The organism is Komagataeibacter ossonobensis (genome assembly GCF_057359305.1).
Genome location: NZ_JBXAYQ010000019.1, coordinates 1 through 57,671, shown reverse-complemented (window position 1 = coordinate 57,671; position 57,671 = coordinate 1). Strand labels below are relative to the sequence as shown.

Here is a 57,671-nt window from a genome sequence, read left to right as displayed (position 1 = left end):
TTCGGATTGCTAAACCGTTATACGGTGTTAAGCCGTATCGAGAGTTCGAATCTCTTCCCCTCCGCCAATTCTCCTTCTCAGACAATGTGAAATAGCGTCAAAAATCTTGGTTTTCAGCCAGTTTTGGCGCATTCTTCATCTCGTATGTTCCTGTTTTGTATCATCCTATCTCGTCAGAAAGCGAGTATGGAGCGGGTATGAAGAACAGGCACAGCGGGTATGGAGATTGCGATGCTGACCGACGCAAAAATCCGCTCGGCCAAGCCGGCAGACAGGGTCTGGCGACTGGCAGACACGGGCGGACTGTTCGTGCAAATCACCCCGGCGGGAGAGAAGATCTAGCGGTAGCGCTACAAATTCGAAAAGCGGGAGAAACTGCAGACGCTCGGGCATTATCCTGGTGTCTCGCTGACTGACGCGCGGGCCGAGCGGGAGGAAGCCTGGCGTATTCTTCGTGAAGGTCGTGATCCTTCGGCGTAGGCAAAGATCGTGCGCCTTGCCGCGCGTGTGAATACGGCAACGACCTTTGAAGCTGTCGCGCGCGAATGGTATGAACAGCGCAAGGTCCTGTGGGCCACGCGCCATGCATTTGATGTGATCCGCAGTCTGGAACGGGATATTTTTCCCAAACTCGGTCATGTTCCGATCAATGAGATTACCCCTCCCGTCGTCCTTGCCGTGCTGAGGCAGATCGAGGATCGTGGGGCAATCGAGACGGCCCACCGCATCCGTCAGCGCATGAGCGATGTGTTTGTGCATGCCATCGCATCCGGTTGTGGTTCCTCCGATCCTGCTGCGGTTGTGACGCCTGCCCTTCGTCCCGTCATACGAGGTCGGCAGCCCGCCATTACAGATCTGGAAGGCGTACGCAGCCTCGTCCACAGGACAGAAGCCGAAGAGGCTCATCCAGTGACCCTTCTGGTCTTGCGGCTGCTCTATCTCACTGAATGGTCCCTAGTTTTCTAGACGCCTTGAGCATTCAAAATCTGCTGTTGTTCGAATTGCATGGGTGACAGCATCCCGTTCCTGACGTGCTTGCGCAGGTGTCAAACACGTCCTTCCGGGCTTCTTGACGCGTTTTGCAGGTTCGGCGCCAGATGTGCTCGCGCTTGAGCGATGAGATAAAACTCTCCGCCACAGCATTGTCGTGGCAATTGCCGCGTCGGCTCATCAAGTGTTCCAGAGTGTGAGCCCGTATGAAGGCAGTCCAGTCCATGCTGGTAAACTGACTGCCCTGACCCCCGGTTGTTCCGAACCGGATAGTCTCAAGAATTAACAGTCTGACTGGCAATGCGGCACAGGACCGCATTGTTATATGTTTAGCATCGTCTGCCCTACGGGCTCAACAATCGCCTTCACGACGGTTTTCGCGTCAATACCGCCATATCTGGAGAGCCTGCCGACCATAAGCGCTGACAGCGCTGTCGCCAGCCGCTGCCCGATCGCCTCCATCGGTCGTGCTTCTGCACGATGACCCAGCAGCAAACCGGGGCGCAGGATGTCCACGCGGCTGAAACCGGCCGCCCTGATGTCGCGTTCGATTGTGCCTTTGCTCCTGACGTAAAAACCGCGACCATTCCCCCCACTGAGGATACGGGAATGAACCGGCGCGCGCCAAGCGCATGCGCGCCTCTGGCAAAAGACAAGGACGTGGTCGTGATCGACGCGGAACATGGCCGCCTGCGATCTCGCAGCACGAATTGTCGTGCCCAGGCAGGAAATCGCCGCGTCATGGTCACCGCGCCGGCGGGTAGGGGAAAAGGCCGGCGGCACTGTCGTGTAACCGAAAGAACAGCTTGACCCTGCCCGTATCTTTCCTGTTGATCGCCAGCAGAAGCTGACGGATCAGGTCAACGGTTATCTGTCAAAGGACGCCAATGTCACCTTCCTGACATTTGACGGGGTTGATCACATGGGGTCGGCCCGCAAGTTCTTCTACATCCGGGCCGCACGCGACTGGATGTTCAGGCAGTCAAAGGCATGAGTCTGGCCCGTGCAGCCTCTTGCGGGCCAATGGCGGTATAATCATCGCCACCGGCCCCCGACCGCATCTGGACCGTATTATATCAGTCCTGCACCGTAATATCCTGCAGGACATCAAAACCCTCGAAGACCGGGGGACCGATCGTCAGGACCTTGCCCTGCCCTGCCTGGGCATGCGCCTGCCGGAACTGCTCCGACTGCGTCCATGCGCCAAATGCGGCATGGGAAGCCCATACCGTATGGGATGCGTACAGGACGTGATCTTCACGTGCAGGCCCACGCAGGAACTGGAAGCTGACAAAACCGGGCACGGTTTTCAGCAGGACGTCACGTTCCAGCCAGCGCTGTTCGAATTCTCCCGTGCATTCGGGTCTGACCCGGAATCGGTTCATGGCGATGTACATCTGTCTGTTTCCTCGTCAATATTGTCATGGGGAAGGATGAAGGGTCTGGCCGTTTTTTCGTGGCGGTGGACACAGCCCTGCCGCAACCCGAAAATGTTGCAGGCCAGATCCTGCGTCAGGACGGTTTCTGGCGGCCCCTGCGCATGGATTGTTCCCCGGCGCGCATGCTGGCGGGCCAGTTGCAGCACAAGCGCCTGATGCGCCGGGTCTTGTGCTGAAATCGGTTCATCAAGCAGCAGGAAGCCGGGTAGCGTGCCATCTGTCATGGCAACTTCCAGTTGCATCAGGACACGGGCCAGATGGGCGCGCTGGCGTTCACCGCCAGACAGCGTCATCATCTGCCGGTTGGCAAATCCTTCCAGTCCCACCCGTTTCACCAGCGCATCGGCCAGCAGTCCCTGTTGCGCAATGTCCAGCCTGTGGGCCGCCATCCCTGCCCCCATCATGACCATCTGACGCACCAGAAACTGCCCGGCTGCCTCGCTTTCCTGCGTCAGCATGGCCCGGTGTCTGGCCAGTTTCCGGGCAGGCAGGGTTGTAATCGACCGGCCATCCAGCATGACCCTTCCCGCGGTTGGTGTGGAAAGGCCGCTGGCAATGCGCAGCAGGGAACTCTTGCCCGCGCCGTTGGGGCCGATGATTGCCGTGACGTTTTTCCTGCCAAAAGACAGGGTGATGTCATGCAGGATGTCGCGGCCGCCCTGCCGCCATGTGATGTCGTGTAATTCCAGTGTCATCACGCAATGCCCGTGCGATGGCTGCGCGCCAGAAGCCAGACGAAAGCGGGCGTGCCCAGCAGCGCGGTGACGATGCCGACAGGCACCTCCGCCGGGCTGGCCAGCGTGCGGGCCATGGTGTCCGCGCCGGTCAGCAGGATCGCGCCCAGCATGGCGCTCGCTGGCAGTACGAGCCTGTGGTCAGGCCCCACCACAAGCCGCACCAGATGCGGCACGACCACCCCCACGAACCCGATCGCCCCCACCAGGGACACGGCCGGTCCCGTGGCGCAGGCCACGGCCAGCATCGACAGGCTTTTGATCCGTTCGACCGGGTAGCCCATCAGGTGTGCATTATGTTCATTAAGCAGCATGGCGTTCAGTGGCGCGGCCAGATAGGCCGCAAGGCCACCGGCGACCAGCAGGAACGGCAGCAGCAGGCCAATGCCGCCCCACGTTGCCCCTGAAAAGCTGCCCATTGTCCAGAATGTCAGATCCCGCAGGGCCGCATCGTTCGCCCGGAAGATCAGGACGCCGGTCAGTGCGCCGGAAAAGGCGCCAAAGGCCACACCGGCCAGCAGCATTGCGGTCATGGATGTTACGCCACCACGCGTGGCAAAAAGGTAGAGCAGCCCCATGCCCGTGAAACTGCCGGCAATACCCGCGCAGGGAATGGCCCACCTGCCCAGCCACGACACCCATGACCCTGAACCACCCAGCACGATGATGCAGGCGGTGGCGAGCGCCGCGGCGGATGATACCCCCGCCAGCCCCGGATCGGCCAGCGGGTTGCGGAACAGCCCCTGCATGATCGTGCTCGCAACCGCCAGCGCCGCCCCGGTCAGGCAGGCCATGACAATGCGGGGCGCGCGGATGTCCCGCAGTACAAGTTGCGCCGCCTGTCCCGTTACATCAGTGGCGGGATGCCACAGATCGTGCAGGTGGACCGTCGTTGCCCCTGTATCAAGGGCGAACAGCGCGGTCATCACCAGCAGGGCGGCCAGCAGCGCCAGAAGCCAGGGTGTGCGTGATATGTCCCGTGTCATGTGGGCGTGTCCAGGCGGCGGGCCAGTTCCAGTGCCGCATCGGGCGTGCGGGGGCCAAAGCCCAGCAGGCGTTCGCCCTCCATGGCGATGATTGCCTGATTTCTGCCTGCCGGTGTCAGCCTGAAACCCGCATTGCCCAGCAGGGCCGTGCGGACCTGTGGGGCATCCTGTTCCATGGTCAGGACCGCATCGGGCCGCAGGCCGATCAGGGCCTCCTGATCCAGTATCTTGTAACCTCCGAATGCAGCAGGATTGGTGCCACCAGCAAGGCGGATCACGGCATCTGCCGCCGTGCCAGTGCCCGCGACCATCGGGCGGTTATTGCTCATGCGCATGACGAACAGCACCCGCTTTGTCGTCGGGTGTGCGGCGCGCCACCGTGTCAGCATGTCGAAATGCTGCGATATGTCCGCACATAGCTGCGCCCCTGCCGTTTTTGCATCCAGAAGACCGGCCAGAAAGCGTGTACGTGCGACAATGGCATCCTCGGACGGTGTGGCATCAACAAACACAACCGGAACAGTGGACGCCATCAACTGGTCCAGAACCTGCGGCGGCCCGCAATCGTTCATGGTCAGGATCAGGTCCGGCTGAAGCGACAGGATGCCCTCGGCGGACAGGGCGCGCATGTACCCCACGGATTTCTTTTCATGCAGGGCCTGTTCGGGCCATGTGGAGGTAATATCGACCGCGATGATGCGGTCTTGCGCCCCCAGCGCATAAAGGGTTTCGGTAATGGTGCCGCCGATACTGGCAATGCGCCTTGCGGGGCCAATTTTTACGTGCCGCCCCCGGCAGTCCGTCACCGTGCCCTCTTCAGCACTCCACCCGGGGCGTGGCATGCTCAGCACGCTGCCCGCCAGCAGGCAGGCAAACATCCGACGCCCCATTTCCATCCGGCCATGGCCTGCGGGTTCATCCACCATCAGAATTCGATCCTTGCAGTTACCTTGAAGGAGCGGCCGGGCTGCGTGTAGTACCGCTCCGAAAGCGAACTGGACGACTGCCCGTACGGCAGCGAGGCGGCGTTGTAATATGCCTTGTTGAATATGTTGTACATGCCCGCCTGTATGCGCAGCGGGCGGTAGAATCTGGGGCTGTACCAGCCTGTCAGGTCAAAAATGACGTAGCCTGGGGTTTTCCACTGGTCCTTCAGCGATCCGGTGGTGGTCAGGTATTTGGCGTCATCACGTGAAGTGGCGAATGTGCCTGACAGGTCGCTGCCCCAGTTATCCCTCTTGTAGCCAAAGCCGATGATGCCACGGAAGGGTGCGACCGAACTGAGATGGAAGTTCATGTCCGTATCGCGCCCATCGGCATAGGCAAACGAACCCCAGGCATGCCAGTGCCGGTCAAACGCCCAGTTGACGCTTGCCTCCACCCCATAGATGCGCACATGCGCCAGGTTCGTGTAGCCGTAACACAGGTAATACCCCGAACAGCCGCTGACCCCCTCCATATCGATGAAGTTGTTGTAGTGGTTATCGTAGAACGAGACATTGGCCCCGCGTTCGGAATTGCCGTATTTCATGCCGACTTCCCACCCCCTGCTGCTTTCAGGCTTGAGGTTCGGATTGCCGCTGACCTGATAGAATGGCGGGGTGCTGTAGTTCAGATATTCCTCCGTAGCCGATGGCGCGCGGTAGGCTTCGGAATATTGTCCATATAATGTCAGGTTACGGGCCACGCGCGCTTCCACCAGCACCTTGGGCGAGAAATGGGAGCCATGGGCCCCGTGTGGCAGGCCGCCATAACCCGCATTGGCCATGTAGGATGTGGTATTGTGCGGATCACGCTGGAAGTAATCGAAGCGGAATCCCGGCGTGATATGCAACCATTCATTGCGGCCAATGCCGATACGGTCCTGAACAATGGCTCCCATATCCGTGCCATGGACCTTGGGCATGTCGGAAAAATTGTCATGCAAATACGGGCTGGAAACCGCCTGCTGTCCGGTCTGGGTCTGGTAGGTATCGGTCAGGAAGACTTCGCCGCCATAAGTGATCTTGTGGTGTAGCGGTCCGGTAAAGATGTTGTTTGTTGCCGAACCTGTAACACCATAGGACTGCACGGGCAGGCTGAGATGTTCGTGGGTGTAGGTGGATGCGTTGGCGGAATCCCGATTGGTGATGTCGGTATCGGTCTTGATGCTCTGCCAGTAGGCCAGAAAATGCGCCTCGCTGAACAGTGCGGTCGGGCTGTCGGCCTGATAATCATAATTGGCGGAAACGCGGGACCGCTGGTTTTCGCTGCGGGTGTAGTAGCGGTCAGTTGCCGTGGTTTCGGATGTCTTGGTTTCTTCGTTATAATTGCGGTCATACCACTCCCCGGTCAGGCCAATCCGGTGGCCACCTGCAAAATAATGCCGGACCTTGCCCAGGAAATTGCCGACCTGATAGGAGGCCGGGTTCTGCATGGTCCGGGTCCGGCCATATCCACCTGTATCGCCACGGTTGCCGGTTTCGCTGCCATTCTGGTAGCCGCCCTGCAGCAGGAATACCGTGTTCTTGTAGCGTGCGGCAAAAGCCTGATTGAGGAGTGCGGCCTCGCTTGCGCCATTATAGGTCAGTTTGGTCAGGCCGCCGAAATTCTTTCCGGGTTTGAGAATGTCTTCCGGGTCCAGCGTGCGCAAGGCAATCACGCCGCCAAGCGACCCGGTGCCAAAAAAGCTGGAATCAGCGCTTTTGACCACATCAATTGCCCCCAGCGAATTGAAGTCAAAGTCCCCTACCCCACCTTGCGCTGTATTGAAGCTGCCGGCATAGGCGCCATCATTGGCCCATGGCATGCGCACGCCATCAATCGTTGTCAGGATCCGGTTCTGGTCCAGGCCACGAATATTGATGCTGGAATTTCCGTTACTGTAATTGACGGCGGCATCCACGCGCCGCGAATAATCCTCCAGACTGTCAATCTGCCGGTCACGGAAGGTCTTGTAGGTTGTGGTGGTGGTCAGGACTGCCGGTTTGCCTACTTCGCTATGATCCTTGTCCGGATCGAATTTCATCAGGTCGATGATGTCCGTGCTGCCCTGCACCTTGACCGGAGAAAGCTTGATGGGATCAGCCGGGAACAGGGATACCTGTGCTGGCGTGGAAGCCGCCTTTTTCGCTGTTTTGGGTGGAGATTCCGTCTGAATTTCCTGCGATGCGGCAAAAGCGGGGGTCAGCCAGATACAGGCAAGGGCCGTGGTGGCCAGCATGAGGCAACGGCACGCCGGCCGTCGCGCGAGGGGGGACTTGTTCATCATTCACCATCGATAATGAGAATCATTATCGTCACGATAACGCCACAAACCAGACGGCAGCAAGGAATTTGTTGCGCCTGATTCTTAGTTGCATTATCCGTAAAAAGTGCCAGATTACGGCGGCCGGTTCATGTCAAAAACAGGAATCAGGCCACTATCTGTTAAGTATAAAATTGTAACGGGAATAAAAACATGGCCCTTCTGAATGACGGAAACGTCCGCACACCTCTTTCATCCCAGGTACGTGAAGCGACCCACCATATTCATGATGATCTCAATCGTATCGTCATGTCCCGTGGCATGTTTACGGATGCTGCGGGCTATCGGGACTTTGTGCTGATGCAGTATCTTTTTCATCGGGATCTGGACCCGTTTTACAGCCGTCAGGATCTTGCCCGTATCGTGCCCGATCTGGCGGCAAGAAACAGGTTCCGGCAGGCAAGTGCGGATATGGAGGATCTGGGCATCGGCTTCCCTGCCCCGCGCATGTCTGTAGCTATTGCCGATCCCTCGACCGCCCTCGGATGGCTTTACGTAGCGGAAGGCTCCAAGCTCGGGGCCAACATCCTGATCAGGCTCGTTGATAAAATGGGGTATGGTGCCAGTTTCGGCGCGCGTCATCTGGCGCCGGACCCGATGGGACGCGGGATTTCCTGGACGGCGTTTCGTAATGCAATTGACAATGCGCGACTGGATGGCGAACGCTTTATTCATGGCGCGCGCGAAAGTTACGCCCGTATGAAATCGTTTGTTCCTGCATCACAAGATGAAATCAGGACTGCCGCGACATCTCTCTGAGTGCATATGGACACGTGCCTGCCAGCGGCCTGGTCACGCCCCTGCCGCTGGCAGGCTCACGCGGATCAGGCATGAATGGTGCGCCAATGCTTCCGGCGGGTGCCCGCACAGTGGCATTGCCAATTCGTGGCCTTGTTCCGTTGCTACGGCAAGATGTCGGTAGCGTTTGGGTGAGTGGTTGAAACGGTAATAGACGCGCCCTGCACGGCCAGCCCGTATTGGGCAGCCAGTTGTCGCAGCAGACTGGCAATCCCGGGGGCGTTACAGGGAATTGTCCGTCCCGTGTCCGCTTCGACAAAGGTGATTGCAATCCTGCCTGTGCGGGCGGGGGCAATACTGTAATGCAGGACACGGTCGGAAGATACGTCGCGTCGCACGATACCATGCGCAACAAACAGGTTCAGGTTACGCTGAATGGAAGCCAGACTGGGCGCGCGATCCGGCATCATTCGCCCAAGCGTGCGCCATATTTCGGTGACCGTCGTGCCCGGACCGGCCTCGACGATCCCATGTAGCAGGACACGACGCAGGCTGGTCATCCTGACGCATGCTTTCTGGCAGCGGACTTCGAGCCGCCGGACTGCGTTAGGGTTCGCGCCCATGCCGGGGCGAATTCCATTGACATCAAGTCCAGCGCGGCGACGGTTCAAGAATACGGGCATCTGCTACCCCCCTCTTGTTATCCATTAATGATCAGTTGTGGTGGAGATAGAATTCCACCGGAACCGTGAGAGTGATGAGTTCGCCCGCGACACTGTCCGGCGGGATGGGTAGCGGCTGGGCGCGTTTGGGCAGCGCTATGGCTTCCTGGTCTAGCAGCGCATGGCCCGAACTGCTGGCGAGTGTGACGGAGACCACATGGCCCTTGCGGTCCATGGAGAAGGTCACGGTCGGAACACCTTCCTGATGGTCGGCCATGGCGTCGGATGGGTAGCGCTTGAACTTTTCAAGCTGCGCCAGCAGCGCGCCCTGCCAGGTCACCGGGTCATGCGACGCATGGGCCGATGACGAACCGGGCGCGGGAGCCGCCTGTGTGGGCGCGGGTGGCGCTTCCGAGGACGGTGGGGCGGTCGTGGCTTCAGCCGGGGGCGTCCTGTCCGGGATCGGCTTTTTAAGCATTGGCACCGGCTTGCTCTTCTTGACGATCTTGCGCGGTTTCTCGGGCTTGGGTACCGGGACTGGCGGATTGGGCGCAGGTGACGGTGGCGCTGTGATCTTCGGCGGCTCGACCGGGGCCGGATCGGGAATGGACTGGGTCTGTTTCGGGCCGATCGGCGCATCCGTTGGCGGCGTCGGTGTAGAAACGGGTTCCGGGGCCATGTCGATGGCAATGGCAGCAGGCGGTGGCTCTGGCACGGCCATGACCGGTGGCGGCAGACGCATGACCCACCAGACCGCCCCGCCACTGACCGCCAGCACGGCGAGGAAGGACAGGCCCCAGCGGAGTGCATCGTGACGTCGGGTCAGACGGGCCTGTCTTTTCTGCCACGCGGCAAAGGATGGCGGGAGCGTCTCCTGTGTCATGCCAGTAGGATGCGTTGTACCCACCATGTCAGCCGTGCCGCTCACGGCGCGCCTCCCGCAACGGGAGCCGTGGCAGGAGCATTGCCCGAGGTTGTGGAACTGGTCGGCACCGTTGTCGTGCCAGCTTCGCTGCCTTCCTCCTGTCCCTGCAGGTTGACCAGTGCGACCTTGAGGTAGCCAGCGGACCGCAGCTTATCCATCACGCCCATCAGCGTGCCGTAATCCACGGTCTTGTCGGCGCGCAGGAATATCCGTTGGTCCCTGTTGCCCTTGGTCGCATTCTCCAGTGCACCCGCCAGACCGTCCATGGTGATGTCATCTTCTCCCAATGCCAGGCCGTGGTCGGCCTTGACGGTGAGGAACACCGGGTTATCGGGGCGCGGCGTCGGCTTCTCGGTCGAGGATGGCAGGTCCACCGGCACGTTCACCGTGGTCAGCGGGGCAGTGACCATGAAGATCACCAGCAGGACCAGCATCACGTCGATGAAAGGCGTGACATTGATCTCGCTGGCTTCGTGCGGGCTTTCATCGGTGTGGCGCATGCGGATCATGACAGATCACTCCGCCGCTGTCGTGCAGACATCACGCGATGCGCCAAGGCGCACGATGTTGCCCTGCGCCATGAGCATTTGTGTGCGGCCCAGATCGCGCGACACCAGGCGCATGACCAGCGCTGTGAGATCGGCTACCTGTGCGCGGCACGAGGCCGTCTGGCGGGCGAGATGGTTGTAGATCACCACCGCCGGGATCGCGGCGACCAGACCGAGAGCGGTGGCCAGCAGTGCCTCGGCAATGCCGGGGGCGACCACGGCGAGGCTGGTCGCCTTGCTGGCCGCAATGCCGGTGAAGGAGGTCATGATGCCCCAGACCGTGCCGAACAGGCCGATGAAGGGCGACGTCGCACCAATGGTGGCCAGCACACCGGTGCCGCGCAGGAGCCTGCGCCCTTCGGCGGCTTCAAGGCGCTCCAGATGCAGGACGATGCGCTCCTTCAGCCCCTCGCTGTCGTTAGGAATGTCGGCAGAGCGTTTGCGCTCGGTCTCGGCGGCCATGACCAGCGTGTGGGCGATGGAGGAATTGCCCCGTGTCCATTCCTCGCCAAGGTCCAGCGTGTTGGCCTCTTCCAGCGCGTTTTCGGCCTTCTGGAGCTTGAGCCGCACGCGCAACAGTTCGACCGACTTGGCGATGAAGATGGTCCAGGTCAGCAGCGAGGCCACAGCCAGCAGGATCATCACGCCGCGGACGACGGGACCGGCGTTGAGGAACATGTCCCACGGGGAGAACGAGATCGGGGTCATGACTGACCTCCTTTGACAGACGGTGTGCGGCACCATGCTTTGAGCAGACAGGCGACCGTCACGATGAGGGGAATGGAAAGGGCAGTCCAGGACAGGGCCAGCCAGACGCCATGCTGGCCCAGCAGGGCGGACAGCAGGCCGAAGGCGGTGAGCAGGCCCAGCGCGATCGGCCACGGCCAGACGGCGACGGACGGACGTGCAACTGGAACAGGAGGGGATAACTGGGGTATTTTGGGAGAGACAGAGTTCATCGGCCGTCCTCCATCAAAGCAGGCACGCCGTCCGCATCATCCAGTTCGTAACCCAGCGCCCGCAGGCGGGCGTCAGTCGCAATCCTGCGCTTGCCCGCCCACAGCACCAGACCGCTGACCAGCACCCCGATCACCACCACATCCAGTAGTGCCCACAGGATACGCAGCGGCATGCCGCCATAATCGCCGAAATGCAGCGGGCGGGAGATTTCCAGAAAACGCAGATACCACGGCATGGGATAGGCCCCGGTCAGTTCACCCGTGCGGGCATCGACCAGAACCGGGGTGAACAGACGTGCCCGCAGCGGCGAACTGCCTCGCGTCCAGAGCACGTAATGCACGGGGCTTCCGAAAGACGCCCCGGGGAAGGACAGGCCGGTCACTTCATTGCCCGGTGCCGCCTTTGCCGCCGTGTCGAACGCGGCCTGCACCGAGGACAGATGATCCTGTGGGGGCACCGGCAGATTGGCGTAGGGGCGCAAAATCTGCCTTACATCGGTCACGCGCCACAGGCCGAACAGCGGGGTCTGGAGTTCGTTGACCAGCCCGGTAAAACCCACGACGGTTGCCCAGACCAGCGTGGTCGCACCCAGCAGGTTGTGCAGGTCCAGCCATGTCAGGCGTAAGGCCCGATCCGTTCGGACCGAGCCGAATGGCAGTCGCTTCATGAAACGGCCATACAGCACCGTGCCGGACACCAGCGATACGACGAACACCGCTCCCATCGCCCCCATGAACAGCGCGCCGGGAAGGCCCGCGAACAGGTTCATGTGCAGGCGCGTGCAGGTGCCAAGGATAATTCCGGTCCAGGTGCGCGGCTCTTTCGGGGCATCGGCGGGGCGGGACTGTTTCAGCACCTTTGCCGTACGGGCGTCGAACTTGATCCAGTGACCGGAATGACGGTCGGGATGGTTCTCGTCGTCCTTCAGCGCCTGCCAGCTGGGCGCCATGGAGACCAGCACCGCCGGTTCATCATCATCTGGATTGACACTGGTGATGATCTGGCCCGGGTAGAGCGTCCTCGCCTTCTGCACGATTACGTCGAGACCGGCATTCGGTGTATCCGCAGGCAAACTTTCGTAAGGCGGGTCGTCATCACCAACGAAAGTATCGAATATCTGCTCGGAAAACAGCATCGGCAATCCGGTTACGCATACGATCAGAAGGAAGACGGTGCAGGCAAGGCTGGTCCATTTATGAACGCTGAACCACCGGCGAAGGGCGCGGGGCGTCATGGGAACCATTGTTTTAATAATGATTGTGAGAATGAGTTGCAAATAAATTCTGCACCGGCCCCAGCCTGTTCCATTGCGTCGTGCCTCTGACTATCCCGAAAAAAAATCAGCAGGCGTCCGGCCCTGTCGTCCTGTCAGCAGACCGGCCGGAATGCCGCCTCTCTTATAAGGACGATCCAGCAGCGTCTTTTTTCATAAAAAGCCCGGTTTTTTATATGACTGACGGACCATGGTGCCTTTTTCCGATGGATGGCGTCGCTACCATGCCCGCGTGGCATGCCTCCCCTGCCCCGTTCCGGTCGGGTGGCTGTCGTTTATGATGCGCCCTTCATCCAGATGGATGATATGGTCGGCTGTCGCGAAATAGTGGTCATCATGCGAGATGACGATCAGCGTTCGCCCCGCCGCTTTCAGTTCAGGCAGGATTTCAGTGTAGAAAATCCGGCGGAAAACCGGGTCCTGATCGGCTGCCCATTCGTCCAGCATCAGGACTGGCCGGTGTTCGGCAAGCGCCTGCACCAGCGCCAGACGCCTGCGCTGTCCGGTGGAAAGGTCGGTGGTGCTGAAACGGGCCTGTTCCAGCCTGACCTTGTGGGCAAGGCCCAGCCGTTCCAGCCAGTATGCCGCAAGGGCCTGGGTCCGTTCATCCGGGTGCGGCAGGTTCTCAAACAGGAAATAATCCGTGAACACCGTTGCAAAAAGCTGGCGGTATGCGGCGGCATTTTCCATCGTGACCGGCACCCCGTCACACAGCACGCTGCCCGTCGTGGGCGCATACAGGCCGAGCAGCAGCTTGACCAGCGTGGTCTTGCCCGCGCCATTGCCCCCCGTGATGAACATGATCTCGCCATGGCGGATGGTCAGGTCCACCGGCCCCAGTATGAAGCCGGGCGCAGCCATGCCATCGGGGTGGTAGCGCACGCCATGTAGGGTAATGGCATGGTGGAAGGTGACCGCGTCTTCCGCGCACAAGTCAGGCAGCCTGCCATCGGGCAGGTCGGTGGTCAGTTCGGCAAGGCGTTGCAGGGCGATTTCGGTCTCGGTCATGGCGGGTAGCGCCTGCAGGACCCGTTCCAGTGGTCCGCGCGCATAAAGCAGTACCAGCACCGCGCCAGTGGCGGCAGGGGTGGACAGTCCCGTAAGAAAACGTGTGCCCAGCAGCAGGGCCACGGTCAGGAAGAAGAGTGCTTCATGAACGGAATCAAATAACCAGAACCGTCGCATGGCCGTGGTTTTCAGCGTCGCGATACGCGATGCGGCCCCACCCAGCAGGGTACGATGCACATGGTCGCGCCGCATATGGTTGAGCTGCAGTTCCCTTGCCCCCTCGGTAATGGTGCGGTACTGGTTTTGCAGCCTGTCTTCCATGCTACGGATTTCACGGTAATCAGACCGCCACCTACGCCGGCGCCAGACCGTCAGCGCCACGCCGCAGGCAAAGGACACGATCACGATCAGGCACGCTGGTGGTGATAGAACGGCCAGATAGATCACGCAGGCCAGCACCACAGCCAGAGAGACGACATAGCTCGAGAAATTGAAGGTAAACGCACTGACAGTGCTGATATCGCCATTCAGGATGGCCAGCATCCGGTGCGGTTTATGCCGCTCCAGCGTGGCCAGCGGGGTGGCCAGCACGCGGGCGGCGACCTCATGGCGTAGACGGGAGATAATCTTCTGACCGGCTGCGCTATTGCCGATCCCGGCAAGGGCAGATCCCGCAATGGACAGCACGCACAGCCCTGCAAGGTTCAGCGCCAGGGCTGCGTTCAGCCTGTCTGGCGCATGCAGGGCGTCATTGATGCCTGACAGCAGCCACGCGCTTGCAAGCCCGCCTGCCGTGCCGACAAGCGTCGCCCCCAGTGTTACAGGCCATAACGGGCGTTGCAGACGCCACAGGGCATGCAGGACGCCGGTATATGAAGACTGCATGCGGTTCATGACGGGCACCTCCTGCAGGAAATGACGATGGGATGAACCGTTTTTTCAGTATGGTTTTACCAGCTATAGCTCAGGTTGCCGTAAACACGCCGACCCTGCCCGATATAGCATGAGTAAGTACCTCCACATGAGGTGATGTAATACTTGTTGGTCAGGTTGGAGATGGACAGTTGTCCCCGCAATCCCTTCAGGATGGGCGTGGCCTGCCCAAAATCGTAATGCGCGCCGATATCGAACAGGGTGTACGCGGGGACCTTGAAGCTGTTTACGTCATCGGAGTAGGTAAAGCCGTTATACCGCACGCCGCCATTGATGCCGAATCCCTTGAGGTAACGCGTGGGTAGCGTGTAATCCAGAAAGGCGGAAGCCATGTTGCGGGGAATGCCCTCGCCTATGTATTTCCCCTTCTGTGACACTGTATCCCCGGTCGTGCCGTTAGGATATTTCTGGACGCTGGTCAGGTTGGTGCTCAGATAGGTCGCGGCATCATAGGTATAGGAAGCCATGAACCGCAGGTTGCGGGTAAAGTTGGCGTTGGCCGAAAGTTCGAACCCCTGTGAGCGCACGCGTCCCGCATCCGCGGAAAAATTCGGGTGGTCGGGGTCGGTAATCAGGTAATGGTCTTCCTCGATCCGGAAAGCGGCGGCCTGCAGAAAGATTTTCTGGTCGGGTGACTGATATTTCAGCCCTGCTTCAAGCTGCTTGCCGGTCAGCGGCGGGAACAGGTTGCCCTGCCAGTTGCGCGAACTCTGCGGCACGAAGGATGTGGAATAGCTGAAATACGGCGCCAGGCCGAATTTGAACTGATAGACCAGTCCCGCGCGCCATGTGAAGGCCGCCTGCGGCCGTGGCAGGGCACTGGTGCGGGTATAGGTGTAGGTATGGGTGGCGTTCTCGTTGCTCGTCTGCGCGGTATAGCCGTGGTAGTTCACCCAGTCCTGTCGGCCGCCAAGGATAACGGACAGCCCCTTGTATTTAAGCTGGTCCTGAAAATAGATGCCTTCCTGAAAATAGTTCTGGTGGCTCTGATATCCGCTGACAAGACATTTGGAGGAATGGATGTCCATGCAGGGCACGTAATTGCTCTGCGGATTATAGACATTGACCAGCGTGTACCCATCAAGACCAGGATAGCCGTTATTGCCTGGTGTATCGTCGCTGAGCGAACTGTCCCTGCTGTTATACTGCCGAAAGTCCGTTCCAACGACCCATGTATTCCGTACCGGGCCAATCGGCAGCTTGCCCCCCACGCGCGTATCCAGTCCGATGGTGGTGCTGGGCCAGTTGGTCTCGACCGGCCCGCGGGAGTATAGCTGGTCGGTCACCATGCCTTCGCCGCGCATGAGCGTCTTGTTACGAAACTCCGAGCTTTCAAAACGCATGGTCTGGCTGAAATCGATCCAGCGGTTGAAGGTATGCTTGAACTGGTATTCGAACATGGCATCCGTCTGGCCTGACTCGTTCCAGTTCCTGTCCCCCAGGAAGCGGCTGCGGGGGATCCGGCCATAACCGTTGGTATCAAGCAGCACGCTGGGCGGAAGCTGCGTCATGTTGATGCCATCGCCGGGTGTGTACATATAGCTGCCCAGAAGTGTCAGTGATGTTTTGTGGTCTATGTCCCATGTAATGGAGGGCAGGACGCCCACGCGGTGATAGTCGATATAGTTGGTCTGCGTGCCCTGGGTTACGCCAATACCGGCAATGCGGTAGCGCACATTGCCGGACTTCGTGACCCTGTCACTGACATCGAACGTGGCCTCGTACCGCCCCCAGTTGCCAAAGCCAAGGGTGACATTGCGCAGCGGCGTGTCGGTCGGTTTTTTGAGGGACATGCCGATCAGGCCGCCTGGCGTGGTCTGACCATACAGCACCGAGGCCGGGCCGTTCATGACCTCGATCCGCTCAAGGAACGCGGTCTCCCCCGCGCTGTTGGAATATGACCGGATGCCATCGACAAACTGCGCGGTGGCAAAGCCACGCTGCACGATGCTGCCGTTATTGTATCCACTGCCCACCCCATTGGCGAAGCCGCCCAGCCCTTCCACATGCACGCCGGGGGTGTAGCGCAGCGCCTCCATCACGTTCTGGGGTTGCTGGTCAATCATCTGCTGTTTGGTGATGACGTGGATCGAGTTCGGTATCTCGATAATGGGCGTGTCGGTCTTTGAGCCGGTCAGGGTATTGGTGGCTACGTAGCCTACGCCGGGTCCGGTGGCACTTTCATGCGCCACCGTGCCGCCCACCCGCACGGGGCCAAGCGTGATGCTGGCGGCCGCGGCTTTCTGGATGTAGAATGCGCCGTCCCGGCTGGAAAATGTCAGTCCTGTCCCACCCAGCAGTCGCCCGATTGCGTCCGGCACCGAAAATGTGCCGTTCAGGGGGGCGACCGTGATGTTCGGTATGCTGTCGGCAGCAAAGATCAGGCGTACGCGGGCCTGCGTGCCCAGATCCACCAGCGCATCACGCAGGGGTTTCTGCGCGATATGGAAGGTCAGGACCGTGCCAGTGTTGACCCCGGCGGATGGTGCGGCCAGCGCACCCGCGCATGTCAGGCTCCCGTGTGTGGAAAGGGCCACTGCTGTCAGCAGGATATGACGGAACCGGTTGCCTGTGGTGGTAGGGGTATCAACGCTTGCTGCCATGGAAATGTTGCCTGCTGTCTTGCAAATGCGAATTAAGATCAATTCGTCTCACAAAACATGACGGGCCATGCCAGCGGAACTTAATAGCGATTGCACGTTCAGGGACTTTTTTTGCAGGTCAGGGCTGCCCTGCCGACTGTCCGCGCCGGATCAGCCGGGAAAGCTGATAACCAGAATACGCCCTGCCACTTCGCGCGTGGACCCGCCAGAGGACGTGACCAGCATGCGCAGGCTGTCGGCAGGGCGCTGCAGGTCATACACCCCCCCCACCAGCCTGCTGGCGGGTATGGTTCCGCGCACGATGACATAGCCGGGATAATGGCGGCGCAATATACCCAGCATATCCGCGACACTGACCGCACTGGCGCCAAACAGGCCTGTATTCCATGACCCGACACTGTCAGGTGAAATGGTGGAGCGGCGCACGGCCCCGGTCTTTTCCGTAATATCGATCTGTTCACCGGCATTGACGGTCTGCTCGGCTGCTATTCCCGCCTGTGGTGCGCGCAGCCCGACCGTGCCCTCACCAACCCCCAGCACGACGTGTCCGGCCCCGCTGCGCACGTCAAATACCGTGCCAATGTCGCGTGACACCACGCCATCGGCCTCCACCACGAAGGTCCGCCGGGGATCGTGCTTTACCTGGAACAGAGCCTCCCCTTTCAGCAGCACGACCCGGCGTGTATCGCCTTGCATGTGCACGGCAATGGCGGATGCGCTGCCCAGGGTCAGATTACTGCCATCATCCAGGGCAATCTGGCGCGTCTGGCCTGTTGTCGTGGTGTAATCCGCCTGAAACCACAGGCGCAGCGAAGGCGCGCAGGCAAGGACAATGGCCGCTGCCGCCGCGGTTGCCAGCGCCCCCGCCCGCCATCTGCGGATTGGGAAGCGATGCAGGTTGTCGGGCGTGGGCTTTGACGGGGGCCGTGCCTGTGTCGCGCCCTGCAGGGCCATCTGGCCAAGCAGGCGGACCCGCAATGCCTGCTGCCATGCCCGTTCATGCGCGGGATCAGCCTGCCGCCATTGCTGGAGTTCAGCCTTCAGGCGACTGTCTTCGGGATCATCCTGTACACGGAGAAGGAACGAAAGGGCCGTATCGGCAGCGTCAGGCGGGGGAATGTCGGTCATGGGCCCATATGCTTTGCAGGCAGGACATGCGCTTTCACATCTCCCTTTCTGTCTGACGATTGAACGGTATGGAAATTAACACCGGCAGGTGGGGCTTCATTCTTCACCAAGCTGCTCGGTAATCCGCTGGAAGGCCTGCCGGAGCATGGCATGCACGCGCGGGGAACTGACGCCGAGGATCTCGGCCACTTCACGCTGTTTATGGCCATAGAGCTGGCTCAGTTCAAATGCGCGGCGGGTGCGCGGGGGCAGGCCGTCAAGGCAGGCCAGCACGCGGCGGAGTTCATCCTGGCTGGCAAGCTGGCGTTCGGGCGTCAGGATTTCGATGGCATCGGCGCGCGGGATATCCACGTCCCCTGCCCCGTCAGTGCATGTGGTCCGTCTGTCGGGAGAACTGATGGCCTGCGCATAGGCACGTTCAACGGCTTTTGCCCGGCGTGCATCAATGGCGAGGCGGAAAATCACCCGTTTCAGGTAACCCAGCGGGTGCTGGATGTCCTGTGGCGCGGCCCCGGCGCGGATGATGCGGATATAGGCGTCCTGCACGATTTCCTCGCCCCGCCATGCGCAACCCACAATACGTGCCGCCAGCGCGACAAGATGGCGCCTGTTGCTTTCAAGGACTTCCAGAAAAATCTTGTCCGCGTAGGACACGGGCACCGCCTCCAAGGAGATCGACGCACGGGGCTTTGCCTTGTAGCGCGTCGTATCTCCTGCTGTTTTCATGTCCTGTAATAATAATCATTCGCATGTTCAAGTTGCGCATGATGTGGTCGATGTTTCGTATGTCACCGTCGGGACACATGCGACATGCTTTCTAAGTTCTTGGGAAAGTATAGTTAAATCAGTATGTTGCATGAAACCGTCCAAAAATATCGGACGGTTGTCGCGGCGCGCTGTTATTTCCTGCCGGGATGGATCGTCTGTATCGGATACCTTCGCTGCATCATGCGATAATCGCATAACTGACAGTCAATATTTGCAGTTATTACCAGCTATAGGTCACCTTGCCGATCACATTGCGGTTCGCGCCGATATAGCAGCCGGTATCGGCACCCGCGCAGCCGGGATAGTACCGCTGGTTGAGCAGGTTCTGGGCCGTGACCTGAAACAGCATGCCCTTCATCCGTGGGGCTACCGCATCGAGTGAATACTGTGCCTGCGCATCCACCAGCACATAGCTGGGTGTGACATATTCCAGCGTGTTGTCCACCAGCGTATTACCGTTGTAGCGCACGCCCGCGCCGAACCCCAGCCCCCGCAGCGGGCCGTTGCGCAGGTCATAATGCCCCCAGACCGAGAATGTCTGCTTTGGCACCGCAATCGGGCGCTCGCCGGTCAGGTCGCCACTGCCGCGCGTATAGGCCACGTCCTGATAGGTATAGGCCGCGATGATATTCAGGTTGCGGGTCAGGTCGACATGGGCTTCGAGTTCGATCCCGCGTGAGCGGATGCCGCCGGTCTGGGTATAGAAGTCGATATGGACCGGATCGGTGACCAGCACGTTGCTCTGCTTGAGGTCATACAGCGCGGCCGTGAAAAACCCGTTGAAACCATGCGGCTGGTATTTCAGCCCCACTTCAAACTGCCGCCCCCGCGTGGGTTTGAACGGCGTGCCGTTGAAGGACAGGTTGTTGGCAGGCTGGAAGGATTCCGCGTAGTGGAAATAGGGTGAAAGCCCGATGGGGAACGCATACAGGATGCCGCCACGCCACGTCGTGGCCTGATCGGACTGGTTGAAGCTGCCGCCGCCATCGGTCTGGTCGCGGGTGTCGATGGTGGACCAGTCATGGCGCACGCCGCCCTGCACATGCAGCCTGCCCCATGTCATCTGGTCCTCGGCATATATGCCTTCCTGGTTGGTGGTGATGCTCTGGGCTTCATACAGGTCCAGCTTGCCGATGCTCTGCCCGTACGTGGGGGAAAAGACATCCAGTGATGGGGCATCGCCGTAATACAGGTTGGCGGAATCACGGATATTCTGCCAGTTGCCGCCAATGATCACGTTGTGTCTGACCGGCCCGGTGCGGAAATGGCCAAGGATCTGTTCTTCCACCGTGATCGTGTCGAAATGTTCCTCCGACCCGTAGGCGGCGCGTTCCAGCGTACGGTTGTCATCATCAAGCATCCCGCCCGAGGACACCTGCTGGAAAAACGCCCCCACATTCGCGTAACGGGCAAATGACTTGAACGTCCAGTTGGGCGCAATCTGGTAGCTCAGGCGGTAGTTCACCGCCGTCTGGGTGCGCTTGTAGGTCTCGAAATTGGGGTCGCCGGGGTAGAAATGGTCCGAAATCTTGCCATTCGGGTTGGGCAGGATGGTGCCTTCCAGCGGCGCGGTATCAAAATTGCCGCCACGCGGGTCACGCTGCCAGAAGGCGGACAGCGTCATGGTCAGGCGGTCATTGGGGGTCCATGTCAGCGATGGCAGGACGCCGAAGCGTTCGTTACGGGTATGCTCGTCCTGCGTGCCGGACGTGGTGGCGGTTGCAGCCACGCGGTACAGCCACTTGCCATCACGGTCGATCCGGCCGCCAAAATCAGCGGTGCCGCGCACGTAACCGTATGTTCCGCCCTCGACCGAGATGGAGTGGACGGGCGTGGCCGTCGGCTGTTTCGTGGTCAGCACGATGGCGCCCCCGGGATTGGACTGCCCGTACAGGACCGATGGTGGCCCCTTGAGGATGTCGATCCGGTCGAGCAGGTAAGGGTCGATCTGCTGGGTTGCGTAATAGGCGCCGTTGAACAGGCGCAGGTTGTCAACAAACTCATCCGCGCCCGCGGCCCCCTGAAAGCCGCGGATTTCAACCATGTCGAACCGCGTGGTGTAGCCCGACGCCACATCGCCCGACACGCCCGCATTATACCGCAGGGCCTCGGCTATGGTGCGGGCATTCTGCTGATCCAGCTGCGCGCGGGTTACGACGGATACGGATTCCGGGGTTTCGATCAGGGGCGTGTCGGTTTTGGTGGCGGCACTCGAATTCTTGGGTACAAGCCCGGTCCGCCCCGATGTGGCGTAGACGGCGATCTGCTCCTCTTTCCAGCCTTTTCTGCCGCCCCCGTTCCCCTGCCCTTCCACCCGCACCGGATCAAGGGTGATAGCGGCAGGCGCGCGGATAAGCGAGACGGAATGCGCCCCGGTTCTGTGGTAACTGATGCCCGTGCCCGCCAGAAGGCTGGCAAGCGCCTGTTCCGCAGTCATCTGCCCGCTCACCGCCCCTGAGCGTGCGCCCGCTATCGTGGCGCTGTCGAACGCGATCTGTAGGCCGGTCTGCGCGCCAAGGGCGGCAAGGGCGCGGCCCAGCGGCTGGGCGGGAATGCTGAAGGGCTGTGCCGGTGATGGCGTGGTGGCCACGCTGCCCTCAACCGGTGCGGCTGCAGCATGATGGCCCGTGGCGGCACACATGACGAACAGCAGGGCGGACGTGCCCGTAAGCAGGCTGGATCGGGAGGGCCGGATGCGATTGCGGCGGCACGGCAGAAGAACACACGGCATGGTCAGGTCTCACGGGCGGACGGTTGGCATGAAATGCAAACGAATTGCATTCGCGTATATCCATGTCCGTTGAGACGATTTATTTTTAACGTGTGGATGAAACTTTTTTTAGCGGTCCCCTGAAAAAAGTGCTGCGGCGGTGGTTGTGCGTGGCCTGATTGCCTGTTGTGCGCCCATCAGTGGGCTTTGTGGTCCGCCAGCACCAGGGTGAGGCCCGCCGGGAGTGTGACAAGCCTGCCCCCATGCAGCGCGCACAGAGCTTCCAATGCTTCCTTGGGATGATGCAGGTCATACACGCCCCCTACCGGGATGGTGTCGTGCTCAAGACCATGGGTCACGATGGTGCCCGGATAGTAGCGGCCCAGCACCGCGACCGCGTCAGAAAACCGTACGTCGTTCAGCACCATCTGCCCCGAACGCCATGAACCGACATCCTCCGGGTCGATCGTGCCGCGATGGGCCTGCCCCGTGTGCTGGTCGACTGCCCATGTCTGGCCGGCGGTCAGGCGCAGGGCGGGGTCGGACTGGCGGGATACGCTCACGATCCCCTCGCGCACGGCAACAGTGACATGGGGGCCGGCCATCTGCACGTCAAAGGCGGTGCCGATATCGCGCGTCGTCACATTCCCTGCCCTGACGGCAAAGCCACGTTTTCCGTCATGCACGACATTGAAAAACGCCTCGCCGGCCAGCAGCGTAATCCCCCGTTCCCCACCCGAATAATGCACGGCGATGGCGGAATGACCGGCCAGGGTCACCGCCGTTCCATCCGACAGGCTGACCGTGCGGGTTTCGCCCGTTTTCGTGTAATAATCGGCGTGCAGGCGGAACATGAGGTCCGGCGTGGCGAAGGCCAGCAGGCTTGCCGCCACCGGCAGCATGCAGGCCGCCGCAATCCGCAACGGGCGTGCCCGCGCCATTCTGCCAGCCGCCGGTCGCCGGGGTGTTGCGGGCCGGTCATGCGGGGGCGTTACGGGAACCATCTGGCCCGTAAGGGTCCAGGCGCGTTCCATCCGGCGCCATGCCCGCTCATGGTCGGGGTCCTGCGCGTGCCATGCGGCCCATTCCGCCCTTACCGTTTCATCATCCGGTGCCTCATTGAGGCGGATTTTCCAGGTGGCGGCTTCCAGCATGGCACGTTCGGCGCCCTGTGTTGGCTGTGTGCTCATCCGTGTTCGCTCCCCTTCGTTCCGCGCCAGTGGCGTTGAACGTGCTGCCAGCAACAGGGACGGCGCAGGTGCCTGTTTTTTAACGCCAGGGGAAAAATTTTATGGCTCCATGTCTGGCAGGGCCGCGGCACAGGCCACCAGCGCGATCTGGATCATCTTGTGCACGCGCGTGGTGGAAACACCCAGAACGGTCGCGATTTCCTGCAATGTGTAGCCACCGATGCGATACATCTCGAACGCGCGGCGGGTGCGTGGCGGCAGGCTGGCCAGGGCATTTGCCACGGTATGCAGTTCCTGCCGATGGCGGCAATGGGCTTCGGGCGATATGGACCCTGCACCTGTATCAGCCAGCAGGGTATGATCGATCTCGGTCGGGATCTGCCGGTGCGCGGCCCGCAGATGGTCAAGCGCCAGATTGCGTATGATCGCGGTCAGATACGCAACAGGGTTGAACACGCCCCCCTGCCGCCTGACGGATGCGACCTGAACAAACGCGTCCTGCACGATATCCTCGGCCTGTGCCGCGCAACCGACCATCGATACGGCGAAGGACACGAAACGCGACCGGTTTGCCAGATAGGTTTTCAGAAGGTGATCGGTCGAGGCCACGGCCTGAAGGTTCCTTGACAGCGTGCGTCAGCGCCCGGACGGCGCACGCGCTTCCTTATATGAACATAATAATCATTATCAATAATAAAACGGCACTGTGATGTTTCGATACATTCCGGATTGTCAGACATGCCATTCCTCGGCAGGGCGTTTGGGAAACCGGACGGGCAAATATGCGAACGCGTCTTATTTTCTTTTGTTGCCCTGCCCTGATGGGCGTGCCAAGGCATGCATGATGGCTGTCCTGACCCTGAAAACCGTTCGTCCGGCCCTTGTGCGCCTGCACCGATATACGGGGCTGCTGCTGTCGGGCGTGCTGTTCATTGCAGGGCTTACGGGAAGCATCAGCGTGTTCCGCACGGAAATTGACGCGGCCCTCAATCCCGACCTGTTTGATGCCCCTGCCCCTGCCCATTCGCTGCCGGTTTCAGCATTGCTGGCGCAGCTGAAGCTGCAGCGCCCCGAAACGCAGGTGACCGCCCTGCTCTACCGCCCTCCTGCGGGGCGTGCGATCGAGGTTTATTCGTCCGAAACGGTCGTGGGCAGGAAAGATCCGGTTGAAAGCGAAATCTTTCTCGATCCCGCTACGGGACGCATCCTGGGACTGCGGCCGACAGAAGGGTGCTGTTTCAACCGTCGTGCGCTGATGTCCTTTGTGTACCGTGTTCATTATTCCCTTGATCTGGGCCAGGCGGGCATGTGGGTCATGGGTATCTCGGCCATGCTGTGGTCGATTGACTGTGTGGTCGGCCTTCTCCTGACGTTTCCGTTGCACCAGCCTGCATGGCGGCAGGCATTCTGGCGGCAATGGCGTAAGACATGGGCGATCGGCCTGCGGCGTTCTTCCATACGGATCACGTTTGACCTGCATCGGGCCGTCTCGCTGTGGCTATGGGTTGTCCTGCTGGGCATTGCGATAAGCGGGGTGGCGCTGGCGCTTGAGGATGAGGTGTTCAATCCCGTCATCCGGACCATCCTGCCTACCGCGCCGCCCATGGTGGACACACGGCTCCCGGTCCAACCGGTTACGATTGATCAGGCGGAGGGCCTCGCCGCAGGTTTCGTGCAGGCTCATGGCAGCGGCGAGAGACCGGCCGCAGTGCTGCTGGACCCGGATGGCGGGACTGCCATGTTCTACCTTTTCAGCAATCAGGGAACAGAACCTTCCGGGCTGGGAAGTCCCATGGTTACCGTGGATCTGAAAACCGGTCAGATCACGGCAGGTGACATGCCCGGCCAGGGGGCTGCGGGCAATCTGGTCATGCAGATGCAGTTGCCATGGCATAGCGGCAGGATAGCCGGGACTGGCGGCCGTATCCTCATATGCCTGTCGGGTCTGGCCGTGTGCATGCTGGTGGTAACGGGCATCATGATCTGGCAACGAAAGCGGCAGGTCCGTTCAGGCCAGATAGCCCGACAGACTGCTACAGGGAGCTGAAAAGCCAGAATGGTGGCATTCGGATGCCAGTGTCATCTCGGCACGGGCACGCCGTAGTCTTCGCTGTAGCGCGAGGCAAACGCTTCCCGCTCCAGCCGCTCGCAATAATCAAGATACCGGATCAACGCCCGCTCGGCGCGCATCGTGCGCCCATGGAGCCGTTTGTAATGCTGCCACAGCATCATGACATTGACCGACCAGGCACCATAGGCATGTGTTGCAACCCGGTTGCGGATCACGGCGGGAAGATCATCGAAGGCTGGCCAGTCATCCCCCGCATCGTGCCGCTACATCTCGTGCCGCAGGGTTCGCTCGTTATCTGCCATTGCCTTTGTGGCCCTGCTCAAAAAAGGGGCTTTTCCCCGCCATATCGGACGCGCAAAAGGCGGATCGAACTCAAGGCTGCATGCCGTGTGTGATGGGCAGGGCCGACCTGTCCGCCTGCATCTGACTGCTGGACAGGTCCGTGACTTCAAAGGGGCTGATGTGCTGCTTGCAGATCTTCCCGACGGGACAGAAGAAGTCATCGGTGACCGGGGTTATGACAGCAACCGGATCCGGTTACTGCTTGTAAAATGCAATATTACAGCTTGTGTTTCTCCAAAGAAAAACCGGAAATCAAAACCACCTTACAACTGGCATCTGTATAAAAAGTGCCACCTTATCGAGAACATGTTCGTAAAGCTGAAAGACTGGCGACGTATTGCGACCAGATATGACCGGTGCGCCCATACATTCATGTCTGCCATCCAGATGGCAGCAAGTTTCATCTTCTATCTCAAAGAATAATTTCTGAGCCTGGGACATGAGTCATGTCCGCGCAACTGTACCGTTACGGGTAATGAAGTCTCTATACTCGTTCCGGTTGTAATATATATCTGCCAGAATTCGGATCATTAATAAGTTACTATATCGACATGATATTTCAGGAAGACGCTATTCTATAGATCAGAAAATATCTTTATAAATCAATATATTATACCGATTTAGTAAAATAAGATATATCATGTTGACATATTTTCGCCATACATTATATCTGGGAACAATATCGTGTACATTCCATTTAGGACCGTAAACCCTGTTTGAATTAGCAATATCACGGCGAAAACTGTCCGCTTTATCAGCCTGTACTGCTATTTTTTCATTAATGGCAAAGATGACCGGTGCAAGCGCACAGGAATATGCCATCGGGAACTGGGGGGAATACAAGAAACGCTTCCTGTTATCGGAAGGCCGTATCTGTGACACTGGTAATAAAAATATCTCACATAGCGAAGGCCAGGGGTACGGACTATTATGTGCGCAGCATTTCAACGACCGTGAAACCTTTGATCTTATTCTGAAATGGACTGATCAGTGGTTGAGCCGTCCCAAAGATGCCCTGCATTCATGGCGTTATGTGCCGGATGCGACGGATCATGTCGCGCAGAAACTGTGCGCGACGGATGGTGAACTGCTCATGGCGCTGGCACTGGCGCGGGGCGCCATGCGCTGGAATGATTCCCATCTGCGCGACAGGTCGGCCGCCATTTATGCTGATGTGCTGAAGCAGCTTGTTGCGCAGGTCGGCGACAAGAAGATACTGCGTCCGGCCGATATCGGGTTTGAGACGGGCGATACACACACGATCAATCTGTCCTATTATATTTTTCCCGCCCTGGTTGCCGGGGGACAGGTTTGCCCCTCCCCCTTATGGGATGCTCTCATCCGGGACGGGGCGGAACTGATGCAGCTTGCCAGGTTCGGCATGTGGAAGCTGCCTCCGGACTGGTTGCAGATTGACAACAGGTCCCTGGACATGATTCCCGCCCCCGGGTGGCCACCACGTTTTTCGTTCGATGCAATCCGGGTGCCCCTTCATTCATGGTGGGGGGACATATGGGACGAGGATACCGCGGGTATTTACCATCGTTTCTGGAACGCATGGCCTGAACATAATATTCCCGCATGGATCGATCTGGATACAGGCGAACGGGATAATGGTGCGACACCTGGCGGATATATGGCTGTCGCTACCTGCACTGGCCTGGAAGGTGTTGGTGCCCTGCCTGCGGGTCTGCCTGATATTACCCCATATGATGATTATTACTCTGCTTCCTTGAAAATGCTGGCCCATGTTGCATGGGACGAACGTCACAATCCCGATCTGCGGCAAAATGTACGATGACTGAAATAACGGATATTCCTCCTGAACAACCAGATGGCCTGCGTGCCAGGCTGCAGCAGGCTCAGGAATATTATAAGAACAACCAGGTCAAATGCCTGCGCATGCTCAAGTTCGGGGGCGCAGGCATAATTGTATTCGCAACCGCGCTGGGGCTGCTTTCGCACCAGCAACTGATTATTTCGTCGGATGCGGTTGTGTCCGCATATACGACTGACGTACGCGCGCCAATTTCAGGTCGGCTTGAAGTCGCCATTCCATCTGTTGGCACCCATGTAAAAGAAAAGATGGTGCTCGGCCGGATTATCAATGACCGGGCTGAACACATGACCTTTCTGCACCTGCAGCAGCAGCTTGCGCAGGTTGAAACGGATCTGCAGGCCTATCAGGCTGAAAATCAAGAACTGACCACGATGTACGATCGCCTTCGCAAGCGTGGGGAAGATTACAACAAGCTTGAGGCCGAATATATTCGCAGCGAAGTCGAACAGGCGCGTGCGGAAGAAGGGCAGCAGGCCGCCAAACGGGCGCTGGCATCGCGTGATCTGCAGCGCCAGCAGCAACTGGCCCAGGAAGGGTGGCTGTCTGGTGCCTATCTGGACAAATACCGTACCCAGCTTTCCACATCCAGTCATGGTGTCAGCGCCAGTAATGAACGTATCAATTATCTGGCGGTAAAGGCCACGGCGGCTGAAAACGGGTTCCAGCTTGACAGCGGTTCAAATGACACGCCCTATTCCGCCCAACGCGCTGATGAAGTACATCTGCGTATCGCAGATATCACCCGTCAGATCGCCAGCCTGACCGCCCAGAAACATGGTTTGGAGCAGGAAGTCGCTGAAGCCCGTGTAGAGGATGCGCAACTCAGCGATACCGTGCTGCAGGCCCCTACGGCGGGCATGATCTGGAATATCCGGCATCTGGGTGACGGCAGGGTTTTCCAGGCGGAAAGCCTGTTTCAGATTGTTGATGACCAGTCCCTGTTCGTTCTGGCGATTGTACCCCAGAACCGGATTGACGCCATTCGTGAAGGCGGGGTCGCCCGCTTCCGCATTGAAGGCGGCAAGAAAGAATATACGGGACGTGTCGTATCCGTCATTGGCGACAACATCCTGAGTGCCAGCAACCAGTACGCCAGTTTCCCGACCACATCCGCCAGTGGGCGGAATGGGCTGATCAGCATAGCGATTCATGTGCCACAATCGGATGCTGCCAACATGATTGGCCGGACAGCGCATGTCGTACTGCCTACTACGGATAATTCCATAATCAAGCGGTTTCTGACCTGGCTTTGGTAACGATTTATGGCTTTCTGGTTCCTTCTTTTATGTGCCTGTTTTCTTGTCATACATTATGGCAATGTAGATCGCATAATTTACAATAAATATTTCAGATTTATATTTGCCATGATTACAGTTTTGATTGGCATACAATATCTGTATTGGCGCATTCATAGTGCAATGCCGCACTATGATTCGTGGATTGCCCAAGGATGGGTATATTTCTTCGTGTTTTTTGAATTTACGGCCATGTGTTCCGGTTTTCTGGGTGTTGTCGTCCTGAGCCGAACCATTAATCGCAGCGAGCAGGCAGACCGTGGCCTGTTATCACCTTTACAACATGCACCAACTGATGTGTTCATAGCAACATATAATGAATCATATGACATTCTGGAGCGTAGTATTGTTTCCGCTTCATCCATCATCCATCCAGATTTGCGGGTGTGGGTTCTTGATGATGGAAACCGGGAATGGGTGAAGAAACTTGCGGAAGAAAATGGCGCCCATTACACCTTTCGCATCAAAGGCAAGCATGCAAAAGCAGGGAACGTCAATAATGGCGTAAAAATTGCACGCTCTACCGGGCGAAAGCCTGATTTCATTCTGCTGCTGGATGCGGACTTTACTGTAAAAAACAATATATTGCAGAGAGTTCTTCCAATATTTGAGGAAGAGGATATTGGAATTGTGCAGACACCGCAGCACTTTTTCAATCCTGATCCCATACAGATCAATCTTTTATGCCATACAAGCTGGCCTGACGAACAGCGTGTTTTTTTTAATTCCATCCTTGAATCCAAAGATGCATGGAATGCCGCATTCTGTTGTGGAACATCTGCTGTTTTCCGGGCTGATGCATTGGAAAAATGTGGTGGCCTTGCCACGGCGACCGTAACGGAAGATATGCTGACGAGCTTCCTTATGTATGAGCATGGATATAGGACCGTCCTGCTGAATGAACAATTGAGCATGGGTCTGGCACCAGAAGGGCTGGCGGAATACATAACCCAGCGCTGCCGCTGGTGCCTGGGTGCCATCCAGCAGATTTACACCCGATGGAATAGTTTTGGGCCGGCAAAAATAGGGTGGGCCAATCGCATATCAATGGCCGATGGTGTTATTGTCTGGGCGGTTATATATCCCTTCAAGATGCTGACGCTTCTTGCGCCCGGTGTTTTCTGGTGGACAGGCGTGACCGTAATTGACTGTCCCATCGAAAAACTGTGGACTAACCTGGGACCATATGCCGTTTTGAATATAGTATTCAATTATATTTATACAAAACGTGGCAATGTGCCTATACTTTCTGATGTCGCGGGAATCGTTTCGGCACCATCCGTGATCATTAGCGTAATGACAGGACTCATAAAGCCGTGGGGGCATCCATTCAAGGTGACGGACAAAGGCGTCGCGCGTGACGGCATTACCATACACTGGGGGTTTATGCGGCCTTTTGTCCTGATACTGGTCTTGATTGTTACTGGTATGATGCGGCATCTTTCCGCATATGATCCGTTACAGTCATCAGCAGGTTATGATTCAGCCATTGTCTGGTCGTTCCTGAATATTTTCCTTCTTGTAGCCGTCTGTGTTGTCTGTATTGAACTGCCAAAACGTCGGCGTGACGAACGTTTTCCCATGGGCGAGGAAGCCATACTGGATAATCAGGGAAAAATAGAAAAAGTCACACTTATGGATCTGTCACTACGTGGGGCGTTATTGCATTTCCCTGGACGATTTGATGAAAAGTATATATCAGAATCAATACTTTCAATTGATAACAACGAAATCATTACGACAATAAAAATTAACAGAATTGTTGACGAAAACACATGCGCTGTTGAATTTGTAGAAGATAAGGAGATACGAAAGAAAATAATAATAAAGATGTTTACTGGAAGGTATAACGCTGAAGTGGAGATAAAGAATATATCTACACTGAAATCATGGATAAAAAGAATTTTCGAGTAATTGTAAATTTTTATCATAAAAATACTCACAAACGTAACTGTAAAAAGAAATATAATGATGCGTATTCTGTATTGTGCTCTGGCTTCTGTTCCGTTTGGCATTGCGGTCGGCTTCACGAGTAACGTGGCCTATGCGCGATCGCCGTCAAGTCATACATCGGGTATTGTGCCCCCCGCTGTCACAGACGTAGCCGTTGACCCCGAAACCCGATCCGCAACGGTTACGCTGGAACAGGCCCTGGCTCGCGCCTATATCGATAATCCCGTCCTGCGTGAGGAACGCGCCATGCTGCGCAGCGTGGACGAAGGGGTTCCCACTGCACTATCGGGATGGCGGCCCAACGTGCAGGTAGGCGCCAATGCATCATACTACTCTGGCGAGTTTCTTATGGCGGCACAGGGGGCCAACAGTGCGTTTGCGCGTAACTACGATGTTCCTGGTTATGATGCAGGCGTTATGATCACGCAGCCCCTTTTTCGTGGGGGGGCAACCATAGCCTCGACACATAAGGCCATCAATAACGTCCACGCGGAACGGGCCCGTCTGGTCGCAACGGAACAGCAGGTGATGGAAGACGTCATCAGTGCTTATGTTGGTTTGATTGAAACCCAGAAAATTCTCGAACTCTCCATCAATAATGAAAAAGTGTTACAGGCACAGTCAGATGCAACGCGCAGCCGATTTGGGGCTGGAGATGTGACACGAACGGATACAGCGCAGGCTGATACGGCACTTTCTATAGCCCATGCGACACGTCAGGACGCAGAAGCCGCCGCCGAGAACGCAAAAGCCCGTTATATGCAGGTGGTGGGAGATATTGCGCCAGATCATCCCATTATGCCCTCCCCCTACAAGGTAGATGTCAAAAATGAAAAAGATGCCGTTGTCATAGCAAAGCAAAATAACCCGAATATCCTGTTTGCGACGTCTTCAGCACTTGCTGCAAAAAATTCCGTTTCTGTTGCCATGGCCGCACTACTGCCGAAGATCTCGGTCAATGCCGGATATGATCACAGCGTTAATCAAAGCGATGGTCGATCGGAGCTGGACAATAAATTCGTCATGCTCAGTGCGTCCCTTCCGTTATATCAGGGTGGAGCAGAATATGCCGCTGTCCGGCAGGCACGTCAGCAATGGGAGGCGGCACAGCGTGCCGTTGACGTGCAGAACCGTGCTGTTACACAACAGACCATTACGTTCTGGAACCGTATGCAGGCTTATCGGCAGGAAATCGAAAGTACACGCTCAGCGGTGGAGACCAGCGTTATTGCCGTCCGTGGTGTTGAACGTCAGGCAATGGTGGGTACCGGCACGACCCTGGCAGCATTGCAGCAACAGCAGACTGCACTGATAGCCCAGGTTGCCCTGGTTCGTAGTCAAAGCAATTATATCCGCGCCAGCTATGGCATGGCGGCTGCTTTAGGCCGCCTGAACGCAGAAACCCTTAACCTTGATGTCCCGCATTATGATGAAAAAGCCTATTATCATGATGTAAAGTTCAAACTGTTCGGTCTTGGAGATTATGCTCTCCATCAGCCAGGCCGTTAGGACGTGTCGTCAGTTAATCCCTATGATGGCGGAAACGAACTGCACTGCTGCGATGAAGGTTGATTTCAGCTTGTCGTAGCGTGTTGCAATGCCTCTGAACTGCTTCAGTCTGGCGAAGAACCGTTCAATGATGTTTCGTTGTGAATAGCCCAGACGTGCGTTTCTTTGAGCGCCCGCTTGGCGCCAACCATTTTTCCTACATTCCAGGGCACGGACGCCTTCAGCGCAGGTGATGAAAAACGTGTTTCCTTCTTCATGATACTTTCTCCTGATCAGTTGCAGATGCAGCAATCAGAAGTCTGGATGAGGATATCGGCGGATAACGAGAACTATTGCCGACCGTCCACTTTCCGGAATATTGAACGGCTCTTTTTATGACTGACATGAGGGTGTAAACCGATCACCATCGCGTTTCAGAAACTTGTGAGAAGCAGATCAAGTGCTTGAGTAATTTCGTCCTGACAAAGCGACAATGAAGCAATGATCTTCTTCAGGTCACGGTCAGGAACTGCGTCATCATGACGAAGGGACAGTCGTCAACCATAAATACCGGGTTCAGCCTCTGTTGCAAGCTTTGGTGCGGTTCCCTGCGGCAGCAGCGGAACAACGACACGGGTACCCAGGGCGTCCGGAAGATCTGCCTGCACATCTAGAACGAAACGTGCGTCTCCCCGTCCGGCCAGACGATACACATCGAAGCGGGCCATTTAGAAGTTTTGATAGTCCGCCAGGGGAAGCCCATTCTCTTCAATATACTGCCGTGAGGCTTCAAGGGAAGCGCGATTGTCTGCCAGCCATTGCTGAGCACGGATCGACTCGCAGGCCTGCGATATGTTGAGATCTAACGACTTGGCTTCTTCGGGCAGCTGAGCGGGTAGCGTCACATTTGTGGACCGACGTGATGGAGTGCCGGAATGCACGCGAACCATAGTATTGCTTCTGTATAATGGTAGACAGAATATAGCGCATATTTATGCGCGAAGGTATGACCGCTTTCTGGAGGCCTCAACGACTTTACCTTATGACCGACATGAAAGCGACTATCGCCTGTCCGCTTATTCCATCAAACGGGCAATTCTTTCCGTTCCAAAGGGACGAAAAGCTGCACGGAAGAGAGGTTATCGAAAGATAGCCTGTGTGGTAGGGTTCTGCTTCAAGAAATAGGGATTTTTCTTAAGTATGAAATTGCGGCAACTTGGTAAGAGCGGCCCTCAGGTATACGAAATCGGTCTTGGGTGCATGAGCATGTCCGGCATGTATGGTCCAACTGATCGGAAAGAAAGCATCGCTACCATCCATGCCGCGCTGGACGCCGGGATCACGCTTCTCGACACCGGCGATTTCTATGGCATGGGCCATAACGAGATGCTGATTGGTGAGGCGATCAAGGATATTCCTCGCGACAGATTCCTCGTCAGCGTCAAGTTTGGTGCGATGCGCGACCCGGGTGGCAACTGGGGTTCCTACGACGCGCGGCCTGCTGCCATGAAGAACTTCCTGGCCTATACCCTGCAACGGCTCGGGCTTGATCATGTCGACATCTACCGCCCTGCACGGCTGGACCCGGCAGTGCCTGTTGAAGAGACGATTGGCGCCATCGCCGAGATGGTTCAGGCTGGTTATGTCCGGCACATCGGCCTTTCCGAAGTTGGCCCGGAAACCATTCGGCGCGCGGCTTCCGTCCATCCGATCAGCGACCTTCAAATTGAATATTCGCTGATTTCGCGTGGCATCGAGGACAAAATTCTTCCTGTCTGTCGTGAACTCGGCATCGGCATAACAGCCTACGGCGTGCTCGCGCGTGGTCTGATCAGCGGGCACTGGCAAGGAGCGACGGGGCCGGGAGACTTTCGGGTTCGTAGTCCTCGCTTTCAGGAAGGCAATGTCGAGCGTAATCTGGCCCTTGTGGAGACATTGCGCGAAATCGCAGCCACCAAGGGCGCAAGCGTGGCCCAGTTGGCAATTGCCTGGGTGGCGGCACAGGGTGACGACATCGTACCACTTGTAGGAGCCCGCCGGCGCGATCGGCTTTCCGAGGCGCTGGGTGCGCTTGATCTTGCGCTGACGCCCTGCGATCTGGCTGCCATCGAGATGGCTGTTCCCAAAGGGGCTGCGGCCGGGGAACGATACGATCCGAAACAGATGGCGGTGCTCGACAGCGAGAAATCGGCGTTCGGGGAGGGTTAGGAGTAAGATAGAGCCGGTGCAGGTATCTGGGCCGCCCGGCTCTTATCGTTACCACCCTCACGCGCGGCGCTCTTCAGCTTTTTTCAGATTGGCAGATACAGACACTTACGTCCGCTTTTCAGAATTTAGCATGATGCTTCCTGTGTTCGTCATGAGGGCGAAACCCGCTTTCTCTGTTCTCCCTGACCTTCTCGATTGGGCTATCGGTCACAGGGTCGGGCTGTTCGAGATACCACGTTATTGGAAAGTCTGTTCAGTCGACGTGGAACTGGTCTTTTCGATCAGAAAAAGCGGTCTGTCCCGCATGTAACTGGCACCGAGGCAGCGGCCTGTTTCTGTCCATCAGTTACTGAAAACTGCTGCATGGCGCGGGATCAACTGGCATCGTAAAACCAAGGACGGTTCGGCAGCACGTTTTGCAACCGTGCATATCTGCGTTGCAGAAGGCCCAGCCCAGCATACCTGGCAGCGGTGCGACATCCTTGAAGTTGGCAACGCCGGGCAGGTTGGCGATTATGTCTTTAAATAACGTGCCCTGTGCAGTTCTTCCTTCAGTTTGTCCATGAGCTGACCCACCGGCATAGCCCGGGCCAGTGGGGCGCCCTGTCCGGCCCAATAAGCACCAAAACCACTTTCACCACAGTTTCTGGCGGTTTTGTTGAGTGCTTTCCCTGCATCATAGGCAATGGGGTAATCGGGAACCTGTGGAATGCCGACACTGTCACTCAGGCCCGTAAACCGGTTTTGAAGACAGCGCGCAGGCCGTCCTGAAATAAGATCGGTCATGCGTGTATGAAACGCGGCCGGTCCCGGCAGAGCCTTCCGGTAATCTTCATCCGCGCCTGTCTCCGGACAGAGAATGAAGGCCGTGCCCATCTGTGCCGCGACCGCGCCCAAGGCAAGTGCAGCCGCTATACCCGCTCCATCCATGATACCGCCTGCGGCAATCACCGGAATGCGGCATTTGCGCACAAGAAGGCGGGTTAGGGCCAATGTTCCCAGGGCATCGTCGTGACCCGTCGGATCGAAAATGCCACGATGGCCGCCCGCCTCGATCCCTTGCGCCACAATCGCATCCATCCCTGCGGTCTCGGCAGCGCGGGCTTCCTCCAGGCTGGTGACCGTTGCCAGCAAGACGGCACCTGTCGCCTTCAGGGTCAGGATCTTCTCAGGCAAAGGCAGTCCGAAATGGAAACTGATGACCGGTGGCTTCATGTGCACAAGCATGTCGAGCATGTCTGGATCATCATTGAAGCTTCGGTATATGGGATGCAGGCTGGCTGGCGGAACTGCATTGAACGCGGCAAACAGCGGTTTCAGCCATGCCAGCCAGGCCCTGTCACGGGCCGGGTCGATTTCCGGTGCCTTATGCGCGAACAGATTGACGTTGAAGGGGGCTGCCGTCTGCTGGCGTATCTGGCAGATCATTTTATGCGCGACTGAAACACCAGCAGCCCCTACTCCGATTGAACCAAGCGCCCCGGCCTGAGAAACAGCAGCAGCAAGGGCCGGAGTGGAGACACCGGCCATCGGTGCCTGTACCAATGGAGTTGTAAGGCCGAGCTGTTCAGGCCAGTTCATTATCGTTTTCCATCGCGCCAACCGGTTTCTTTCTTACCCTGATGGGAGTTCATCTCGTTGGATACGGCGTTCAAAACCATATCATTGCGCCTTTTCCTCAGCGCGGCAGTTCTGGTCCCGCCGATCATATTACGCGCATACGTGTTCACTGCGTAAAAAGAGGCAGCACCCTGCAGGACCGGACGGACAGGATCCATCACCCGAACGATACAGGAAATCGCATTGGAATATTGAAATTTTCAAGCACAGGATAAAGTTCCTCCCCTCATCCTGCACGCAGAGTGAAACGGGTGATCTCGGATGGCCTGCCCAGCCGGAGCGCGAAGCCCGGCCACAGCCCGGTGCCATTGCTGACATAAAGCACCATGCCGCCCACATCGTAGCGTCCGGAGACAAACCCGCTGTTGCCGCGCGCGACGAGACGGTCGAGGCCAACAATCATCCCGCCATGCGTATGCCCCGACAGTTGCAGGACGACACCCTGCGACGCAGCAGCGCGCGCATCACCGGGCTGGTGATCGAGCAGCACGACCGGGGCACCGACAGGAATCCCCGCAAGGGCCGCAGCCAGATCGGGACCAGCCTGCCCATGCGCGGATGCTGACCGGTCGGTAACGCCTGCAATGACCAGTCTGGCCCCTCCCCTCGTAATGACCACATGGCGGTTCAGCAGCATGTGAAAGCCCAGCTCCGACAGGTGGTGTATCCAGTCACCATAATCGAAGAAATATTCATGGTTGCCCGGGACTGCCAGAACACCATCCGGCGCATGCAGTCCCGCAAGCGGCGCCACGTCAGCACGACGCATGGCCACCGAACCGTCAATAAAATCGCCTGTTACGACAATCATGTCGGCACCAGCCGCGTTGGTGCGCTCGACAACCGCCCTTGTCCATCGGGCGGGGAACAGTCGACTGATATGCATGTCGGTCAACTGGACCAGCCGATATCCGTCAAACGCTGGCGGCAGGCCGGGAATGGTCACGGTCACATCCCTGACTGGCGGCACACGCAGCGCATTGGCAACGCCGATTGCAGAAAGCACCCCAGCAAGACCACCCACGGCGGCCCGCGCGGCCACCGGGATACGCACCGGTTGCCACGTTACCAGCGCAACCAGCAGCGCACCGATATCGAGCGCGATCTGGAACAGCATGAGAAACGCGATCGCCCCGAACGCCCAGTTGAACAGGATGACCACAGGCCGGGGAAATTCCGGGGCAAAGATGGAACCCGAGGACAGCCGGGACCAGTAGTGGTAAAGTGCGGCCACGACCACCAGTGCCGCAGCAATCCCCTTCAGTCCCAGCGGAAGCGGCAACGGCCAGAGCCAGTTCAGGATCACGACCAGAAGGGGCAGGCCGAAAACAACAAGGCGCATTCAATATCCTCGCACGAAAGCGCAGGGAGAAATCTTCCATCTCCCTGCACCCACGTCACACATATCGGTAAGAGACTGTTTGAAACGTTAGCCCAGAAAACATCTGGCAATCATAAGGAAGTTTTTGGTGAAGCTTTTTTCAAAAAGCTTTGGAAAACGCCGCCTTTTTAAAAAAAGGTGGCACCCAAAAGCTTTTATTATTCCTTATCAAGGAGTTGTTTTCAGACAGTCTTCAAACGGATGCCTTCAGGAGAATCTCTCCCCGACCATTTCCTCGCTTTTGGCCCACAGCGCCTCGGCATGCGCGGGATCGACCGCATAGGCCCGCACGCCCGGGCTGACCAGACTGATCGGCTGGTCATCGGGCACGACCGGGCTTACGTGGCAGTCTTCGCAGTAATGGCCACCAACCGCATCAGTCGCCCCCACTGCGCCTGCCCAGACTGCCGTGGCCGCGCCCTGCGGAATGGTCTTGAACTGGAATGGTGGTTTTCCCTCAGCCGCAGCCTGTTCATTGATCCGCGCCACCATCGCCTCAATGCCGCCTGCTGGCATGTAACGCGTCAGTTCGGTCAGGATTCCGCCCGGATGCACCGCTGTTGCGCGCACGCCGCGCGCACGGTGCCGTGCGTCAAAGGCCACGGCAAACAGGATGTTGGCTGTCTTGGAACGGCCGTAGGCGATGAACGGATCGTACGGCGTATGCTCGAAATTCGGGTCCTTCAGGTCAACATCCGCAAAGCGGTGTCCGGCCGAGGACACGTTGACCAGCCGCGCACCGGCGCGCATCAGTCCCGCGATCCGGTTGACAAGGACGAAGTGCCCCAGATGGTTGGTGCCGAACTGCGTCTCGAACCCGTCCTTCGTATGGCCGAATGGCGTCGCCATCACGCCCGCATTGGCGATCACCAGATCGAAAGGCAGGCCGGCTGCGTTCAACTGACCGGCGCAGGCGCGGACACTACCGAGGTCCGCAAGGTCCAGAACGACCAGTTCGAAGCTTCCGCCCCCACGCGCCGCATCCGCGCGGACCTGCGTGGTGGCATGCTCTGCTTTTTCCAGATTGCGCGCGGCACCCACCACATGGGCACCATGGGCAGCAAGGGCGCGTGCGGTTTCAACGCCCAGACCGGCAGAAACGCCGGTTACAAGCACGCGTTTGCCCTGCAGCGATACGCCGGAGAGGACATCTTCCGTTGTCGAGCTTGCGCCAAAAGTCTGTGTCATGAGGGAAACTCCCTGAAAGGATGCATCCGTTTTTTGCCGAAATGGCATGCGGGATGTTATGTGGAGTGTAGCTCCGCTTGATATATGCGGAGGATTGCTCCGTTTAACAAGAGGAAAACCGGTGACCGACGAAAAAAAGCCGCGCCGCCGACCGCGCAGCGATGGACAGCGCAACAGGACAAACCTGCTGAACGTGGCCAAGGCTGCGTTCACGGCAGGGGAAACCGATATTCCGCTGGATGAGGTCGCCCGCCGTGCAGGTGTGGGGATCGGCACGCTTTATCGCCACTTTCCCAATCGTGATGCGCTGATCGAGGCCGTCTATCGCGCTGAACTCGACCGTCTTGCCGATGCGGCACCAGTCCTCGCAGCCCAGCATCCGCCCGTGGAGGCGCTGCGGGCATGGATGCGGCTGTTCGTGGATTATATTGCCGCCAAGCTGGTGATCGCCCCTGCCCTCAACGGGCTGGCAGGCGGCACGGGCACGCTCTATGCCCAGTCCGGCGCGGTCCTGCAGGGTGCGATTGACGGGCTTGTGGCTGCTGCCGTTGCCAGTGGCGACATCAGCGCGGATATCGAACCGGTTGACCTGCTCCGCGCCCTGGCGGGGGTTTCGAACTACGCCGCTGGCCCCGGTTGGGAGACCAGTGCGAAGCGCCTTGTTGATATTCTCATCGCCGGGTCACGGGTGTCGGCATCGTAATTGCGCGGAGAACGCTATCGGGCATATTCATGAAAGACAGACAGCGCGAAGTGACCATTGCCTGACGTGATGGATACGTTCCTGCCCCTATTCCTTTCAGGGGTACGCTGTCTCCTGCATGCTACATCAGTATCGTCAGGCTTCAGGGCGTGACCCTGAAGCCTGCTTTGGTCATGCAGCGCTCCGCGCCGTTACCCCAAGACGATAGCCTTCCTTCTGAAGTACCTTGATTGAGGATTCGGAATATTTCGCGACCAGTGCAGATACGTCACCGGGCGCACACCAGAACCCCAGCGTGACCTGAATGTTTGCAGGCTTTGGCAGAAAGGAAACGGATGGTGCGGGGACTTTCAGTACCTGCGCGTCATTTTCCGTAAGGCCAAGCAGCAGTGCGCGTGCCTTGTCCATGTCGTCCTGGTAATCAATCAGCAGGCTGACCGAGCCAGCAAGCCGGTCTGATTCCGAACTGTTGATGACAATGTTGTTCGATAATGTTCCGTTAGGGACGTAAATAATCTCATTATTGGCATCAAGCAGCACGGTGCGGAACATTTCGATCGATGTAACCGTTCCCGAACTGCCGCCTGCCGTAATCGAATCCCCTACCTTGAACGGACGGAACAGCAGGATCAGCACGCCACCTGCAAAGTTGGCAAGACTGCCCTGCAATGCCATGCCAACCGCCAGACCGGCAGCACCCAGAACGGCCACAAACGATGTTGTCGCAATGCCGACCATGGATGCCACACTGATCAGCAGCAGGGCTTTGAGAAACAGCCCGATCACACTCAGCAGAAACCCGCGCAATGTCGGTTCTATATGACTGGCCTCCATCATCCGGCCCGTTGCCCGCGTTACGGCGTTGACCAGTTTCCAGCCTACGAAAAGAACGATCAGGGCCAGGAGGAACTGACCTGCATACCCCAGTAGAAGAGGGAGTAATCCGTCTACCTGCTCCAGAATTGAATGAACCTGCTTTTCCATGATTATCCCTGATGTATGTTTTTCTGCCCTACGTGGTGGCGTATGCCATCTACTTCATTTCATATCGTAAGATATTTTATGCCCGGTCGTCACCACGACGGTCTTACAAAATAATTTCAGGAGCGATCCTGTTCCCCCGGCACAGGATGAACCTTTCGGATTGGTCATCTGAATTAAATGAAGCCTGAGCGGGGCGGACGTCGATCTTGTCTTGCAAGAAGGCATGCGAGATGCCCGGAATGATGTGGAAGCCGTCACAGGTGGCACAGGCACAGTGGTTCCCTCTGCGCCCATCGGGCATCCGTTTATACAGAAACGATTCATGTCGATCTGGAATCATCCCAAGTAACTTTGAAAACTTAATTCCCGATAGGACCATTTGAAATAAAAAATTCATAATCAATCAGTTTGTTTTTGACTGTGTGTGGCGGGGCTGCCTCGTCATAAAAAGTTCACATGAAATTCAGTCAATAATTACTTAGACGGAAACCTGCCTTTTATATTGCAGGAAAATGTCTGTGGTACCGAAATTACTGCGTAACAGTCGTATCGCTTTTGGCCTGTTCAGTTCTGTGCTGGCTCTCTCCACGGCACATGCTCAGACCATTCAGCCTTACATAAAGGACCGGAAAGCCGACCGGACATCCGCCCAGACAGTAAAAACGGCTAATAAAGGCATCCAGGCGTCTGCCGGCAATGTGGAACAGATCATGGCCACGGCCAAGCGCTCGCGCTCGGAGCAGAGTGTCAACCACACCCAGTTGCAGCGCCTCCTTCCCGGCATAAACCCGCTCAAGGCGCTTGAAATCCTGCCGGGCGTCGTGTTTGAAAATGCTGACCCATGGGGTAATAACGAACAGAATTCATCGCTTTATATTCATGGTTTCAACCAGAACCAGCTTGGCTTCACCCTGGATGGCGTCCCGCTGGGAGATCAGTCCTATGGCAACTATAATGGCCTTTCGCCCCAACGTGCGGCGCTGAGTGAAAATATCGGTTCCGCTTCGGTTGCAACCGGGTCTGGCGCATTGGGCACGGCCTCGACCAGCAATCTTGGCGGCTCGCTTGAATTCACCACACAGGACCCGCTTCATAAGGCCGGGGGCCAGATATCCCAGACATTCGGCAGCTGGTCGACCTTCCGCACCTTTGCCCGCGTGGATACCGGGGATTTCGGCAATGGCAATTCCGCCTATTTCTCATGGGCGCGTCAGGATGCGCGGGCATGGGACTTTGCCGGGCATCAGGGGGGCAATCAGGTCAACGCCAAATTCGTGCATCAGGGTTCCAAGGACAAGATTACGGCTTTCTTTGACTGGTCGGACAAGGTCGAACCCAACGAGGATGGCGTTGTCGAGCCGGAAGGGGGAAGCCTGTATGTCCGGCCCTTCCTTTACCCAAATCTCAACCAGGCTGTTAATTATTACAATTCAAGCGCCTACAAGAACGCGGGCCTGAATTATCGCAATTATTATTCCGACGCGCAGCGTGAAGATTTTCTGGCCTATGTAAAGTGGTCACATACATTCAATTCCCACCTGCGCTGGGACAACCAGATCTATTATCATCACGATCTGGGTGAAGGCGTGGTGGCGGGGCCGATCTCGGCAGCCGGCCTGCCCACATTGTTCAGTGCCTATTTTCCCAACAATTCATCCAGCCAGCTGTCCGATGTCTTCGGCGGATCGGGCATGGCCACGCGCACGACGGAATACTGGGATAATCGCGGCGGCATCATGTCCACATTGCATTATGATGTCGGGCATCATCATATTGAACTGGGCGGCTGGTACGAGCGCAACAACAATACACAGGCGCGCCGCTGGTACGCATTTGACATCAACGACCCGACCACACCCTATGATCGCCAGTCCAATCCCCTGATCCACCAGTACACCAATTATTTCTATACCAATACCTGGACCACCCACCTTCAGGACAGCTGGCAGATCACCAGGAATTTCAACCTGAACGCAGGCTTCAAGTCCGAACTGGTCTATACGGACGGCACCCTGCCCGTGGCCGGACTGCCGGGGTCGCTTTCTCCCGCTACGGCGCGGACCATTCCCGGCGGCCGGATCGCAACGGTCAGGCCGTTCCTGCCCGCCTTTGGCGCCCTATGGAACATTACGCCGCATGAACAGTGGTTTGCCAATATTCAGGAGAACATGCGTTCATTCCAGGATACGGGATATGGCAATGCCAGCCCGTGGGGCATGACCAGCCAGGCGGCATTTGAACTGTTCAAGAAGGAAGGCAAACCCGAAACGGCGTGGACTTACGAAACCGGTTTCCGTACCAACCGCCGCCTCAAGGCCGGTCCGCTTACCAATATCAGCGGGCAGATCGAATATTATCACGTCCACTTTTCAAACCGCCTTCTGGCGGTGTCATCCACGCCCACCATCGCCTCGATTGTGGGAAGTGCCACGGTCCTGACCAATGTCGGTTCGGTTTCCACCGATGGCATGGACTTTTCCTTTACCGCCCAGTTCGGGCCGCATTTTTCATTCTACAATGCCCTGTCCTATAACAAATCCGTCTATAACGACAATTACATGAGCGGCACCACACTGGTTCCGACGGCAGGAAAAAATGTTGTCGGAATACCCAACTGGACGGAAAAATTTGTCGCCTCCACCAACTGGGGCAATTTCTACGCCCAGTTCATCGGGGATGTGATCGGCAAGCGGTATACGACCTATACCAATGACCTGTCAGCAAAATCATATGCGCTGTTCAGCATCAACGCCGGGTATACCATTCGTGGCATTCCACATGTGCAGGGCCTGAAGGTACAGGGCAATATCACCAACCTGACCGGCACCCGTGGCTGGTCTACACTCAGCACCACGTATGCCAGCGGGCAGTACTCCGCCTATCCGATTGCACCGCGCATGTTCTTCCTGACCGTAGGCGCCAGTTTCTAGGAACGCAGGTTCATGTTGACACGTAGACAGGCCATGACCGGCACCATGATGGGCATGGGGCTGCTCCTGGCACGCAATACCCATGCCGCGCCCGCGCTCGCGCCGGTACCGCTGCTCATGGCGCACCGGGGGGCGTCCGCGCTGCGGCCCGAACATACGCTGGCGGCTTATGCCAGGGCCATCATGGACGGGGCCGACTATATCGAGCCTGATCTGGTGCCCACCCGTGATGGCGTGCTGGTTGCCCGCCACGAAAGCAACATCACCGCCACGACGGACGTGGCGGCACATCCGGAATTCGCGTCACGCCGCCGCGTCCTGAGCATTGACGGCACGGAGGAGACCGGCTGGTTCACCACCGATTTCACGCTGGCCGAACTCAAGACCCTGCGTGCGAAAGAACGCCTGCCCACGGTGCGTGCCCACAACACCCGTTATGACGGGCATTTCGATATCCTGACATTTGAGGAAGTCATCGATTTTGTCGCCGCCGAAGCCGCGGCCCGGGGGCGTGTGATCGGCCTGATACCCGAGATCAAGAATTCCACCCATTTCCACAAGCTGGGCCATACACCCGAAGAAACGTTCCTGCATGTGATCGCGGCGCATGAATATACCCGCACCTGCCCGCTTGAGGTACAGTCCTTCGAGACCACGAACCTGCGCCTGCTCCATGGCAGGGTGCAGGCCATAAACCCGCAGGCCCGCTTCATGTTCCTGATGGGCGAGCGTGCGCAGTCGGTGCCGGACACGCTGGGTTCGGCCCATCCACTGACCTTTGGCGATTTCATGACGGCAGAAGGCCTGAAGCGCGTGCGTGAATATGCCGATGTGATCGGGCCATCCAATACGGACATCATACCGCGTGATGCGGCCGGGGCCTGGCGTGAACCGACAACACTGATTGATGACGCACACCGTGCCGGGCTTCTGGTCCATTCCTATACCTTCCGGCCGGAAAACCGTTTCCTGCCCGCGCAACTACGTGATGCCAGGGGAGATGATGCACGTAACCCCGAAGGCTCGATCGCAGAAATCCGTCGCATGCTGGATATGGGACTGGACGGTTTCTTTACGGACGATCCGGGCATCGGGCGTATGGCCATGCGCAACTAGTTCTGTCAGGTCGGGATACACCATTGGCATAATCAGGGATTTTACCAGCCTGTTTCATGATGTCGCGACCGGCTGGTTTTATATCAGCAGGATTGCGGGATCCAGGATATTCCTTAAGCCATGAGGCAGCGTGTTCAATGGAAGATATCCAACCCGGAACGCGTTGCCAGCCGCGCCTGTAGGCACACCAGGGACCTCTGGACAGGATTTCCGGCAACATGCCCGGAACAACCAAAATCACACGGCGGTCATGCTGCCTACGTTCCGCAATCATAAGAACGTTTATGGTGAAGCTGTTTTTTCAGAAAGCTTCGACAGGACGCCACCTTTTTGAAAAAAGGCGGCACCCAAAAACTTTTATTTATAGCGATAAGTTATTTTTAAACAGTATTTTAGGGATGCAGGGCATGTCGTCGGGATTCCGGCGGGATCAACCGCACATCATCGGCATAAAACCATTCTAAATTATACAATAACTTATTTATGAGTTTAAATATATATTTAAATAATTTCAAATATAAGATGATTAAGTTATTCACCAAATTGTGTTATTCATGAATTAAATCTTTCTCATTTGTAAATCGATACACATCCTGTTCCCGACAACCGAACCCGTGGCCCAGACCCGCCCGGGAGGGGAGAGCAGACAATGTGTGTCATCACGACATGCGCCAAGAACGAGAACAAGTCTGCAATAACATGGAACAACTTTCCCGCCCTTATCAGGCTGCTGGCCGTTATGGTGGGAATGCTGTTCGCCGGTTGCATGCTCACTTCCGAAGTATTGGCCCAGACAGAAACCGCCAAGACCGCCTTTACGACCCATTACGAACCCACGGCCTTTCCCATGACCGAAAGCGGACAGGTGGCAATCGGCCCCCTTGTGCCCATGCTGACCGCCTCCCCCCATCTGTTCGGGGACTGGGGCGGCATACAGCCATGGCTGTCCAATCGGGGCATTTTCCTTAATGTTACCGTTAATGAAGAATATATGGGCAATATTACCGGCGGCAAGCAGCGCGCCAACGTGCTGGCCGGTCAGGTCGCGGGCGCGCTGGACATAGACTGGCAACGCCTGGTAGGAATTCCGTCCTTCTGGACCCATATGCTGGTCATCAACGGACACGGCAACAGCCTGTCCAACGCCATGGGGGATTCGGTCACCAATCCTGAAGAAATATACGGTGCGCGCGGTAACGTGGTTGCCCATCTGGTGGACATGTATGCTGACAAGGGTTTCCTGCGCGATCGCATCATCCTGTCGGTCGGTGTCATACCCACAGGCAGTTTTTTCAATCAGGATTATCTGGCCTGTTCGTTCATGAACGTATCGGTGTGCGGCAATCCCGCCCCATCCAAATACGTGCCGGGTGGACGGGACTGGCCTTCGGGCAACCTTGGCGCGGTCCTGCGGGTGCGGCCCACGCTGCGGACTTACATCATGGGGGGTATCTTTGCCGTCAGCCCCCACGCCTATAACGGTGGCATTTCAGGCTGGGCACTGGGGCAGGACGGACTGGGAAAGCTTTCCCCCCAGGTGGAGATCGGCTGGAGCCCCTCCTTTGGCAGGCACCACCTGCTGGGGCATTACAAGATCGGGTACTGGTACGACAATTCCCGTTATCCCAACCTGTATGCCGACATAAACGGCAATTCGTTTCAGGCCACGGGCCTGCCGCGCCGGTATGAATCCGGGATGAACGCGGCATGGCTCATGTTCAACCAGATGATCCACCGCAGCGGGGACGGCCTGGCGAACGGCCTGATCGTGATCGGGGGTGTTGATTACACACAGGGCAGCCAGGTGGCCATGCGCGATCATGAATGGATCGGCCTGCTGCAAAGCGGCACCCCCTGGGGTCGCCCGCTGGATCAGATAGGCATCATGTTCCAGTATATGGAAATGAGCCACACCGTGGCCCTGCAGCAGGAATCCTCACTTGCGCTCGGTCTGCCCTATCTGCCCAACCAGTGGGGCGCCGTCTACGGCATACAGAGCCATGAAAACGTGTGGGAAGCTTTCTACAGCATCCATGTTGCCCGTGCCACGGCCTTCCAGCCTGATTTCCAGTACCTGCAGCGCCCCGGGGCCACGACAACCTTCCATGATGCAGCGGTGATCGGGTTCCAGTTCACCACCAATCTCTGAAGTTTTGCCGCAGCAGATATCCTGAATGCCTGCGGGAAGAAAAGGTGAATATGATTTTCACACCGGTTCATAATAAAATTTAAATAAAACCGGCGCTGTGAAACGTTATTGCAGAAGATAAAAACAAAAAAGGAATGCAGCATGACGGAATACGTTGGCGCGATAGACCAGGGCACAACCAGTTCCCGGTTCATGATATTCGACCGGAAGGGAACAATCGTTTCCGTGGCGCAGAAGGAGCACCGCCAGATCTATCCCCAGCCGGGGTGGGTTGAACATGATCCAATAGAAATTCTTGAAAATACCAGTGAAATGATCGGCGCCGCCATGGCGCGGGCCAATCTGGGTGCGGGCAGCCTGGTATCGGTGGGCATTACCAACCAGCGCGAAACCGCCGTCCTGTGGGACAAAACAACGGGCCAGCCGCTGCATAACGCCATTGTATGGCAGGACACCCGCGTGGACCAGCTGGTCCACGAATATGGTCGTGATGGGGGGCAGGACCGCTTTCGCGCCATTACCGGCCTGCCGCTGGCAAGTTATTTTGCGGGCCTCAAACTGCGGTGGCTGCTGGATAATGTGGAAGGCGCGCGCCAGAAGGCCGAAAGCGGGCAGGCCCTGTTCGGCACGATAGACAGCTGGCTTTCATGGAACCTGACGGGTGGCGCCCGGGGCGGTATCCACATTACCGACGTGACCAATGCCTCACGCACCCAGCTTATGAACCTGAAAACCTGCGCGTGGGATGAGGACATGCTCAAGGCATTTTCCATCCCTCCCGCCTGCCTGCCCCGCATTGTACCATCATCTCAGGTATATGGCACGATCACCATTCCCAGCCTGCAGGGCACGAAACTGGCCGGCATTCTGGGCGACCAGCAGGCGGCCCTGGTCGGGCAGACCTGTTTTTCACCGGGAGAGGCCAAAAACACCTATGGCACCGGATCGTTCCTGCTGATGAACACCGGTACCGATCCGGTCCAGTCCAAGGCAGGACTGCTGACAACGGTGGCCTACCAGTTCGGCACGGAAGAACCCCGTTACGCGCTGGAAGGTTCCATCGCCATTACGGGCGCACTGGTGCAATGGCTGCGCGATAACCTGAAGCTGTTCGATCTGGCGACACAGATCGAACCGCTGGCCCGCAGTGTGGCGGATAACGGCGGCATCTATATCGTTCCTGCGTTTTCCGGACTGTACGCACCATACTGGAAGGAAAATGCCCGTGGCACTATTGTGGGGCTGACCCGTTACGTCACACGCGCGCATTTTGCACGCGCAACGCTGGAGGCCACGGCCTATCAGGTGCGCGATGTCGTGGCCGCCATGGAGGAAGACAGCGGCATCATCCTGAGCAGCCTGAAAACGGATGGCGGCATGGTGGCGAATGAACTGCTCATGCAGTTTCAGGCCGATATCCTGAATGTGCCGGTTGTCCGTCCGAAAGTGGTGGAAACGACCGCGCTGGGCGCTGCCTACGCCGCAGGTCTGGCCGTGGGTTACTGGAAAAATATCGATGACCTGCGCGCCAACTGGGAAGTTGACCGCATCTGGCAGCCCACAATGCCGCCGGAACAGCGCAGCCGCTATCTGGCATGGTGGAAGAAGGCAGTACAGAAATCCTTTGACTGGGCCGAATAAACCGGTTCCAGATCAATACATAAGGAAACAGGCCAATGAATCGGGTATTCCTGGGTGAGCTTATTTCCGAAGCTCTTGCCGTGTTCATCATCATTGCTTTTGGTGATTCAGTAGCAGCGATGTACCTTCTCTACGATCCCAGCCCTTACCTGCACGCCTACTGGGGGGTGTGTATCGTATGGGGACTGGGGGTCACCGTGGCCATCTATGCTACCGGATCGGTTTCGGGCACGCATGCCAACCCGGCGGTGACCCTTGCCTTGGCCACTTACCGCGCGTTCCCATGGAAAAAGGTGGTGCCTTACTGGATGGCGCAGATCGTGGGCGGCATTCTGGGGGCCGCGCTGGTTTATGCGCTGTATTACCCCGTAATCGACCATTTCAATGACGTACACCAGTTGACCCGCGGGGCGGGTGGGGCTGCGGGCGTATTCTTTACCGCACCCGCGCCGGGCATAACCGTATGGCATGCCTTCAGTGATGAAATCATCCTGACCGCCATACTGGTATTCGGTATCTTTACCGTTACCGAACAGTATAACGAAATGGCGCCAGGTGCCAATTTCGGTGCGCTGATCATTGGGTTTCTGGTCGCGGCCATTGGCGCCTCCATGGGATATCTGGAAGCATGGGCCATAAATCCGGCCCGTGACCTCGGGCCACGATTGTTCGCCTATATGGCCGGATGGCATGAAGCCGCCCTTCCGGCAGCGGGTCATTACTGGTGGGTGCCCGTTGTCGGTCCCCTGATTGGCGGCTTGCTGGGGGCAACCGTCTATGAATACCTGATTTACCCCTTTCTGCCCGCACAACTGCGCGCGCAGCAGCAGGCCTTGCAGGCCAAAGTCGAAGAAGACACGATTATCATGGGAAAATGAAGCCCTTCCCCTGTGCATCCTTTTCCCCTGTTGCCCGGGGAACCGGGTTTCCGTGGCCGGACAGGGGCGGCTCTCCCGACATGAAGGAATGGATCAGGTAATGGATGTCGTCATTGGCATTGATGTGGGAACAGGCAGCGCACGTGCGGGCATTTTTACACTGGACGGCTACAAGCTGGGCGCAGGCAGTACGCCAACCCGTACGTGGCAGCCATGCGCCGGTTACATGCAGCAGTCCTCTGCTGACATATGGCGCGCGGTGTGTGCCAGCGTTGCCATCGCCATGACCATGGCGCGGGATGCGGCAGGAGAAACGCTGGATGTACGGGGTATCGGGTTTGACGCGACCTGTTCGCTGGTGGTGGCTGGTCCTGATGGCCAGCCACTGTCCATTGATGCTGATGGTGCGCCGGGGCAGGACGTGATCCTGTGGATGGATCACCGTGCCATGGCCGAGGCTGCCGGGATCAATGCAGGCCATCATGACGTGCTGCGTTACGTGGGCGGCATGATTTCGCCCGAGATGGAAACACCAAAGCTGTTATGGCTCAAGCGCCATCTGCCCGATGTATTCGCGCGCGCCGCCCTTTTCCTTGACCTGCCGGATTACCTGACCTGGCGCGCAACCGGGGTCAGTTCGCGCTCGCGCTGTTCAACCGTATGCAAATGGACCTACCTCGCGCATGAGAACCGCTGGGATGACACCTATTTCCGGGCCATAGGTCTTGGCGTGCTGGCTGATGAAGGGTACCGCCGCATCGGCACGGACATCAAGGCCCTGGGCGAACGTGTCGGGCGCGGGCTGGACGCGCGGGCAGCCATGGAATTGGGTCTTCCGGCGGGTATTCCGGTCGCGGTGTCCGCCATTGACGCGCATGCGGGTGGCATTGGCGTGATGGGGGGCACGACAGATGGCGAACCGCCTGCATTCAACCAGCGTCTGGCATTGATCGGCGGCACGTCAAGTTGCCACATGGCGGTCTCCCCCCTGCCCCGCTTCGTGCCCGGTGTCTGGGGCCCCTACCGTGATGCCATGCTGCCTGACATGTGGCTGAATGAAGCAGGCCAGTCGGCCACGGGCAGCCTGATCGATTTCATCATCGCCACCCATCCCGCCACACCGGCGTTATGCCAGCAGGCTGAAAACGAAGGCAGAACGGTCTATCAGGTCCTTAACGACCTGCTTGCCGAAACCGAAGGCGACCGGCCCGCAGGTACGCTGACGGAAGACCTGCACGTCATGCCGGATTTCCATGGCAACCGTTCCCCCCATGCCGATCCGACCCTGCGTGGCATGGTCAGCGGGCTTGTTCTAAGTGCTACGACGCATGATCTGGCATTACTGTATCTGGCGACAATACAGGCACTGGCTTATGGCACACGCGATATCGTAACGGTGCTGAACCGGCAGGGCTATGCGATCGATACGATCATCGCCACCGGCGGGGGAACGAAAAACCCCGTTTTCGTCCGCGAGCATGCCAATGCCACCGGCTGCCGTATCGTGCTGCCGGAAGAACCTGATTCCGTGCTGCTGGGCAGCGCGATACTGGGTGCGGTCGCGGCGGGGGTATATCCCTCCATCCGGGCGGCCATGACCGGCATGACGCGCATACGGGCGGAAATACGGCCCTGTGCCGGGAGTGCCGCCTTTCATGCCAGAAAATTCGGGGTCTTTACCCAGATGTATGCTGACCAGATCCGTTACAGGCAGATCATGAACAAATAAGACAGGCATCATGGGAACCGGAAGGTTTCCGTGGCGCTTTACAGAAAAAACCGAGAACCGGGCTTTCAGGCCAGATACCGCAAAAAAAACGGAACAAATCAATAAAGGGTATTGTAATGGCGACTTCCAGGATCCTGGCCTGCATGACCGCTGCCGGCATGCTGCTGGCCAGTGGCGCGCAGGCGGCCGGTACGCTGACAATCGCCACGGTCAATAATGGTGACATGATCATCATGAAACAGCTGTCAGGCGAGTTTGAAAAAGCCCACCCCGATATTCACCTGAACTGGGTCACGCTGGAGGAAAACGTCCTGCGCCAGCGTGTGACGACCGATATCGCAACCCATGCCGGGCAGTTCGATATCCTGACCATTGGCAATTACGAAGTACCAATATGGGCAAGGCAGGGATGGCTGGCCGAACTGAAACCCGGGCCGGATTATGATGTGAATGACATCGTGCCTTCCGTGCGCGCCGGGCTGAGTGTGGACTCCAGACTGTATGCCCTGCCGTTCTATGCGGAAAGTGTCATGACCTATTACCGGACCGATCTGTTCCAGAAGGCCGGGCTGACCATGCCGCAGCACCCCACCTATGACCAGATCCGCACCTATGCCGACAGGATCACGGACAGGGACAGCCAGACCTATGGCCTGTGCCTGCGTGGCAAACCGGGCTGGGGCGAGAACATGGCGTATGTCACCTCGCTGGTGAATACGTTTGGCGGGCAGTGGTTTGGCGAAGGGTGGAAGCCAATGCTTGATACCCCGGAATGGAAGGCGGCACTGCAGTGGTATGTATCGGCCATGAAGGCCGACGGGCCACCCGGCGCCACGTCAAATGGATTTAATGAAAACCTGGCCCTGTTCGCCAGCGGTCATTGCGGCATATGGGTGGATTCAACCGTTGCGGGCGGCCTGCTGTTTGATCCCAGGCAGTCGCATGTGGCCGACAGGGTCGGTTTTTCCGCCGCCCCCACCGGTCCGTATGGCAAGGGACCGACATGGCTGTGGAGCTGGAACCTTGCCATTCCCGCATCATCCAGACATGCGGATGACGCGCGCATTTTCATAGAATGGGCGACGTCCAGAACCTATGTCCAGCTTGTGGCGCAGCATGAAGGCTGGGTGGCGGTGCCAGCGGGGACCCGTGTGTCCACCTATGACAACCCTGATTACCAGAAGGCGGCGCCATTCGCCACGTTCGTCCATTCCGCCATAGACAACGCCGATCCCAATGGTCAGACAAAGCAGCCACGCCCGTATGGCGGCGCGCAGTTTGTCGGCATCGCACCCTTTCAGGCCATAGGCACCCAGGTTGGCCAGACCGTTGCGGCAACGCTGTCGGGCCAGATGACGGTCGAACAGGCGCTGGGTGCGGCACAGGCCTCCGTAAGCCGCACCATGCGCCAGTCCGGTTACCTGCATTGAGGGGGCGAAGATGGACAAAGTGGCAGTACATCCACCCGTAATGGACAATCCTGCGGGCCGTGCCGCCCGCGGCAGGCACCTGCAGGGCTTCGTGCTGCAATCCCCCGCGATCATGCTGCTGCTGTTATGGTCGGTGGTGCCGCTGCTTATGACGCTGTGGTATTCGTTACGAAACTATAACCTGGTGGACCCGACCCAGCAGGGTTTTGCGGGCATCAACAATTACTGGTACCTGCTGACCGATCCGGATTTCATGACATCGCTGGAAAATACGGCCATTCTGGTTGGCGGCGTGCTGGCCATATCGGTGGGGCTGGGGACATTGCTGGCGGTCCTGTATAACGAGGCGTTCGCAGGGCGCGGCATTGCCCGCGTCCTGGTCATCTCGCCGTTCTTCATCATGCCCACGGTTGCCGCCCTGCTGTGGAAGAACCTCATGCTGCACCCGATCTATGGCGTGTATTCCGCCATGATGCGGGCCGTGGGCCTGACACCGATCGACTGGCTGTCACGCTATCCACTGGCAACGCTGGTGATGATCGTGGCATGGGAATGGCTGCCCTTTGCGGTCCTGATCCTGCTGACCGCCATCCAGTCGCTTGATATGGAACAGAAGGAAGCCGCGCGCATGGACGGCGCGGGCATGGTGGCGCAGTTCATCAACATCACCCTGCCCCACCTGTCGCGTGCGATTACGGTCGTAATCATGATCGAGACCATTTTCCTGCTGACCATATTTGCCGAAATTTCGGTCACCACCGCAGGTGGACCCGGTGTCGCCTCCACCAATCTGGCGTTCCTCATCTATTCACGCGCCCTGCTGCAGTTTGATGTGGGCGGGGCCTCGGCCGGTGGTGTCGTGGCCATTGTCGTCGCCAATATCGTGGCGGCCTTCCTGCTGCGCGCCGTGGCCCGCAATCTGGAGACCTGACATGGCAAGAACCAGCACACGCCTGCGCCATGCCGCAATCACCGTCCTGGCCTGGGGCATTGCATTATGGATGTTCTTCCCGATCCTGTGGATGTTCCTGACGGGTTTCAAAAGTGAGCCTGACGCCCTCTCCACACCGCCACATTTCTTCTTCCGTCCCACGCTTTCAAGCTATCAGGATGTATTCGCGCGGGAGAATTACTGGCATTTCGCCACCAACAGCGTCGTGATTTCGGTCATGGCAACCGTGGTGGCCCTGCTGGTATCCATTCCCGCCGCCTACGCCATGGCGTTCCTGCCCGGGCCGCGCACGCGCATGACCCTGCTGTGGATGCTGTCCACCCGCATGCTGCCATCGGTGGGCGTGCTGGTACCGATCTACCTGCTGGCCCGCGCCACCGGCCTGCTGGACAGCCGGACAGGGCTGATCGTGATATACATGCTGACCAACCTGCCCATTACGGTATGGATGCTCTATACTTTTTTCAGGGAAGTGCCGGTCGCCATACTGGAAGCCGGGCGAATGGACGGGGCGACACGCTGGCAGGAAGTAACACAGGTGCTTATGCCGCTGGCGCTGCCGGGCATTGCCTCGACCGGGCTGCTTTCCCTGATCCTGTGCTGGAATGAAACGTTCTGGTCACTGAACCTGACCTCTTCCATTGCGGCACCGCTGACAACGTTCATTGCGTCCTTCTCCTCACCCGAAGGACTGTTTTTCGCCAAGCTGTCGGCCGCCTCCACGCTGGCGGTGGCACCCATCATGGTCTTTGGCTGGGTCAGCCAGAAACAGCTTGTACGCGGCCTGACATTCGGGGCGGTGAAATAGAACCGGGGCAAATAATCCGCGCGGCAGCAACAGGAACATACCATGGCGACAGTAGAACTGCGTAACCTGCGCAAGACCTATCTGCATGAGGAAATCATCAAGGGTGTCTCGCTTGCCATTGCCGAGCGGGAATTCATCGTCTTTGTCGGCCCTTCGGGGTGCGGCAAATCCACCCTGCTGCGCATGATCGCGGGGCTGGAGGACATAAGTGCAGGCGACCTGCTGATTGACGGGCAGCGGGTGAACGACACCGAACCCGCGCGACGCGGCGTGGCAATGGTCTTCCAGTCCTATGCGCTGTATCCGCACATGAATGTTTACCGCAACATGGAGTTTTCGCTGCGGCTTGCCGGCATGCCCGAAGCCGAGCGGCGGCAGCGTATCGGTGATGTGGCGCGCATCCTGCAGCTTGATCCCTATCTTGATCACAAGCCGGGCCAGCTTTCGGGTGGCCAGCGGCAGCGCGTGGCGATCGGACGCGCGATCGTGCGTAATCCCAGGGTCTTCCTGTTTGATGAACCGCTGTCCAATCTCGACGCCGCGCTCCGTGGGCAGATGCGCGTGGAACTGGCCAGCCTGCACCGGCGGCTGGATGCAACGACCATCTATGTAACCCATGACCAGGTGGAAGCCATGACCATGGCCGACCGGATCGTGGTCCTCGACAAAGGTGTCGTGGAGCAGATCGGCACCCCGCTGGAACTCTATCACCGGCCCCGCAACCTGTTTGTCGCCCGTTTCATGGGATCCCCGCCCATGAACCTGCTGCCCGCTACCATCAATGCCCATGCCCCTGACGGGACCATGCAGGTACGGACGGAAACACTCAGCGTGTCGATCCCCACGCAACAGGGCGGGCTGGAAGTCGGTGCGCCTGCCACGCTGGGCATCCGGCCCGAACATATCCGTATTGACCCGCAGGGGGCGGTACAGGGCATGGTCGAGGTCAGCGAGCGGCTGGGGGCCGTCACGCTTTTGCATGTGCGCCTGTCTGACGGACAGATGATTGTCGTGCAGACGGGTGGGGACAATACCGACAGTGCCGATACCCCCATATGCATGACGTTTGAGGAAGAACACTGCCATCTGTTTGATGCAGACGGTATGGCGCTGGCCCGCAGCACGGATCATCCGCTGCTTGCGGGTGCATAAAAACGGCTTACCTGTTCAGGACATAGGCATATGTATACGGAAAAACTCCGTCTTGACGGACGTGTCGCGGTTGTCACCGGCGGCGCGCAGAATATTGGTCTGGCCTGCGTTACGGCGCTGGCGGAATTCGGCGCCCGCGTCATTATCGCCGATCGTGATACGGAACTTGCGGCACGTGCCGTGGCCGAACTGGCAGCGCAGGGGCTGGATGTATCGGCCATGGCACTGGACGTAACCGATACGGCACAGGTGGATGCCTGCGCCACACGGATCAAGGCCGGGGAAGGCCGTGTCGATATCCTGGTCTGTAGTGCCGGGATCTGCATATCCGAAGTCCGGGCCGAAGACATGACGGATGCACAGTGGCTGAAACAGGTTGATATCAACCTCAACGGCATTTTTCGCTGCTGCCGGGCATTTGGCCGCATCATGCTGGAACAGGGGCACGGCACGATCGTGAATATCGGATCCATGTCGGGCCTGATTGTCAACCGCCCACAGGAACAGGCCGCCTATAACGCATCAAAGGCAGGCGTGCACCAGTACACACGCTCCCTTGCGGCAGAATGGGCCACGCGCGGGATACGGGTCAATGCGGTGGCCCCCACCTATATCGAGACGACCCTGACCCGCTTTGGCATGGAAAATCCGCGCCTGTATGCCGCATGGCTGGATGGCACGCCCATGCACCGCGTAGGCCAGCCAGACGAGGTCGCCTCGGTCGTGCAGTTTCTGGCATCGGACGCCGCCAGTCTTATGACCGGGGCCATTGTCAATGTCGATGCCGGGTTTACCGTATGGTAAATGACCACAGGCATCTCATGGAGGCCTCCCTCTTGCCGCATGGACGCAGGCGATGGCGCGGAAAGTGACCGTATGCCGGAATGCCGCGCAGTGGATCGTTGTCATGTCGTGGCGCGTGCCTTTGGCAGCATATCTGCCGGCGGGTCGCCAGAACACGATAGGCCTGAGGCGTCGTTAACAAATCTGAATGCACGCACATTGATGCGGGCATGTGGAAAGGAACCACCACGTGACGGCATCGGACAAAGTCAATGCCATGAGGAAATCCCTGATACCATCCCAGTCATGACGACAATGATTTCCAGGGCAGCGCCAACGAAAGCCGGAGCGTTGCCACAACCAACAGGACGTGAAACACGCAGGGCAGACCAGATGCTGCGGTGAATACCCCCGAAACCGCCTGCGTTGCTGCCGACAGTCGCCATCCGAGGAAGGTGGCACAGAGCGTTGTCAGGGTCGGGCCGCCGATCCACTGCACGATGTTCAGGGCGGTTGTTGCCACGGGAATATCCGGCCGTGCGACGGATGCATAATCCGCGCTCATGGCGGGGATGCCAACTGTGCCTGTCCCCGCACCGCGCAGGAACAGGGCAACAACCAGCAGCAGCGTGCCGATGCAGGCGCAGGGCGCACCGCAACCACTCAGCCCGCGAATGCCAGAGCGATCGGTCAGACAGCCCATCAGGGGATAGCCGCACATCATCCCCACCCCCAGCGGGCGCATGAACAGGCCCGTGCGGTCGGGCGGGACGCCGCAGTCATGGATGAGCCAGACCGGCAGCAGCATCTGTCACGCGAACGAGACGCCGTTTATCAGGAACATGGTCATGGCGGATGCCGAAAAGGCAGGTATACGAAACAGCAGTGGCATCTCATCTGTTGTGGCCCAACCTAAATCCGCCAACCGGCTGTGTTCCCGTCACGAAATGTAAACCCCCGGCTTACCAGTCTTCGACGGTGCCCCTGTCTTTCTCATCGGGTGCAAAAGGATCCAGCGGGTCATCCGTGGACGGATCAACCGGTTCGTCATCACTGCCCCAGTCCGGTACATCCGGCCGGGGATCATCCAGCGGATCGTCATCCGGGTCAGGCCCGGGATCTGAAATGGGTGTGGGCGGTGGTACCGTGGTCGGCGGTTCAGACGGCACGGGAATATCCGGATTATTTCTGACCTGCATCCTGAACATGACGTTCCTCCTCTGACAGGTTCACGTGCAACGGAAAGGACCGGTGACAGGTTGCATGCACGTCCCTGCCTGTCAGCGTGCTTTTCTGCCAGTTATGTTCAGAACGACTGGATGACATAGTGCGGGCCAGATCTTTTCAACAAAAAAGGCCCGGCATATTGCCGGGCCTTCTGCTGTGGGGACGCGATCAGTTGGAACCGCTGCTGTTCTGGTTCCAGCCACCGCCGTTACGGTCGCCGCCGTGTTCACCCCAGTTGCCGTTCTGGCCGTCGCTGCCACGGTTGTCATGCGCGCCGGGGCCGTTGTTCTGGCCGCCGCGGTTTTCACCACCGCGATCCCCGCGTTCGCCACCGGGACCGCCGTTCTGGTCACGACCATTCTGGTGGTCGCCGCCCTGGCCCCTATGGTTGCCGTGGCCGCCATGCCTGCCGCCGTGATGGCCATGACCGCCATGGCCACGATGTTCGCCCTGCCCGCTGCCCTGGTTCTGGTCAGGGGACTGGGCCTGTGCTGCCAGCGGAAGGGAGATGCCAAGGGCAAGAGCAAACAGAATTGAACGCTTCATCATATATCCTTCGGTTCGACCTCTGGTCCGTCGTGCCATGGAGGCTGGAATGTGAGGTCGCGTGATGTAATGGGCAGTATCGCGAATATCCGGGCCAGAACTGATGTTCCTTCATGGGCCGGGACTATTGCGGTAAATGTTCCAGATCGCCGGATGGATATTCTGGAACGTGAGCAACCTGTGTCCGGTTACTCACAAATCACGCCATGACAGTCCGTAAACAACAGATCCATACATGGCGGGATTATGGGATGTTCCCTGCCCGGGCGACCTGTTGGCCAACCGGGGCAGGAAATCTCGCTTTCAGACCTGCCCGATCGCCCGGGCGGCGTCGTCCAGCAGGGCCGCGATCTTTTCCTCGGCTTCCGTATCAAGA

The 57,671-nt window shown here is 58.2% G+C and carries 48 protein-coding genes and 6 pseudogenes; 23 read left to right on the top strand and 31 right to left on the bottom strand.

Annotated features, from left to right (window positions below; genetic code table 11):
• Positions 1–360: 360 nt before the first annotated feature.
• Both AC1RQ9_RS11670 and AC1RQ9_RS11665 read left to right on the top strand, forming a co-directional pair.
• Positions 361–480 (top strand): annotated as a pseudogene (locus tag AC1RQ9_RS11670) (Arm DNA-binding domain-containing protein); the annotation flags it as partial.
• Positions 481–489: 9 nt separating this feature from the next.
• Positions 490–966 (top strand): tyrosine-type recombinase/integrase, encoded by a 477-nt coding sequence (locus tag AC1RQ9_RS11665; RefSeq protein WP_485987054.1) that lies wholly within the window; start codon positions 490–492, stop codon positions 964–966.
• On the opposite strand, the pseudogene AC1RQ9_RS11660 reads toward AC1RQ9_RS11665, so the two are convergent.
• Positions 963–1,237: pseudogene (locus tag AC1RQ9_RS11660) on the bottom strand (IS3 family transposase); the annotation flags it as partial. The gene AC1RQ9_RS11665 and the pseudogene AC1RQ9_RS11660 sit on opposite strands and share 4 nt — an antisense overlap.
• A 74-nt stretch (positions 1,238–1,311) precedes the next feature.
• A complete protein-coding gene (locus AC1RQ9_RS11655; RefSeq protein WP_485987053.1) occupies positions 1,312–1,674 on the bottom strand; it encodes a Rossmann-fold NAD(P)-binding domain-containing protein in 363 nt (120 codons plus the stop codon).
• 76 nt (positions 1,675–1,750) lie between these two features.
• Here AC1RQ9_RS11655 and AC1RQ9_RS11650 point away from each other — a divergent pair.
• Positions 1,751–1,984 (top strand): annotated as a pseudogene (locus tag AC1RQ9_RS11650) (peptidase); the annotation flags it as partial.
• 82 nt (positions 1,985–2,066) lie between these two features.
• Here the strand turns inward: AC1RQ9_RS11650 and hmuQ are convergent.
• Genes hmuQ through AC1RQ9_RS11625 form a run of 5 tightly spaced genes read right to left on the bottom strand, consistent with a single transcriptional unit; the run spans position 2,067 to position 7,399 of the window.
• Positions 2,067–2,387 carry a heme-degrading protein HmuQ gene (gene hmuQ / locus AC1RQ9_RS11645; RefSeq protein ID WP_485987051.1) on the bottom strand — a complete coding sequence of 107 codons (321 nt, stop codon included), beginning with the start codon at positions 2,385–2,387 and terminating at the stop codon, positions 2,067–2,069.
• A complete protein-coding gene (locus AC1RQ9_RS11640; protein WP_485987049.1) occupies positions 2,372–3,124 on the bottom strand; it encodes an ATP-binding cassette domain-containing protein in 753 nt (250 codons plus the stop codon). The genes hmuQ and AC1RQ9_RS11640 overlap by 16 nt, the downstream gene beginning before the upstream one ends.
• Positions 3,124–4,149: a FecCD family ABC transporter permease gene (locus AC1RQ9_RS11635; RefSeq protein ID WP_485987048.1), complete on the bottom strand. Its 1,026-nt coding sequence runs from the start codon at positions 4,147–4,149 to the stop codon at positions 3,124–3,126. Before AC1RQ9_RS11635 ends, AC1RQ9_RS11640 begins: the two co-directional genes overlap by 1 nt.
• Positions 4,146–5,075: a heme/hemin ABC transporter substrate-binding protein gene (locus AC1RQ9_RS11630; RefSeq protein WP_485987047.1), complete on the bottom strand. Its 930-nt coding sequence runs from the start codon at positions 5,073–5,075 to the stop codon at positions 4,146–4,148. Before AC1RQ9_RS11630 ends, AC1RQ9_RS11635 begins: the two co-directional genes overlap by 4 nt.
• The gene (locus AC1RQ9_RS11625) at positions 5,075–7,399 is read right to left on the bottom strand and encodes a TonB-dependent hemoglobin/transferrin/lactoferrin family receptor (RefSeq protein ID WP_485987045.1); all 2,325 of its coding nucleotides are present in this window, start codon (positions 7,397–7,399) and stop codon (positions 5,075–5,077) included. The genes AC1RQ9_RS11630 and AC1RQ9_RS11625 overlap by 1 nt, the downstream gene beginning before the upstream one ends.
• A 189-nt stretch (positions 7,400–7,588) precedes the next feature.
• Between AC1RQ9_RS11625 and AC1RQ9_RS11620 the strand changes: the two genes are divergently transcribed.
• Positions 7,589–8,194, top strand: coding sequence for a biliverdin-producing heme oxygenase (locus tag AC1RQ9_RS11620; RefSeq protein WP_485987044.1), 606 nt, complete (start codon positions 7,589–7,591; stop codon positions 8,192–8,194).
• Between the two features lie 143 nt (positions 8,195–8,337).
• Here the strand turns inward: AC1RQ9_RS11620 and AC1RQ9_RS11615 are convergent, their stop codons facing one another.
• The 13 genes from AC1RQ9_RS11615 to AC1RQ9_RS11555 all read right to left on the bottom strand — a co-directional run bounded on the left by AC1RQ9_RS11615 (position 8,338) and on the right by AC1RQ9_RS11555 (position 23,490).
• Positions 8,338–8,733 (bottom strand): Fur family transcriptional regulator, encoded by a 396-nt coding sequence (locus AC1RQ9_RS11615; protein WP_485987042.1) that lies wholly within the window; start codon positions 8,731–8,733, stop codon positions 8,338–8,340.
• A gap of 154 nt (positions 8,734–8,887) precedes the next feature.
• A complete protein-coding gene (locus tag AC1RQ9_RS11610) occupies positions 8,888–9,763 on the bottom strand; it encodes an energy transducer TonB (protein ID WP_485987040.1) in 876 nt (291 codons plus the stop codon).
• Positions 9,760–10,269, bottom strand: coding sequence for a TonB system transport protein ExbD (exbD, locus tag AC1RQ9_RS11605; RefSeq protein WP_485987038.1), 510 nt, complete (start codon positions 10,267–10,269; stop codon positions 9,760–9,762). Before exbD ends, AC1RQ9_RS11610 begins: the two co-directional genes overlap by 4 nt.
• Positions 10,270–10,275: 6 nt before the next feature.
• A complete protein-coding gene (gene exbB, locus AC1RQ9_RS11600; RefSeq protein ID WP_485987036.1) occupies positions 10,276–11,016 on the bottom strand; it encodes a tonB-system energizer ExbB in 741 nt (246 codons plus the stop codon).
• Complete coding sequence (locus tag AC1RQ9_RS11595) at positions 11,013–11,267, bottom strand: hypothetical protein (RefSeq protein ID WP_485987034.1); 255 nt, start codon at positions 11,265–11,267, stop codon at positions 11,013–11,015. The genes exbB and AC1RQ9_RS11595 overlap by 4 nt, the downstream gene beginning before the upstream one ends.
• Positions 11,264–12,502 (bottom strand): PepSY-associated TM helix domain-containing protein, encoded by a 1,239-nt coding sequence (locus tag AC1RQ9_RS11590; protein WP_485987032.1) that lies wholly within the window; start codon positions 12,500–12,502, stop codon positions 11,264–11,266. The genes AC1RQ9_RS11595 and AC1RQ9_RS11590 overlap by 4 nt, the downstream gene beginning before the upstream one ends.
• Positions 12,503–12,760: 258 nt before the next feature.
• Positions 12,761–14,443 carry a cyclic peptide export ABC transporter gene (locus AC1RQ9_RS11585; RefSeq protein ID WP_485987030.1) on the bottom strand — a complete coding sequence of 561 codons (1,683 nt, stop codon included), beginning with the start codon at positions 14,441–14,443 and terminating at the stop codon, positions 12,761–12,763.
• 56 nt (positions 14,444–14,499) lie between these two features.
• On the bottom strand, positions 14,500–17,085 hold the full coding sequence (locus tag AC1RQ9_RS11580; protein ID WP_485987028.1) for a TonB-dependent siderophore receptor: 2,586 nt from the start codon (positions 17,083–17,085) through the stop codon (positions 14,500–14,502).
• A gap of 150 nt (positions 17,086–17,235) precedes the next feature.
• Positions 17,236–18,213, bottom strand: a complete 978-nt coding sequence (locus AC1RQ9_RS11575; RefSeq protein ID WP_485987026.1) for a FecR family protein — start codon at positions 18,211–18,213, stop codon at positions 17,236–17,238.
• A gap of 96 nt (positions 18,214–18,309) precedes the next feature.
• Positions 18,310–18,939 (bottom strand): sigma-70 family RNA polymerase sigma factor, encoded by a 630-nt coding sequence (locus tag AC1RQ9_RS11570; RefSeq protein ID WP_485987024.1) that lies wholly within the window; start codon positions 18,937–18,939, stop codon positions 18,310–18,312.
• A gap of 262 nt (positions 18,940–19,201) precedes the next feature.
• Positions 19,202–21,712 carry a TonB-dependent siderophore receptor gene (locus AC1RQ9_RS11565; RefSeq protein ID WP_485987022.1) on the bottom strand — a complete coding sequence of 837 codons (2,511 nt, stop codon included), beginning with the start codon at positions 21,710–21,712 and terminating at the stop codon, positions 19,202–19,204.
• Between the two features lie 176 nt (positions 21,713–21,888).
• Positions 21,889–22,881 carry a FecR family protein gene (locus AC1RQ9_RS11560; protein WP_485987020.1) on the bottom strand — a complete coding sequence of 331 codons (993 nt, stop codon included), beginning with the start codon at positions 22,879–22,881 and terminating at the stop codon, positions 21,889–21,891.
• A 99-nt stretch (positions 22,882–22,980) separates the two neighbouring features.
• On the bottom strand, positions 22,981–23,490 hold the full coding sequence (locus AC1RQ9_RS11555; protein ID WP_485987019.1) for a sigma-70 family RNA polymerase sigma factor: 510 nt from the start codon (positions 23,488–23,490) through the stop codon (positions 22,981–22,983).
• Positions 23,491–23,722: 232 nt separating this feature from the next.
• Here AC1RQ9_RS11555 and AC1RQ9_RS11550 point away from each other — a divergent pair, with 232 nt between their 5' ends.
• Positions 23,723–24,928, top strand: a complete 1,206-nt coding sequence (locus AC1RQ9_RS11550) for a PepSY-associated TM helix domain-containing protein (RefSeq protein ID WP_485987018.1) — start codon at positions 23,723–23,725, stop codon at positions 24,926–24,928.
• 32 nt (positions 24,929–24,960) lie between these two features.
• On the opposite strand, the pseudogene AC1RQ9_RS11545 reads toward AC1RQ9_RS11550, so the two are convergent.
• Positions 24,961–25,254, bottom strand: a pseudogene (locus AC1RQ9_RS11545) (DUF6525 family protein).
• A 7-nt stretch (positions 25,255–25,261) separates the two neighbouring features.
• Between AC1RQ9_RS11545 and AC1RQ9_RS11540 the strand changes: the two are divergent.
• From AC1RQ9_RS11540 to AC1RQ9_RS11520, 5 genes are all read left to right on the top strand, one after another.
• Positions 25,262–25,717 carry an IS5 family transposase gene (locus AC1RQ9_RS11540; protein WP_485987017.1) on the top strand — a complete coding sequence of 152 codons (456 nt, stop codon included), beginning with the start codon at positions 25,262–25,264 and terminating at the stop codon, positions 25,715–25,717.
• 358 nt (positions 25,718–26,075) lie between these two features.
• A complete protein-coding gene (locus tag AC1RQ9_RS11535) occupies positions 26,076–27,095 on the top strand; it encodes a family 8 glycosyl hydrolase (RefSeq protein WP_485987016.1) in 1,020 nt (339 codons plus the stop codon).
• Entirely contained in the window at positions 27,092–28,390 is a 1,299-nt protein-coding gene (locus tag AC1RQ9_RS11530; protein ID WP_485987015.1) for an HlyD family secretion protein, read from the top strand. Before AC1RQ9_RS11535 ends, AC1RQ9_RS11530 begins: the two co-directional genes overlap by 4 nt.
• Positions 28,391–28,498: 108 nt before the next feature.
• The gene (locus AC1RQ9_RS11525; RefSeq protein WP_485987014.1) at positions 28,499–30,343 is read left to right on the top strand and encodes a glycosyltransferase; all 1,845 of its coding nucleotides are present in this window, start codon (positions 28,499–28,501) and stop codon (positions 30,341–30,343) included.
• Between the two features lie 54 nt (positions 30,344–30,397).
• Positions 30,398–31,891 (top strand): TolC family outer membrane protein, encoded by a 1,494-nt coding sequence (locus AC1RQ9_RS11520; RefSeq protein WP_485987013.1) that lies wholly within the window; start codon positions 30,398–30,400, stop codon positions 31,889–31,891.
• A 9-nt stretch (positions 31,892–31,900) separates the two neighbouring features.
• Here the strand turns inward: AC1RQ9_RS11520 and AC1RQ9_RS11515 are convergent, their stop codons facing one another.
• From AC1RQ9_RS11515 to AC1RQ9_RS11505, 3 genes and pseudogenes are all read right to left on the bottom strand, one after another.
• Positions 31,901–32,098 (bottom strand): transposase, encoded by a 198-nt coding sequence (locus tag AC1RQ9_RS11515; RefSeq protein WP_485987064.1) that lies wholly within the window; start codon positions 32,096–32,098, stop codon positions 31,901–31,903.
• A 206-nt stretch (positions 32,099–32,304) separates the two neighbouring features.
• Positions 32,305–32,598, bottom strand: a pseudogene (locus tag AC1RQ9_RS11510) (CcdB family protein).
• Positions 32,599–32,820, bottom strand: coding sequence for a type II toxin-antitoxin system CcdA family antitoxin (locus AC1RQ9_RS11505; RefSeq protein ID WP_485987012.1), 222 nt, complete (start codon positions 32,818–32,820; stop codon positions 32,599–32,601).
• A 250-nt stretch (positions 32,821–33,070) separates the two neighbouring features.
• Between AC1RQ9_RS11505 and AC1RQ9_RS11500 the strand changes: the two genes are divergently transcribed.
• Entirely contained in the window at positions 33,071–34,078 is a 1,008-nt protein-coding gene (locus AC1RQ9_RS11500; RefSeq protein WP_485987011.1) for an aldo/keto reductase, read from the top strand.
• A 513-nt stretch (positions 34,079–34,591) separates the two neighbouring features.
• Here AC1RQ9_RS11500 and AC1RQ9_RS11495 read toward each other — a convergent pair.
• The 3 genes from AC1RQ9_RS11495 to AC1RQ9_RS11485 form a co-directional block, all read right to left on the bottom strand.
• The gene (locus tag AC1RQ9_RS11495) at positions 34,592–35,659 is read right to left on the bottom strand and encodes an NAD(P)H-dependent flavin oxidoreductase (RefSeq protein ID WP_485987010.1); all 1,068 of its coding nucleotides are present in this window, start codon (positions 35,657–35,659) and stop codon (positions 34,592–34,594) included.
• A 265-nt stretch (positions 35,660–35,924) separates the two neighbouring features.
• Positions 35,925–37,040: a metallophosphoesterase gene (locus tag AC1RQ9_RS11490; protein ID WP_485987009.1), complete on the bottom strand. Its 1,116-nt coding sequence runs from the start codon at positions 37,038–37,040 to the stop codon at positions 35,925–35,927.
• Positions 37,041–37,286: 246 nt separating this feature from the next.
• A complete protein-coding gene (locus AC1RQ9_RS11485) occupies positions 37,287–38,267 on the bottom strand; it encodes an SDR family NAD(P)-dependent oxidoreductase (RefSeq protein WP_485987007.1) in 981 nt (326 codons plus the stop codon).
• A gap of 121 nt (positions 38,268–38,388) precedes the next feature.
• Here AC1RQ9_RS11485 and AC1RQ9_RS11480 point away from each other — a divergent pair, with 121 nt between their 5' ends.
• Complete coding sequence (locus tag AC1RQ9_RS11480; RefSeq protein WP_485987006.1) at positions 38,389–38,970, top strand: TetR/AcrR family transcriptional regulator; 582 nt, start codon at positions 38,389–38,391, stop codon at positions 38,968–38,970.
• A 171-nt stretch (positions 38,971–39,141) separates the two neighbouring features.
• Here the strand turns inward: AC1RQ9_RS11480 and AC1RQ9_RS11475 are convergent, their stop codons facing one another.
• The gene (locus tag AC1RQ9_RS11475; RefSeq protein WP_193731985.1) at positions 39,142–39,960 is read right to left on the bottom strand and encodes a mechanosensitive ion channel domain-containing protein; all 819 of its coding nucleotides are present in this window, start codon (positions 39,958–39,960) and stop codon (positions 39,142–39,144) included.
• A gap of 506 nt (positions 39,961–40,466) precedes the next feature.
• Between AC1RQ9_RS11475 and AC1RQ9_RS11470 the strand changes: the two genes are divergently transcribed.
• The 11 genes from AC1RQ9_RS11470 (at position 40,467) to AC1RQ9_RS11420 (ending at position 55,543) form a co-directional block, all read left to right on the top strand.
• Positions 40,467–42,884, top strand: a complete 2,418-nt coding sequence (locus AC1RQ9_RS11470) for a TonB-dependent receptor (RefSeq protein ID WP_485987005.1) — start codon at positions 40,467–40,469, stop codon at positions 42,882–42,884.
• A gap of 12 nt (positions 42,885–42,896) precedes the next feature.
• Positions 42,897–44,000 carry a glycerophosphodiester phosphodiesterase family protein gene (locus AC1RQ9_RS11465; RefSeq protein WP_485987004.1) on the top strand — a complete coding sequence of 368 codons (1,104 nt, stop codon included), beginning with the start codon at positions 42,897–42,899 and terminating at the stop codon, positions 43,998–44,000.
• Between the two features lie 649 nt (positions 44,001–44,649).
• Positions 44,650–46,149 carry a carbohydrate porin gene (locus AC1RQ9_RS11460; protein ID WP_485987003.1) on the top strand — a complete coding sequence of 500 codons (1,500 nt, stop codon included), beginning with the start codon at positions 44,650–44,652 and terminating at the stop codon, positions 46,147–46,149.
• A gap of 141 nt (positions 46,150–46,290) precedes the next feature.
• Positions 46,291–47,790: a glycerol kinase GlpK gene (glpK, locus tag AC1RQ9_RS11455; RefSeq protein ID WP_485987002.1), complete on the top strand. Its 1,500-nt coding sequence runs from the start codon at positions 46,291–46,293 to the stop codon at positions 47,788–47,790.
• 35 nt (positions 47,791–47,825) lie between these two features.
• The gene (locus AC1RQ9_RS11450) at positions 47,826–48,668 is read left to right on the top strand and encodes an MIP/aquaporin family protein (protein ID WP_485987001.1); all 843 of its coding nucleotides are present in this window, start codon (positions 47,826–47,828) and stop codon (positions 48,666–48,668) included.
• Positions 48,669–48,768: 100 nt separating this feature from the next.
• A complete protein-coding gene (locus tag AC1RQ9_RS11445; RefSeq protein ID WP_485987000.1) occupies positions 48,769–50,397 on the top strand; it encodes an FGGY-family carbohydrate kinase in 1,629 nt (542 codons plus the stop codon).
• Positions 50,398–50,540: 143 nt separating this feature from the next.
• On the top strand, positions 50,541–51,827 hold the full coding sequence (locus AC1RQ9_RS11440; protein ID WP_485986999.1) for an ABC transporter substrate-binding protein: 1,287 nt from the start codon (positions 50,541–50,543) through the stop codon (positions 51,825–51,827).
• Positions 51,828–51,837: 10 nt separating this feature from the next.
• Complete coding sequence (locus tag AC1RQ9_RS11435) at positions 51,838–52,758, top strand: carbohydrate ABC transporter permease (protein WP_227672476.1); 921 nt, start codon at positions 51,838–51,840, stop codon at positions 52,756–52,758.
• 1 nt (position 52,759) lies between these two features.
• The gene (locus tag AC1RQ9_RS11430; protein WP_053324164.1) at positions 52,760–53,587 is read left to right on the top strand and encodes a carbohydrate ABC transporter permease; all 828 of its coding nucleotides are present in this window, start codon (positions 52,760–52,762) and stop codon (positions 53,585–53,587) included.
• A gap of 42 nt (positions 53,588–53,629) precedes the next feature.
• On the top strand, positions 53,630–54,739 hold the full coding sequence (locus AC1RQ9_RS11425) for an ABC transporter ATP-binding protein (protein WP_485986998.1): 1,110 nt from the start codon (positions 53,630–53,632) through the stop codon (positions 54,737–54,739).
• A 30-nt stretch (positions 54,740–54,769) separates the two neighbouring features.
• Positions 54,770–55,543 carry an SDR family NAD(P)-dependent oxidoreductase gene (locus tag AC1RQ9_RS11420; RefSeq protein WP_193731995.1) on the top strand — a complete coding sequence of 258 codons (774 nt, stop codon included), beginning with the start codon at positions 54,770–54,772 and terminating at the stop codon, positions 55,541–55,543.
• A 283-nt stretch (positions 55,544–55,826) separates the two neighbouring features.
• Here the strand turns inward: AC1RQ9_RS11420 and AC1RQ9_RS11415 are convergent.
• The 3 genes and pseudogenes from AC1RQ9_RS11415 to AC1RQ9_RS11405 form a co-directional block, all read right to left on the bottom strand.
• Positions 55,827–56,405 (bottom strand): annotated as a pseudogene (locus AC1RQ9_RS11415) (MFS transporter); the annotation flags it as partial.
• A gap of 79 nt (positions 56,406–56,484) precedes the next feature.
• On the bottom strand, positions 56,485–56,691 hold the full coding sequence (locus tag AC1RQ9_RS11410) for a hypothetical protein (RefSeq protein ID WP_485986997.1): 207 nt from the start codon (positions 56,689–56,691) through the stop codon (positions 56,485–56,487).
• A 226-nt stretch (positions 56,692–56,917) separates the two neighbouring features.
• Complete coding sequence (locus AC1RQ9_RS11405) at positions 56,918–57,295, bottom strand: hypothetical protein (RefSeq protein ID WP_485986995.1); 378 nt, start codon at positions 57,293–57,295, stop codon at positions 56,918–56,920.
• Between the last annotated feature and the right edge of the window lie 376 nt (positions 57,296–57,671).

Excerpts from the sequence above, each read along its gene's own strand:
- AC1RQ9_RS11655 (WP_485987053.1), bottom strand. The coding sequence starts at position 1,674 with ATGTTCCGCGTCGATCACGACCACGTCCTTGTCTTTTGCCAGAGGCGC.
- hmuQ (WP_485987051.1), bottom strand. The coding sequence starts at position 2,387 with ATGTACATCGCCATGAACCGATTCCGGGTCAGACCCGAATGCACGGGA.
- AC1RQ9_RS11640 (WP_485987049.1), bottom strand. The coding sequence starts at position 3,124 with ATGACACTGGAATTACACGACATCACATGGCGGCAGGGCGGCCGCGAC.
- AC1RQ9_RS11635 (WP_485987048.1), bottom strand. The coding sequence starts at position 4,149 with ATGACACGGGACATATCACGCACACCCTGGCTTCTGGCGCTGCTGGCC.
- AC1RQ9_RS11630 (WP_485987047.1), bottom strand. The coding sequence starts at position 5,075 with ATGGTGGATGAACCCGCAGGCCATGGCCGGATGGAAATGGGGCGTCGG.
- AC1RQ9_RS11625 (WP_485987045.1), bottom strand. The coding sequence starts at position 7,399 with ATGATGAACAAGTCCCCCCTCGCGCGACGGCCGGCGTGCCGTTGCCTC.
- AC1RQ9_RS11620 (WP_485987044.1), top strand. The coding sequence starts at position 7,589 with ATGGCCCTTCTGAATGACGGAAACGTCCGCACACCTCTTTCATCCCAG.
- AC1RQ9_RS11615 (WP_485987042.1), bottom strand. The coding sequence starts at position 8,733 with ATGACCAGCCTGCGTCGTGTCCTGCTACATGGGATCGTCGAGGCCGGT.
- exbD (WP_485987038.1), bottom strand. The coding sequence starts at position 10,269 with ATGATCCGCATGCGCCACACCGATGAAAGCCCGCACGAAGCCAGCGAG.
- exbB (WP_485987036.1), bottom strand. The coding sequence starts at position 11,016 with ATGACCCCGATCTCGTTCTCCCCGTGGGACATGTTCCTCAACGCCGGT.
- AC1RQ9_RS11595 (WP_485987034.1), bottom strand. The coding sequence starts at position 11,267 with ATGAACTCTGTCTCTCCCAAAATACCCCAGTTATCCCCTCCTGTTCCA.
- AC1RQ9_RS11590 (WP_485987032.1), bottom strand. The coding sequence starts at position 12,502 with ATGACGCCCCGCGCCCTTCGCCGGTGGTTCAGCGTTCATAAATGGACC.
- AC1RQ9_RS11585 (WP_485987030.1), bottom strand. The coding sequence starts at position 14,443 with ATGAACCGCATGCAGTCTTCATATACCGGCGTCCTGCATGCCCTGTGG.
- AC1RQ9_RS11580 (WP_485987028.1), bottom strand. The coding sequence starts at position 17,085 with ATGGCAGCAAGCGTTGATACCCCTACCACCACAGGCAACCGGTTCCGT.
- AC1RQ9_RS11575 (WP_485987026.1), bottom strand. The coding sequence starts at position 18,213 with ATGACCGACATTCCCCCGCCTGACGCTGCCGATACGGCCCTTTCGTTC.
- AC1RQ9_RS11570 (WP_485987024.1), bottom strand. The coding sequence starts at position 18,939 with ATGAAAACAGCAGGAGATACGACGCGCTACAAGGCAAAGCCCCGTGCG.
- AC1RQ9_RS11565 (WP_485987022.1), bottom strand. The coding sequence starts at position 21,712 with ATGCCGTGTGTTCTTCTGCCGTGCCGCCGCAATCGCATCCGGCCCTCC.
- AC1RQ9_RS11560 (WP_485987020.1), bottom strand. The coding sequence starts at position 22,881 with ATGAGCACACAGCCAACACAGGGCGCCGAACGTGCCATGCTGGAAGCC.
- AC1RQ9_RS11550 (WP_485987018.1), top strand. The coding sequence starts at position 23,723 with ATGATGGCTGTCCTGACCCTGAAAACCGTTCGTCCGGCCCTTGTGCGC.
- AC1RQ9_RS11535 (WP_485987016.1), top strand. The coding sequence starts at position 26,076 with ATGGCAAAGATGACCGGTGCAAGCGCACAGGAATATGCCATCGGGAAC.
- AC1RQ9_RS11530 (WP_485987015.1), top strand. The coding sequence starts at position 27,092 with ATGACTGAAATAACGGATATTCCTCCTGAACAACCAGATGGCCTGCGT.
- AC1RQ9_RS11525 (WP_485987014.1), top strand. The coding sequence starts at position 28,499 with ATGATTACAGTTTTGATTGGCATACAATATCTGTATTGGCGCATTCAT.
- AC1RQ9_RS11520 (WP_485987013.1), top strand. The coding sequence starts at position 30,398 with ATGATGCGTATTCTGTATTGTGCTCTGGCTTCTGTTCCGTTTGGCATT.
- AC1RQ9_RS11505 (WP_485987012.1), bottom strand. The coding sequence starts at position 32,820 with ATGGTTCGCGTGCATTCCGGCACTCCATCACGTCGGTCCACAAATGTG.
- AC1RQ9_RS11500 (WP_485987011.1), top strand. The coding sequence starts at position 33,071 with ATGAAATTGCGGCAACTTGGTAAGAGCGGCCCTCAGGTATACGAAATC.
- AC1RQ9_RS11495 (WP_485987010.1), bottom strand. The coding sequence starts at position 35,659 with ATGAACTGGCCTGAACAGCTCGGCCTTACAACTCCATTGGTACAGGCA.
- AC1RQ9_RS11490 (WP_485987009.1), bottom strand. The coding sequence starts at position 37,040 with ATGCGCCTTGTTGTTTTCGGCCTGCCCCTTCTGGTCGTGATCCTGAAC.
- AC1RQ9_RS11485 (WP_485987007.1), bottom strand. The coding sequence starts at position 38,267 with ATGACACAGACTTTTGGCGCAAGCTCGACAACGGAAGATGTCCTCTCC.
- AC1RQ9_RS11470 (WP_485987005.1), top strand. The coding sequence starts at position 40,467 with ATGTCTGTGGTACCGAAATTACTGCGTAACAGTCGTATCGCTTTTGGC.
- AC1RQ9_RS11465 (WP_485987004.1), top strand. The coding sequence starts at position 42,897 with ATGTTGACACGTAGACAGGCCATGACCGGCACCATGATGGGCATGGGG.
- AC1RQ9_RS11460 (WP_485987003.1), top strand. The coding sequence starts at position 44,650 with ATGTGTGTCATCACGACATGCGCCAAGAACGAGAACAAGTCTGCAATA.
- glpK (WP_485987002.1), top strand. The coding sequence starts at position 46,291 with ATGACGGAATACGTTGGCGCGATAGACCAGGGCACAACCAGTTCCCGG.
- AC1RQ9_RS11450 (WP_485987001.1), top strand. The coding sequence starts at position 47,826 with ATGAATCGGGTATTCCTGGGTGAGCTTATTTCCGAAGCTCTTGCCGTG.
- AC1RQ9_RS11445 (WP_485987000.1), top strand. The coding sequence starts at position 48,769 with ATGGATGTCGTCATTGGCATTGATGTGGGAACAGGCAGCGCACGTGCG.
- AC1RQ9_RS11440 (WP_485986999.1), top strand. The coding sequence starts at position 50,541 with ATGACCGCTGCCGGCATGCTGCTGGCCAGTGGCGCGCAGGCGGCCGGT.
- AC1RQ9_RS11435 (WP_227672476.1), top strand. The coding sequence starts at position 51,838 with ATGGACAAAGTGGCAGTACATCCACCCGTAATGGACAATCCTGCGGGC.
- AC1RQ9_RS11430 (WP_053324164.1), top strand. The coding sequence starts at position 52,760 with ATGGCAAGAACCAGCACACGCCTGCGCCATGCCGCAATCACCGTCCTG.
- AC1RQ9_RS11425 (WP_485986998.1), top strand. The coding sequence starts at position 53,630 with ATGGCGACAGTAGAACTGCGTAACCTGCGCAAGACCTATCTGCATGAG.
- AC1RQ9_RS11420 (WP_193731995.1), top strand. The coding sequence starts at position 54,770 with ATGTATACGGAAAAACTCCGTCTTGACGGACGTGTCGCGGTTGTCACC.
- AC1RQ9_RS11405 (WP_485986995.1), bottom strand. The coding sequence starts at position 57,295 with ATGAAGCGTTCAATTCTGTTTGCTCTTGCCCTTGGCATCTCCCTTCCG.